This window comes from Frankia umida (genome assembly GCF_023242945.1).
Taxonomy (GTDB): Bacteria; Actinomycetota; Actinomycetes; order Frankiales; family Frankiaceae; genus Frankia; species Frankia umida.
The window spans coordinates 1-57,671 of record NZ_JALKFT010000011.1; the positions used below are offsets into that span (position 1 = coordinate 1).

Sequence of the window (57,671 nt, forward strand, 5' to 3'; positions counted from 1 at the left end):
CCAGCGATCATCGAGACCGAGGAGGCGCTACCCACGAACCAAGCAGCCTGATGTCTCACCGGGATTGACAGGCTCCGACCCGGCGGTCTGCCACCCGACGCGCGAGGGGTCACCGGACGGTCGCTCCGATGCCCGGGCTGTTGACTTCTTCGTCTCCTACGTGGACGCAGACCGGGCCTGGGCCGAGTGGATCGCCTGGCACCTCGAGGACGTCGGCTACCAGACCCGGATTCGGGCATGGGATCTCGTCCCCGGCAGCGCGTACGTGCATGAGCTACATCGGGCCACCCAGCAGGCGGCCCGAACGGTGGCCGTGCTGTCGTCGGCCTACCTGCAGTCGGCTGCCGCGCAGGCACAGTGGCAGGCAACCTGGTTGCGTGACCCAGACGGACAGCGTCGGCGCCTGATCCTCGCCCGGGTCGAGGACTGCGACCGACCAGGCCTGCTGGCCCAGCTGATCGGCATCGACCTGTTCGGGCTGGACGCCGACGTCGCCCGCGACCGACTGCGCCAGGCGGCCAGAGCCCAGCGGATCAAGCCGGGCCAGCCACCGGGCTTCCCCGACCATCGCCGCCCGCCTTGCCCCGCCCTCCCACTTTCGTAGCCATCCAGTCCCACCGCTCCCGCCCGCCGGTTTCAACCCCTGGCCTGCTTGATGAGGCCGGGTAGGGGCAGCGCCTCGGGCACTCCTGGGGAGCCCAGATCCTGGCGGCGTGCCTGGCCGTCGTCCTCGTCTCCTGGTTCGCGATCGCAGCCCTCGCCGCCACCCCGCTCCTATCCGGCCGGTCGGCCGCCGAAGACACCACTGCCGAAGGCACAGTCGTCGGTCCGATTGGTTGACGGCATCCTTACCGACCTCGGCGTGGTGTGGTGTCATACGCCGGCCAGGGGAGATGTTGAGGACGGATCGCCGAGCTGCTTGGCCACCGATCACACATCACGCTGCTTCCGCTGGCGGGTCTCAACCTCTGGCTTGGGCGCTGAGATCGGCGATGGGGAGCGTCCGGGGAAGCCCAGGGGATTCTGTGTCCTGAAGATGCGCCTGGTCGCCGTCCTCGAGGTAGAGGCCGGCATCGACACCGACAATGGAGTACTGGTTGGTGGTGTCCTCGCCCGGGCGGGTGAACGGCTGGAGGAAGAGCAGATAGGTCGACCCGGAGTTCAGGATGTGCGTGCCGGCCCTACCCCGGTCGCCGGTCTGGCGTATCCGGACGGTGCCCGGCGCCGTCCCCTTGAGGGTTTCCGCCACCGTGACATCGGTGATTATGAACGGCAACTGGTCGACGGTGACCACGGTGGACGTCGGGGTCGCCCGCACCTGGGCGATGGGGGCGGCGTCCGACCTCAGGTCGGCTATGTCTGTTGTCGAGGCGGCCTGTATCGCGACAGCAGCCGAGAATCACCGCCTGATGCCGCGCCCACGAGACCTGTGCGCGTCGCGGGCGGTCCGGCGGTGACCGCGCTGGCCTGGACCGCGGACAGCCGGCGACTCATCTTCCCGATAAAGACCGGCGTCAGTCGCGTCATCGACCTCCAGACACCTCCGCCCTCACAATCAATCCCGGCGCGGGACGCAGCCGACCAGCTGCTCTGGTCTCCCAGGTGGAAACTGACCTTGTCAGTTGGAACACCGATGAGCGACGGTGGCCCATCCTGGCCTGCGCGCTGGCCGCCCGCTCCCTCACCACCGACGAGACCATGCAGTATCCCAGCACCGCCCCCGCGCGTCTGCCTACCCGCTTCCCAGCGATGCCCCGTGCCCCAGCGCTGTTCTCCGAGCGCTGGGGCACGGTGTTCTCTCCTGGACGGGCGAACCGCGCAGGACGTCGAGCCGAGCCTCAGCCTGGTGGACGTCAGCCATAACTGGGGTCCCCAGCGGTCGGAACCGGCGGCGAGGTCGCCGAACCGGGTCGCGGCGGTCGTCACCCCAGCCGACCGGAGATGACGGCGGGCGCTCCTCGGAGGGCTCCAGAGGCGGTTCCGCGGAACTGTCGTTCGTCGCTCCGGGCGACGGGCTATCGGACTGCGTCCGCCGTCGGGTCGCGGCACCAGGAGACCCAGGTCCTGCCGCGCTGGCGGGAACCGGAGAAATCTGGTCGTGATCAATTGGGTGGGCGCGTGTCGATTTTGGCGGACTGTGGGTACGGTGTAACTACGCTCATATCGAAGCAGGTCGGTCTGTTGTCTGCTCCTCCGTCGAGGAGTTCGACCGCCTCTTGGCCGACGAGATCGCGCACCCCCAGGCGAGTTGGACCCGTGGCCTGCGGGTTCCTGTAAACGTGGATGGGCTGCTCGGCTAACGTGATCGTGTGCCCACGTACGAGCCATCTGTGGCGATCTGATCTGTTCGGACGCCGTGTCGACCTGGTCTCCGTCCGCGGGCTCCATCCGTTGCTCCGTGCGTCCGTCCTCGCGGACGCACGGCCGGTCCCTGCGGCGTGACGTCTCCTCCGAGCCTGGGTCGATCCATCTTCCGAGGCTCGGGCTGGGAAGATGCGTGGCGTGACAGACACGGGGGCGGCTGCCGGAGCTGGCGGCTGGGACTTTTACATTTCCTACAGTCATGCTGATCGGGACTGGGCGAGCTGGGTGGCCTGGCAGTTGCGGCAGGCGGGCCATCGGGTGACACTGCCGGACTGGGACTTCGTGCCAGGCACGAACTGGATGGTCATGGCGGACCAGGCCATCCAGGAATCGGAGCGGACGATCGCGTTGCTGTCCGACGCCTACCTGGCTTCGGAGCACGGGAAGCTGGAATGGCTGGCCGCGGTGACGGCCAGCCCGCCGGGCCACACAAGTCGGTTGCTGCCGATCCGGGTCGAGGACTGTGCCCAGCCGGGGATTCTCCAGCAGATAGTGTCGTTCGATCTGTTCGGTCGGTCCGAGGAGGAGGCCCGTCGCTACCTGCTGGGCCGGATCCGGCAGGCGCTCGCCGGCAGCGCCACGCCGAGGAAGCCGCCGCGGTTCCCCGGCGCGCAGGAGTCCACCCCGACCACGGAACCAGCCTTCCCCGCACTCGCCGAATCACCGGTCACGCCCCATCCCCTCGGGGAGCCGCTGAAGAGCCACAAGGATGCCGTGCGTCCCGTGCTCGCCGTGCGCACGGTCGCGTTCTCGCCAGACGGTCGCCTCCTCGCCAGTGCCGGTGAGGACCGCAGAGTGCGGTTGTGGGATCTCACCAACCCCGCGCAGCCGCACAAGATCGGCTATTCCTTTTTCGGTGGCACCGGCACAGTGCGTGCCGCCGCGTTCTCCCCGGACGGCGAGGTTCTCGTCGCTGGAGGAAGCGACCGCATCGTACGGTGCTGGAACGTCGCAGACCCGGGCAGTCCGACGCTGCTACACGAAACCAAGAGCGGTCATTCGGGCCAGGTGCGAACGCTGGCGTTCTCGACCGACGGAAGATTTCTCGCGACTGGCAGCCGCGACAGCTCGGTGCGTCTCTGGCGGGTGACCGGGCCCGGGAACCTGCAGCCCCTCGGCCTCGCGCGACACACCGAATCGGTGAACTCGGTGGTGTTCTCGCCGGACGGTCGGCTCCTGGCGAGCGCGAGCGACGACGAGAAGGTGCGACTGTGGTCGATCGCCGACCCGGCCCATCTCCGGTCGGCCGGGCGACCGCTGACATCGAACAGAGTGATGTGGTCGGCTGTGTTCTCCCCGAACGGCGCGACGTTGGCAACCAGCGGAAGTGACCTGACCATACGGTTGTGGAACGTCGCGAATCCGGGGGAGCCGCAGCAGATCGGCCGTCCCCTCACCGGTCACACGGCGCGAGTGCGGTCCGTGGCGTTCTCACCCGACGGCCGGCTGCTCGTGAGCTGCAGTGAGGACAACAGCGTTCGACTGTGGCATGTCGCGGATCCAGCCAGCCCGTTTCCTGTCGGTGGCCCGCTGACCGGTCACTCCGGCGATGTGGTCGCGGTGGCTTTCTCACCGGACGGCCGGTGCGTGGCGTCCGCGAGCTTCGACGCGACCGTCCGGCTGTGGGCGGTGGGCTGAGCGGGCGGTCAGCCGGTGTCAGTGGCGGTGGAAGACGGGGGTGCGTCTGGCGACGAAGGCGGCGGGGCCTTCCCGGGCGTCCTGGGAGTGGTTGACGGCGGTGGCGTAGGGGCGGTCGTGGGCGTAGGCGTCCTGCTCGGACAGGGTGAGGGTCTCGCGCAGGGTGCGCAGCACGGCCTCCACCGCCAGCGGGCCGTTCGCGGCGATGGCGGCGGCCAGTTCGCGGGCCTTCGCGAGGCTCTGGCCGGCGGGGACGAGCTGGCTGAACAGGCCGGCCTCACGGGCCTCGACGGCGGTGATGGTCCGTCCGGTCAGCAGCAGGTCGGCGGCCAGGGCGACGGGCATCTGGCGGGGAAGTCGCACGGCGCCGCCGCCTTCGGGGTAGAGACCCCAGCTGACCTCGGGCAGGCCGAACCGGGCGTTCTCGGCGGCGACCCGAATGTCGGTGCCGAGCAGCAGTTCGGCGCCGCCGGCCACGGCGCTGCCCTCCACCGCGGCGATCAGCGGCTGGCGTGGGCGGCGGTCGCGCAGCAGCGCGTCGTAGACGCGGGAGTCCTCTGCGGACGCGGCGATCCCGCCTTCGCTCTGCCGGTCGGACAGAGCCCGCAGGTCCATCCCGGAGCAGAAACTGCCGCCGGCGCCGGTGACGATGATGACCCGGATGTCCGGATCCTGGTCGGCGCGGTCCCAGGTGTCGGCGAGTAGGCGGAACGACGTGTAGGTCAGCGCGTTGCGCCGGTGCGGCCGGTTCAGTGTCACCGTGAGGACCGCGCCGTCCTGTTCCACCAGCACCTCGGACATCGCCATCTCCGTCCCGTCAGCCGTCAGCCCGTCAGCCCGTCAGCCCGTCGGCCCGTCGGCCCGGCCACGGTCGGTGGTCGGTGGCCCGAGGCTGTCACCTCTGGCACTTCATCCCACCGGCGGTCCGGCCGTCCAGCGAACGGCAGTACCTGGGACGAGGCGGTCTACGACGCCACCGGTACCGCCACCGCCACCGGCGCGGGGTCGGCCGGGCGGGCCGTCATGGCCTGGGTGCGCAGCGGACGCAGCAGCAGCGCGTAGGCCGGCCAGGCCAGGGCCGCGACGGCGAGGAACAGCCACTGGACGGACAGCCTGCCGCCGATCAGCGCGACCAGCCCACCGGCCAGCGGCAGTGTGCTCTGGTTGAGCAGCACGATCAGGCTGATGACGCGGCCCCGTTCGGCCGGGGCGATCCAGTGCAGCCGTTCGACCCGGATGAAGACGTTGAACAGGCCGGTCATGCCCAGGCACAGGCCATAGCCGAGCACGTACAGCGCAAACAGCGGCGCGACCCCGATCAGCGCCGCGCCGACCGCGCTGAGCAGGAACGACAGCACGCCGATCCGGTAGATGGACAGGTGCCGACGCAGCCGTGACAGCAGCAGCAGGGTGCCGACGGAGAAGACCCCCACGGTGATCTGCAATGTCGCGAAGACGGTGTCGTGCTGATGGAAACGGCCGATGGTCAGGGCTGCCCCGGTCGCCATGGCAAAACCCACCATGAGGTTCGCGACCATGGTCAGTCCGACCAGCGACAGCAGGATCGGCGCCGCGGCCAGGCTGCGCACACCCACCCGCAGATCCCCCAGCACGCTGCGACGCACCACGCCGGCCGTCCGGGTGGCACCGGGGCTGTCCGCGGCAGCTGGGACATCCGCGGCAGCTGGGACGTCCGTGGCGGCTGGGCCATCCGTGCTGGCTGGGCCATCCGTGCTGGCTGGGCCGTCCGCGCTGGCTGGGACGTCCGGGGTCAGTGGGCTCAGGCCGCGCAGGGCGGGGACGCCGCACGCTCCGACCGCGAACGCCACCCCGCTCGCCCACAGCAACTGGGTGGGGGAGACCCAGAGCAGCATCAGGCCGCCCGCGGCCGGTCCGAACACCCCCGAGCCGCTGTTGATGATCTGCAGGACGCCCTGTGCCTTCGGCAGATCCTCCTGGGGGACGAGCTGCGGGATGGTGGATTCCAACGCGATGAACGTCTGGGCGTAGCAGAACGCGCACAGCGCCATGAGGGTCGCGGTCAGGCCGAAGGTGTGCCCCGGCCATCGTCCGAGCGCCAGGACGGTGAGCAGGCAGGCCACCGCCCGGACGCTGTCGCTGGCGGCGTAGACGCGGCGTCCGCCGAACCGGTCGGACAGCACCCCGGCCAGCGGCAGCGAGCTCAGCCGGGGCAGCCATTCGACCAGGAACGCGAAGCCGGCCAGCGACACGCTGCCCGTCGCGGTGTAGATGATCAGCGGCACCGCGAACTGCAGCACCTGATCGCCCAGCGTTGACAGCACGCGGGCGGCCAGGAACACCCGCAGCTGCCAGCTACCCATGCCTCCTCCCGAGGACGATCACGACATCAGCCAGGATGATCACCAATGTGCCGTCCCCCTCGCGGTCAGTGCGCATCGATGTCGATCCGTTCCTCGACGGCGGTGCTGAGCCGGTCCAGGCGGTCCCGCAGGGTCGGGGCGTCGGGGGCGACCAGGACGATCTGCCCGACGAAACCGGCGTTGTCCGCGACCTCGGCGCGCACACGCTGGCCCGGCGCGGTGGTGAGGGTCGCGTCGTGCAGGGGGATGCCAAGGTCGGCCGCGACGTCGGCGACGGTCGGGGTCGACATGACGATGCCGTCGCGGGGGGCGCGCAGCATGCGGATACCGCTGGCCGCGTGCGCCCGCGGGCGGGCGGGCTGGATCTCGCCGGTGGTCGACCAGCGCAGCCATTCCCGCCACGGGTCGAAACCGGGAAAGGCGAGCCGGGCGAGGTCCCAGATGTGCATGCCGCCGGGGCGCAGATTGGTCTCGACCGTGGCGACCCCCCGCTCCAGCAGAAAGAGTTCGGTGTGGAAGGCGCCGTTGGTCGGGGACACCAGATCGCGCACGTGCGCGCCGGCCCGGTCGAGCAGCGCGGTCTGCACCTCGTCCAGCGGCGCCGGCACGATCTGCTGGTATTCGGCCCGGAAACGGCCCGTCGTGGTGTGCTTCTCGGTCAGCCAGCGGTGGCCACCGGCGAAATCCCAGCTGTATTCGCGGGCGCCGGTCACCAGCGTCTCCACCATCACCCCATGTTCGTGGTACGGCGCCAGGGCCGTCCACACCCGCGGGCAGGCGGCGACGGAGGGGACGATCTGGCAGCCGCGGCTGTTGCCTTCGCTGGTCGGTTTGACGAACGCGGTGCCGCCGAAGCGGTGGACGGCCGACTCGAACGCGCCGAGTGAATGGACGACCTGGCTGCGCAGCGGCGTGTAGCCGTCCGGATGCGCGGTCGGGGAGACCGCGGCCTCGGCGGCGCGGAACCGGTGCTTGTCGAGGCCGAGCACCGCCCGGGACGGTTCGGCGCCGGGCAGCCCGAACCTGGCCGCCAGCTCCGCACCGAGCACGACGCCACGGTCAGCGAACGGCAGCACGCCGATCGGCCGCAACCCGAGCCGTCCCAGCCGCGCGGCGACCCGCGCCGCGGCGGCGAAGGCACTGGTCGAGCCGGTCGCGCCGGTCGCGCCGGGTGGGTCGGTCGCTTCGGGTGGGTCAGACGGGGTGAGCTGGTCGAGCGGGGCGGCGATCACGACGTCGGCGGCGGTGGCATCCTGCGGTCCCGGCCGCTCGGTGACCAGGACGAGCCGCGCGTGGTGTTCCCGATGGCACAGGTCGCGCAGTTTGGCGACGTCGTAGACGCGGGTGTTGTTGTAACCGGTGAGGACGAAGCAGGCCGTGGTCATACCGACTCCAGAACGGCCGGCTGGGTCTGGGTCCGCTGGGTCGTCCGTGTGCAGATCTCGGTGAGGGTCGCCCGCAGGTCGGCGGCGTTGCCGCGGACGATCCCGGAAAGCGGTGTCGCCGCCGCGGCATAGCTGATCTCGCCGGCCTTCGCCGCCGGACGGGCGTTGTGGACGTGGGACACCAGCCGTCCGGTGAAACGGTGCGGGTCGAAGTCGACGGTGGCGTGGTCGGTGTCATGGTGGGCGGGGAAGACGAACCAGCCGTACAGATCCGTGGACAGCCGCATCGGCGGCTCGTCGATCTCACCGAAAAGCTGCTGCGCCAGGTCCACCTGGTAGAGGTTGATGCCGGTGCGTAGCTCGAAGGTCTCCGCGACACCGGCGCCGCCGACCCGGCTCGCCGTCTCCAGGAACAGAAACCGGCCGTCGCCGGCCCGGATCAGTTCGAAATGGAAACAGCCGTCCCGCTGGCCGAGTACGGGCAGGGTGCGGCGCAGCAGCGCGAGCGCCGCCGGCTCGTCGGGTGTCTGCGCGGAACCCAGCGGGCTGCCGAAGGCGAAGTTCAGACAGTCCCCGACGTAGACGCTGCACGTGGCCGCGCGGACGGTGCCGCCACGCAGATAACCGTCGAGGTGCCAGATCTCGCCGGGCACGAACTCCTCGACGAACACCTCGGCCGCGGCCTCGGCGCCGAGCCGGTCGAGGCGCTCGAGGACCGCCCGGACATCACCGGTCTCGATGCCGGTGCTGGACGCCTCCAACCGTGGCTTGATCAGATAGGTGCCGGCCGTCGCGCCGGACGTGGCCGTCGCGCTGGACGTGGACGCGGGGATGGACGTGGGCGTGGACGTGGGGATGGGCGGGGTGCGGCGGAAGTCCGCGACGCTCCAGAACGCGGGCTGGGGGATGCCGGCTGCCGCGGCGCGGGTACGCATGAGCCACTTGTCCCGTAGCGGGGCGATGTCGGCGGGTCGGTCACCGGGGATGCCGAAGCGGGCGCGCAGGTGCGCGGCGGGCAGCAGGTCGTACTCGGAGCGGGCGATCAGCCGGTCGGCGTTGCCCAGCCAGTCCGCGTGCTGTGCGGACAGGGCGTCCACGTCCGTGGTCGGGGTGGCCAGGACGCGGCTGTGGGCGCCGGCGGGCAGGCCGTCGGTCGTGCCCGTGCACAGGTAGCGCACGTCATGGCGGGTGTGGTCGACGGCCAGGTCATAGCGGATCTTGCTGAACGGGATGCGGTGCAGGATGACGATGTTCATGGCCGATAGCCGATCTCCAGATAGGACTCCGTCTCGACGACGAAGTCGGCCGGCAGGTCGGGGCCGAGCGCGGTGATGTCCCACAGCGCCTGGCCGACGAAGATCTCCCGGTCGACGTCGGGCAGGGTGTCGCCGTCGTGGACGAACACCTTCTCCTCAAGCACCTCGACGCGCGCCGGCCGGCGGGTGATCCGGGCGATCCGCTGACCTGGATCGCCGAAGAAGACCCGGAAGAACGTCCTGCGCACCCCATCGGCCGCCGCCGTGTCGATGCCCGCTGCCGCCGTGTCGATGGCCCGCGGCGACTCGTCGAGCGGAGCGGTGTCAGGCTGGTCGAGCAGCAGGTCGATCCAGCGACCGAGCAGGTCGACACCGCTGTGCACCAGGGTGCTGGGCACGATGTAGGCGCCGCCGATCCGCGGGTTGATCTCGACGATCTCCCAGGTCCCGTCGGGGGTGTGGCGGGCCTCGACGTGGTGGACGCCGGTGTCGACGTCCAATGCCTTCAGGGCGAGCGTGACGTGGTCGATGCCGCGCTGCACCGCCGCGGCGCCCAGCGAGGTCGGCGGGCACACGCAGGCGTTCTCGAGCACCGTCCGACCGGACTCGCGCAGGTCGACCTTCTCGTGCACGGCGTGCACGGTCGCCGAACCCCGCTGGACGCTGACCTCGAAGCTGCACTCCACGCCGTCGATGAACTCCTCGAGGAGAAACGACGGGGCGCCCTCGAAGGCACCGGCGTAGGCGACGTCGCGCGCCGCCCGCTCCCAGAGCTCGGTGAGTTCCGCGGCGCCGCCGAGGCGGTCCGCGCGCACGGCGCCGAGCGAGGCGAACCCGGTGCGGGGCTTGACGAAGTAGCGGGACGGGTCGGCCAGCGTGGCGTAACGCTCGGGGTCGAACGGCCAGGCACCTACCCGCGTCAACCCGTGTTCGCGCAGCCGCTCCCGCATCGCGAGCTTGTCCCGCAGCTGGCGGACGGTGCCCACGGCCAGGTCACCGGCGCCGATCGACCGGTTCGCGTAGGCCATCAGCTCCCGGTAGGCGTCCCAGACGCTGATCGCGCCCAGCAGGTGGACGCCCTCCGCCGCCAACCGGGCGAGCGTCTCGTCGACGTCGGCTTCGCGCAGACCGTGGCCGTCGCCGAGGTGCAGCGCCCCGACGTCCGCCTGCCAGTCCGCCGCCTCGCCGGTGCCGGCGTCCGCGGGACGCGACGACAGGACGTAGGGGGTGATCCCCCGCTGGCGCAGCGCGGCGACCAGCGGCGCGACCATGGTCCTGAGCTGGTGCGAAAGAACGAGAAAGCCAGAGTTCCCAGCCATACCGATAATCCAATCCGGAACAGGGGGTTTCGGTCGGCGTCAGGCCGACTGCGGTTCGACGGCGCCGAAACGCTCGTACATGTCCACGAAGAACTGGCGGAGCAGTTCCTGGATCTCGTCGAAGTACCGTTTGATGTCGACGATGTCCTGCTGGCTCTCGACAAAGAGACCGAGGATGTCCCACATGTCCTGGGTGTGGTCCTCGACGAGGTCGGTGTTCAGGTGTGCGGCCTGGCCGACAATCATGTCCTTGCCGAGCGACTTCGACATGGCCCTGATCTGCTTCGGGGTGATTTTCTGGGTGGTGTACTCGACCAGATAGCTGTAGCAGATCACGCCGAGAACCTTCTCGTGCTCCGCCACGAAGTACAGGTAGCCGGCGAGCAGTCGGGTGTACAGGCTCGGCTCGGTCTCGAAGATGTCCTGCGCGGACAGCCCCACCTTTTCGGCGTCCTTCATGAACAGGACGTCGTGCAGCATCTCCTCGTCCTGATAGGCCGCGTACAGCTTCGCCGCCTCGGCATTGACCTTCGTGATCTTGTGGAGGGCGTAGGACTGGGCGGTGCGCATCAGGCGAATACGCCAGGCGTGCTCGATCAGCGTCTGCCGGTAGTACCGCAGCTGGATCTCGCTGCCCTCGAGATGGCGCGCGAACGGTACGGTCGCGTTCCACTGGGCCATCTTCTCGTCCAGGAAGGCGTCGATCTCCTGCTTGGCCTGCGCGCTGTCGCGGGGCGACAGGAACGGCTTGCGGCGCAGCAGTGCGCTGTGGGTGAGGCGGTTCGTGGTCTCCATGACAGTTCTCCTGATGCTGGTGGATGTGTGGGTGAACGTGCTGGTGGGGGGCTAGTTGACCTCGTCGAGGACGGCGTCGCCGTAGGCCCGGCTCTGGCAGGCCAGGCGCATGGCCGGGCTGTCCTCGCCGAGCAGTTCGAAGAGGCTGTCCTCCCGTGAGGTGCGCGGCGACAGGTTCTCGGCGCCACTCACGATGCGAACGGCGCAGATTCCGCAACTGCCGGACCTACAGCCGAACGTGATGATGTCATCCATGTCGGTCAGGTCGACGTAATCCTCGAAGTCGACCTTCTCGTCGGCGCTGACGAACTTCAGCGTGGGCATGTGGCACCTCCATGCGGGTGTGTCGGACGAAAAACTGACCGGTTCGGAGCGGATTCCACACCTCCTCCCTGGGCGGCGCCGGTGGTTACCGGGTCGCCCACCTTCTCGCTGTTCACCGTGTCGCTCCAGGAAGCAGCCCTGGATATCCCGGACGAGGGAAGGTGGTGCGGCCTCGTCCGGTCGCCTTTGCTGCTTCGGTCGCCGTCGGGCGAGGCTTTCGGAAAAAGCTCGACCATGGGCCGGTACGAGGGTGGCCGCCGCCATCACGGTCATCCTGTCACCTGCTGATGACGGGATGGCAAGAATGACTTTACGTGGGATCACGCGGCCGACCGGCTGACGCGACGGCGTGTTTTCTGTCGAGCAGCCGACATGCGGTTCGGGCACTGTTCTCCGCCTGCCGGCGTTGCCGGGATCTGTCAACTGGTTTCTCGTCCTCGAGGTGGATGGGCCGACCGGGGGTCGAGGGGTCGCTCGACCTTGGTCGATGGTCCGAGCTGGCCCGTGCCGACCAAGGTCGGTGGACCGGGGTTCGTCCGGTCGCCTAGCATCCGGGCGGCAGGACAGTAGGCGTCTGGGCAGGGCGGCAGACGTCAGGTAGGGCAGTGGGCGTCAGAGGGCAGTGGGCGTCAGGTAGGGCAGTGGGCGTCAGCACCGACTGGGAGGCTGCGAAGCATGGCCAGGACCGAGTGGACATGAGAGACGCCGGGCCGTTAACCACTGGTCCGTTGGCCGGCTGGCGGGTGCTCGAGGTCGGCGAGAGCGTGGCGGTGAGCTTCTGCACCCGGCTCCTGGCCGATCTCGGCGCCGAGGTGGTGATGGTCGAGCCGCCGTCCGGCCATGTGCTGCGCGCCGCCGAGCCGCGCACCGCCGCGGGTGTCAGCGCCCGGTTCGTCTACCTCAGCGCCGGTAAGCGTAGCGTCATCCGGCCCGTGGGCGAGGGGATTCTCGAGCTGGCCGCCGCGGCCGATCTGCTCGTCACCGACCTCGCGCCGGCCCGGCTCGACCCGCTGGCCGCGCGGATTCCCGACACCGCGGTGGTGTCGGTGCGTCCTTTCGGGGCAACCGGACCGTCCAGCGGCCACCAGGCCCATCATCTGACGTTGTTCCACGCGTCGGGGGAGGGCTCGACCCTGCCGAGCGGGCTGGGCTGGCAGCGGTTCCCCGACCGCGCGCCGATCCAGCTCGGCAGTGAACTCGGCTACTTCGACGCGGGTTGGAACGCCGCCATCGCCGCCCTCGCGGCCTGCTGGGATGCCTCCCGACGGCCCGCCGCGAGGACGGCGGCCGGCGGGCGTGCGCGGGAGCGGGTCAGCGCCCAACGGGTGGACGTGTCGGTGCAGGAGTCGCTGCTCACGCTCAACCGCACCCGGCTGAACCGCTTCCTCAACGACGGAATCCTGGTCGGACGGGAGCGTTCCCGCTACCCGGTCGGCGGGATGCAACGCTGCCAGGACGGCTGGATCCAGGCCGTCGGCCTGCGCGACGAGCACTGGGATCGGCTGCTGGCCACACCGCAGGGCGCCGAGTTCCGGGCCGCCGGCTTCGACACCGCGCAGGCCCGCGCCGCCGACGTCGCCGGCCTGCAGAAGGCGCTGACCGCCTGGTGCGAGGCGCGGCCCAAACACGAGGCCGCCCGCCTCCTCGCGGCGGTCGGCGCCCCCGCCGGCATCTTCGCCGAGCCGACCGACCTGCTCGAGGATGAGCAGCTCGCCCACCGCGACTTCTTCCGCGACGTCGGCGTCGACGACGGCGACGGCGGTCACCTGCGCATCCCCGGCGCGCCCTACCGGTTCTCGGCGTCGGCGCTGCCTGTGCGTCCGGCCCCCCGGCTCGGCTCGTCCACCGGCTTCGAGCCCCGCGAGTCCCGCCAGCCCCGCCAGCCCCGCGAGTCCCGTGGGTCGCACCTGCCAGCCCAGTCGAACCGGCCCGGGGAAGGGCGGCTGTTGGACGGGGTCCGGGTGCTCGACTTCACCTGGGCGGCGGCCGGTCCCTACGCGACACTGCTGCTGGGCTTTCTCGGAGCCGAGATCATCAAGGTCGAGTCGACGCGGCGGCCGGACCTCGCCCGCTACGGCTTCCTCGCCCGTTACGACACCCTCGAGGCGTCACCGATCTTCAACGAGCTCAACCTGAACAAGCGGTCCCTGCGCCTGGACCTGACCCAGCCGGACGCCCTGGCGCTGGCCCGCCGGCTCGCCGGCGAGGTCGACGTGGTCGTCGACAACTTCCGCCCGGGTGTCATGGCCCGCCTTGGTCTGGGCGCCGACGTCCTGCTGGACCTCAACCCGCGCCTGGTCGTCGCCTCCTCCTCGGCCAACGGCTCGACCGGTCCGCTTGCCACCGGAGCGGGCCTGGCCAGCATCTTCTCCGCGACGGGTGGGCTGTCCGTGCAGAGCGGCTACCCGGACGGCCCGCCCACCGACGTCGGGGACCCGGTCGACTACCGCAGCGGCGCGGCGCTCGCCGTGGGTATCCTCGCGGCCCTGCTCGACCGCGACCGGACCGGCCGCGGCCAGCATCTCGACCTGTCCTCACGCGAAGTGGTGATCGCCAGCGCCCCCGACGCGGTGCTCGCCCACGTCGCGGGCGTCCCCTGGCGGCAGCGCCGCGGCAACGGCCATCACACGATGACCCCGCACGGCGTCCACCCCTGCCATCCCACCGCCGGCGAGGACGGCTGGCTCGCGCTCGCGGTCGGCGACGAGGCCCAGTGGTCGGCGTTGTGCGCGGTGCTCGGCCGCGACGACTGGCCCACCGCCCTGTCCACCCCCGCGGCCCGCCGCGCCGCCGCCGACGAGATCGACGAGGCCATCCGGGCCTGGACGCATCCGCGGACGGCCGCCGAGGCAGCGGCGTCCCTGCAGGCCGCCGGCGTTCCCGCGGAACCGGTCATGACCTTCGCCGATCTTGCCACCGACCCGCATCTGGCCGCCCGCGAGGCGTTCGTCGAGGTCGACCATCCGGTGCTCGGACGCCAGTGGGTGCTGCGGCCACCGTGGCACTTCTCCGCCGGTGGACGTGGCGGTACCGGCGGCGGCGAGGTCCGCCCCGGTCCCGTCCTCGGGGCCGACACCGAGACGATCCTCGCCCGCTACACCGACCGAGAGGTGGCCCAGTGACGGGCACGCGGCCCCAGCAGGTGAAGGTAGGTTTCGTCGTCGGCGGTGAGCTGGCACGAGCCGCCCGGTTCGACGCACTGCCCATCGACTCGTTGTGGACGGGCGGGCACGTCGCCTCCCGTAACCCCTCGACCGAGGCGATGATGACCCTGGCGCGGCTGTCCGCGGTGACCGAACGGGTCCGGCTGGGCACGTCCATCCTGCTGCTGCCGTTGTATCCACCGGCGATCATCGCCAAGCAGGTCGCCGACCTCGACCGGGCCAGCGGCGGCCGGCTGACCCTCGGCGTCGGCATCGGCGGGGAGTACCCGCAGGAGTTCCGCGCCTGCCAGGTCCCCCTGAACGAACGCGGCCGCCGCCTGGACGAGGCGATCCCCCTGCTGCGCAGACTCTGGACGGCGCAGGAGATCACCCACGAGGGCCCGTTCTACTCCATGGCGGACGTCCGGATTCACCCCGCGCCCGCCCAGGCCGGCGGCCCACCCATCGTCATCGCCGGCCGCAAGGAACGGGCGATGCGCCGCGCAGCCCTCGTCGGCGACGGCTGGATGCCCTACCTGTACTCGCCGCGGCGCTATGCGGCCTCGGTCCAGACGATCCGCGCCCTGGCCGCGGAAGCCGGCCGTGACCTGACCGGATTCGAATACCACGCGTTCGTCTTCGTCAACGTCGACAAGGATGGCGATCGGGCTCGCGAGGAGGCCGCCCGCACCATCGGCGGCAACTACGACCAGGACTTCCGCGCGATGATCGACAACGTCGCGGCCGTGGGTACCCCCGAGGAGGTCGCCCGCAAACTGGCGGATTTCGTCGCCGCCGGTGTCCAGCACTTCGTCTTCATGCCGGCACCCGGCACCGGCGATCCCGACGACGTCGTCCACCGCCTGCTCGACGACGTCCTGCCCGCCGTCCACGCCGAGAGCGCTTCGGCAACCGGACCCACGTAGGCCCGCGTCACCGCGATGGCCCGTCACCGCGATCGTCATGATCGGTAGGTGATCTGGCGGATCAGGGTCTCGGACGGCCCGCGGCCCGCGTTCCCGCTGGCGTCGCACGATCTGGGCGACCCCGTAGCCGAACAGCAGCCCGAACATCGGGAACGCCCGTCCGTCGACGAAGGTGGCGATCAGCCAGATGACGGCCGCGTCGAGGCCGGACCCGTCCCGGGGATAGCCGCCGAGCACCGACGAGCCGCGCAGAAAGTAGTGCGAGTTCGCCAGGGCGATGAACAACAGCATGAACCCGCGGGCGAGGTCCGGGCCCAACGCCCGGGCCTCGAGCGCCAGGGGCTGTGCAGGAGTCGATGTCACCGATCCAGTCAAGGACACCCATCGTGGTGGCCACACCCGGCCGCGCACGACGCTCTCCCGTGGAATCAGGTGTGGACGCCGTCGACGAGGACGTCGACCTTCTCGTCGTAGAAGCAGACCAGGCCGGCGATGCGAATACTCTCGAACAGCGGCGTGGGGTAGTACCAGACGACATCCTCGTGGACCTCGCCGTTCACCCGCACGGAATGGTAGCTCGCGGTTCCCTTGTACGGGCAGTGGGTGGCGGAATCCGACGATGTGAGCAGCTCGGTACGCACATCCGTCAGCGGCAGGTAATAGCGGGGCCGCAGACCGGATTCGAACAACACCACCGGACGGACCGAATCGGCGACCGTCACACCGTCGATCTCCACCCGGACATGCCGGGAGCTCGCGAGAACGTCGATGCGGTGATACGGGTTGCGGGCGTGCCCGTAGACGATCTCGTCCTCCTCCAGCCAGGTGTCCAGAGCGTTCCAGTCGAACCGGACGAGCCCACGCAGCGCCGGGATGGGGGAGTCGGGGTGGGTGACGGCGGCATCGGGGGCGGTGTGGTCGCCGATGACGACGTCGTGGCGAACCGCCGCACCCCGGCTCGGCGAGCGGTTCACCGTCCCGTTGGGCACCAGCGTCGCGCGGACGTCCTCGGCGGGCAGGTAGTAGACGGGGTAGTGCGGGCCCTCCCAGACCAGCACCGGGCGGACCGTGTCCACCACGACTTGGCCGCCGAGCAGGGCCCGTACCCGCTTGCCCGCCCGCTCGGCGTGGACCCGCTCACCGCCGACGGCACTGGCCGGTTTCGAGGCCCCGGCGGCCGGCAGGGCCGCCAACGCCGCGGCGGCCGCCTGAGCGTCGGCTGCCTGAGTGTCGGTGGCTGCCCGCGTGTCGGTGGGTGTGGGTGTGGGTGTGGTGCCCGGGGGAGTGCTCGTCATGGCTCTGGTTCCCTCCACCGCGTCCGTGTCCGCGCACCTGCGCGGACGTCCGTCACAGCATTCGATCGTGCGTGGCCTGCCGGCGTCCACCAGAACAACGACCCGCCCGCGGGCCTTCCCGACCCACCGGGCACGGCAGGCCGCGGGCGTCGATGCCCCACCACCTCGCCCGGCCGGGCGGTCACCGTCACGCGGACCTGAACACCGGCTCGGATGTGTCACCGAAAAGTGCGATCCGATGCCGTGACGCCGGAATATCCCGGAACCGGGAAAAAGGCCGACCCGGCGGCGGACAACCAGTAGCATCCCCCTTCGTACGGCTGGTGTCAGCCACGTCGGAGATCCGGATTGTTTGCTTTCCGACGGGGATTTTCCTTCGGGTGCCGATCGGTGGGTTTTCGCTGCCCTGAACTCGGTGGGTCCGTTTGTGTTCCCGTCGGAGCCGATATCCGTGGTCATGGATTCCCGGTCGCATGGCGGCGACCGCCCGTCCCGGCCAGTGCGCCGCCTCGTCGGCGCGAACACGCGCACAGGGGGAGCAGCGATGAACGATCTGACCCGACGGCGGCTGGGGCTGCTGGGCGGCGCGACGGCGGTCGGCACCGGCCTGGCCGTGTCACCAGCCCGCGCCGCCACCGCACCCACCCCGGTAGCGTCCGCGGCCGTGATCGGGCCTGGTGACGCGCGCTATCAGGATCTGGTCCGCGGGATCAACTACCGCTTCATCGGCCAACCGGACCACGTCCGGCTCGCCACCACGGTGGCGCAGGTGCGTGGTGCCGTCGCCGACGCCGTGCGGGAGAACCGAAGAATCGCGGTCCGCAGTGGCGGGCACTGCCTGGAGGGATTCGTCGGCGACCCCGCGGTCAGGGCGGTCATCGATCTCTCGCAGCTCACCGGGGTGTATGCCGACCTGCCACGCGGCGCCGTCGTGGTCGAAGCCGGGGCCACGCTGGGCACAGTCTACGAGGTGCTGTTCAAACGGTGGGGGGTGACCGTGCCCGGCGGTGTCGGCCCGCAGATCGGTGCCGGCGGGCATATCAGCGGCGGTGGCTACGGCGCGCTTTCCCGGCTGCACGGGCTGGTGGTCGACTATCTGAACGCCGTCGAGGTGGTCGTGGTGGACGCCTCGGGGCAGGCCCGCACGGTGGTGGCGACCGCCGCGGCCGACGATCCGAACCATGATCTGTGGTGGGCGCACACCGGCGGCGGAGGCGGTAATTTCGGGGTCGTCACCCGTTACTGGCTACGCGATCCGCACGCGACCGGGAACAGCCCGGCGACCTGGCTCCCCCAGCCGCCGGCGGCGTTGCTGCTGGCCCAGTACCGCTGGCCGTGGGCTCAGCTCGACGAGACGAGCTACACCCGGATCGTCGCCAACTTCACCCGCTGGCACGAGGCGAACAGCGCCCCGGGTGCCCCGGAGCGCGCCCTGTTCGCGGTGCTGTCGCTCAACAGTGTCAACACCGGAGATCTCGGCCTGACCGTGCAGGTCGACGCCACCGCGCCGAACGCCGCCGGGTTGCTGCGCGACTTCGTCGCGGCGCTGGGGGAGGGCACGAGCGTCGCACCGGTCGGCAACCAGCGGACGCTGCCGTGGTGGGACGCCTTCCGGTATTCAAGCTTCGCCGATTTCGGCCCGGGGATAGGCAACCGGGTGAAGCTCAAGTCGTCCTATCTGCGAAAGAGCTACACCCCGGCGCAGCTGGCGACCCTCTACCGGTGGCTTTCCCGGGCCGGGTATCCGGGGCGGGCCGCGACCGTCCTGCTGGCCGGCTACGGTGGCCGCATCAACAGTCTGCGGGCGGACGAACGGGCCATACCCCAACGTGATTCGGTGATCAAGGCGCAGTACTCCGTGCGGTGGATCGACCCGGCCGAGGACGAGCTGCACCTCAGCTGGGTGCGCGGCCTCTACCGGGAGCTGTTCGCCGACACCGGCGGCGTTCCCGTTCCCGGTGATCGCCACGACGGTGCCTACATCAACTATCCCGATGTCGACCTGGCCGATGCCGCCTGGAACACGTCGTCCACCGCCTGGTCGACGCTGTACTACAAGGGCAACTACCCGCGGCTACGCCAGATCAAGAAGCGCTGGGACCCGCAGGACCGCTTCCACCACGCGCTGGCGGTCCGACCCGCCGAGTAGCGGGCGCCTACGGCCGGCCACCACCACGGCCGCCGCCACCACCACGGCCGCCACCGTCACCACCCGCCGGCGCCTGGCCGCCACCACCCGCGGTGGTCGTCGTGTCGACGCCGACGGTGAGCGCGACGGTGTAACCGGCGGTGACGCTGCCGGTGACCGTGCCGAGCTGCCGGGCGCCGCTGTCGTCGCCGAAGACGTTGTCGCCGGCCAGACTGACCCGGGCCAGGTTCGTCACCGACGTGGCGTAACCGGACTGCTGGTAGACGACGTCGCAGGTCGCCTTCGGAAGGGCGATCTGGGACGTCGCGATCGCCCTGGTGGAGTCGGTGATGCTCGCCTGGTCGGGATAGACCTCGAAGTGGATGTGCGGCCAGCGTCCGTCATAACAGGCGGGGAAGATACTGGTGAAGCTGACCGTGCCGTTCGCGTCGGCGATCTGGACACCACGCAGATAGTTCTGGTCGGTGATGCCCTGCGAATACAGGGAGTACTTTCCGTCCCGGTCGCAGTGCCAGGTGTAGACGGCGACGCCGGTAAAGGCCGCGCCGCTGTTCGCGAGATCCCTGATGGTCAGCGAGATGGTCGTGGGAACACCCTGCGCGGTGCCGCTCGCCCCGCCGAAACTGCTGCGGATGTCGCGGCGGACGATGCCGTCCAGCTCCAGCACGTCCGGTCCGTTCGACCCGTCGCCCGGGTAGGGGCCGGCGGTCTCCTCGGGGATCTCCGCCAACGTCGAGCCGCTGCCGCTGCCGCTGCCGCTGCCGCTGCCGCCGCTCGTGGTAGCAGCGGTGCTGGACGAGCTGGTGGCGGACGCGTCCGCGGAGGTGTCGCAGGCGGCGAGACCCGCGGTGGCGGCACCCACGCCGAGGAAGGCCAGTAGCCGGCGCCGGTTCATCGCGGTGCGCAGGTCGAAGGCCAGATCTGGTCGACGAGCTCCTCGTCGGGGCGGGGCAACGGCCGACCCTCGTAGGTCGGGCGCGGGCTGCGGGCGGATGGTCGGTGCGCCATGCGAGGCTCCGTCTCTCGGTGGAGATCCTCAGTAAGCCGCCCCAGCCTGTGCGTCTGCTGTGCGAGGTCTGTGGGAAGCCTGTGCCACCGGACGGGCGCCGCTGCCCGCCCGGACCCGCCGCCGGCCGAGGCCCACGGTCGGCCTGCTCGGTCGCCAACCCATGGATTCGCCAAGGTCGATATTGACGTCGACTTAGAGTGTGACTAGGGTCACCTGCATGTTGATCGAGGGGGTTGAGGAGCGCGGGCGAGGTGTGCGCCGCCCAGTTCCGCGGGCTTAGGCCTTCGGCCACCAGCGACGACCACCCAGGCAGTTCGAGAACGAGGTTAAGTTTATGGGACAGCAAAACCTTCCGCGAGAGACTGCGCTGCGCGGCACCGCGGACAGCCGGCCGTCGAAGCGTCGGCGTGGGCGGTTAGTCGTGTTAGCCGGTGCGACCGCGGGTCTGCTGGCCCTCGTCGCTGCCTGTGGGAGCGGCGGCGACGACAAGGCCGACAGCCCGACGGTGGCGCCCAGCGCCGGCAGCGTGCTGGGGCCCGTCAACGCGGCCGCCGGCGCACCGGTCAAGATCGGCTTCATCTCCGACGGCAAGACCGATATCTCCGACAACTCGATCGAGATCACGGTGGCCAAGGCCACCGTCAAATATCTCAACCAGCACAAGGCCGGTATCGGCGGGCGTCCGATCGAGCTGGTCAGCTGTGAGTCCGCGGCCGACCCGAGCAAGGGCACCGACTGCGCGAACCGCCTGATCGAAGAGAAGGTCGTCGCCACCGTCATCGGTGCCTCCACGGTGATCGGCGCCGCCTGGGAGCCGCTGCACGCGGCGCACATCCCGGTGATGCTCTACAGCGGCGTCACCAAGGCGACCACCCAGGACACCGAGTCGACCTTCGCCATCCAGGACAACACCTTCGGCTTCTACACGCTCCCGATCCAGCGGGCGAAGGACGCCGGCCTGAAGAAGGTCACCTACGTCGTGATCGATGTGCCGGCCGCGGTGGACTCGCTCAAGACGGTCGCTCCCGGGGTCTTCCAGAAGGCCGGAGTCGCCCTGAACGTCGTCGCCGTGCCGCCGGGCACCGCGGACATGACCCCGCAGATGCAGAACATCGTCAGCAAGGACCCCGGCCTCGTCTTCGTGCTGGGCAACGACTCGTTCTGCATCAGTGCGTTCAAGGGTCTGCAGGCGGTCGGCTTCACCGGTCCGATCTCCACCATCGGCGGCTGCATCACCGACGCGACCCGCAAGGCCGTGCCCGGTTCGATCCTCAAGGGCATGACGGTCGCCGCATCCGCACCCATCGGCGCGGACAACGCCTCGACCCGGCTCTACAACGCCGTCGCCGAGACCTACGGCAGCGGCATCGACACCACCCGCAACATCGGTATGACCTCCTTCATCGAGGTCACGGCGCTGGTCACCGGCGCGCAGGGCATCACCGGTGACATCACGGCCGCGAACATCACCTCCACGATCAAGAAGGCACCGCAGCGGCAGCTGGCCGGCGCGCTGGACATCGGCTTCCGCTGCAACGGCAAGGCCGACCCGCTGGCGCCGTCCACCTGCGTCCGCGGCGGCATCATCTCGGTCCTGGACGACAAGGGCCAGCCGCAGGCCTACAAGGTCCTCGGCGCGACCCCGATCGAGGACTGAGCCCGACCCGGTGTGGCCGCGGCGAACTGGGGTGAACAGGGGCTGACGGCACACCGGTCGACCTGCTGAGATGAGTACGGGTGGTCACCGCGGGCGCGGTGGCCACCCGTACTGTCTGTTGCGGCCCGCCTCGTTGTGGTGATCCCTGTTCGTTCTGTCTGTCCTTTCTGTCCTTTCTGGCCTGTCGAAGGAGATTCGATGAGTGTTGTCGTCGTCGCCGTGCTCAAGCCCCTGCCCGAGCGGCGGGCGCAGGTACGGGCCGCGTTCGAGGCGGCCTTCCCACTCGTCCACGAGCAGGACGCGGGCTGCGAGCTGTACGCGCTGCACGAGAGCGACGACGAGTTCGTCATCGTCGAGAAGTGGACGTCCGAGGACCTGCTTGACGAGCACGGGACCAGCCCGGCGATGAAGACCCTCGTCTCGGGGCTGGACGGGGGCCTGGCCGAGGCGCCGGTGATCCGCCGCCTGCGGGCGATCCCGCTGGGCACGGCCAGCCAGGGCCAGCTCTGACCCGTTCGGGACGGCCACCCTCCAGGGAGGCGTCGACCTCGATGTCCTGTCCCGGCGCCTACGGTCCCGGCGTCGGGCGCGGCATCGCAGGGTCGGCCGGGCGGGCTGTGGCAGGCTGCTCGCCATGAACGTCACGGGGAAGTCGGCGCTGGTCACCGGCGGTGCGTCCGGCCTGGGCCTGGCCACCGCCCAGCGGCTGCACCGCCAGGGAGCGCACGTCGTCGTCGTCGACCTGCCGACCAGCAACGGCAAGAGGATCGTGGACGAGCTGGGCTCCGGTGCCAGCTTCGTCCCGGCGGACGTGACCGACGAGGACGCGGTCGGGCGGGCGGTCGACACCGCGCTCGCGCACGGCCCGTTCGCCGTGGCCGTCAACTGCGCCGGCATCGGCCCGGCGGCACGCGTCGTCGGCAGGGACGGGCAGCCCAGCCCCCTGGACGGCTTCCGCAAGGTCATCGAGGTCAACCTGATCGGCACCTTCAACGTGCTGCGCCTGGCCGCCGCCGCGATGATCGCCCACACCCCGGTCGAGTCCGACGGCGAGGAACGCGGCGTGCTCGTCAACACCGCGTCCATCGCCGCCTACGAGGGTCAGATCGGCCAGGCCGCCTACGCCGCGTCGAAGGGCGGTGTGGTCGGCCTGACCCTGCCGGTCGCCCGTGAGCTGGCCCAACATCGGATTCGGGTGGTCACCATCGCCCCGGGCCTGTTCCGCACCCCGTTGCTGGAGTCGCTGCCCGAAACGGCGCTGCGTTCGCTCGGCACCCAGGTCCCGCATCCCAGCCGGCTCGGGGACCCGGCCGAGTACGCGAACCTGGTCGCCCACATCGTCGACAACGCGATGCTCAACGGCGAGGTCATCCGCCTCGACGGTGCTGTCCGGATGGCGCCCCGTTGAGCCGTCCGCCGAATTACCCGCTGAGTCGTCCGTCGTGGCGTCCGTCAAGGGCTGACATTGCCCCGGGATCGTCGGTCTCCCGGGAATCAACGCGGCGCGAAGCGGGCAGGAGGCGCCCATGACCGAGCCTCGCACCGTCCTGATCACCGGCGCCACCGACGGCCTCGGCCGGGCCCTCGCGACCCGACTCGCCACCGAAGGCGCCACCCTCATCCTGCACGGCCGTGACCCTGCCCGACTAGCCGCGCTGGCCGACGAGCTCAACGCACTCGCCGGTCCCGCCAGTCGTCCCGGTCCCGAGGGTAGCCCCGGTCCCGAGGGTCGTCCCGGCACCGCGAGTCGTCCCGGTGATGGCCCGCGGGTGCGGACCGTCCAGGCGGATCTGGCGGATCTGGCCCAGGTCCGCCGACTTGCCGGCGACGTGCGGGCCGCCACCGACCGACTCGACGTGCTCGTGAGCAACGCCGGCATCGGCTCCGGCGAACCCGACGGTCGTACCCGCCGCACCAGCGCCGACGGCCACGAACTGCGCTTCGCCGTCAACTACCTGGCCGGGTTCCTGCTCACCCTGGACCTCCTGCCGCTGCTGCGCGCCACCGCCACCGCCGGCTCGTCCACCGCCGGCTCGACCACCGCCGGCCCGGTCGGGCGTGCGCCGGCCCGGATCGTCAACGTCGCCTCCCTCGGCCAGCATCCCCTCGATTTCGACGACCTCATGCTCGAGCGCGCCTACAACGGCGGACAGGCCTACGCCCAGAGCAAGCTCGCGCAGATCATGTCCGGGTTCGAACTCGCCGACCGGGTCGACCCCGCCGAGATCACCGTCAACAGCCTGCACCCCGCGACGTACATGCCGACCAAGATGGTGCTGCTGGAAGTCGGCCACAGCGTCGACGCCCTCGAGACCGGTGTCGAGGCCACCCACCGGCTGGTCACCAGCCCGGCGCTGGACGGTGTCACCGGCAGGTTCTTCGACCGTCAGCGCGAGACCCGCGCCAACCCGCAGGCCTACGACGGTGCCGTCCGCGCCGCCCTGTGGGAGCGCTCGCTCGCACTGGTCGACCGCGTCGGCGCCGCCGTCTGAGCCGTCCGGCTCGACAGCCGGCAACCCACCCCGCCACCGCGATGCTCCGCAACCGGCCCCACAGCAAGATCCCCCTATACGGGTCGCTGTGGGGGGCAAATCGGACGCGGATACCCCCACGGCGACCCGTGTGCACTCTGCACACCCGTGGGCCCCGGCGGCAGCGTCACAGACCGTGGTCATGGTCGATGGACGGTGCCGCCTCGTACGAACAAGCCAGCAGGGTCGTCGTGGCCCGAAACCGTGCCTGGACGTCGGTGAGATAGTCGACGACCGGCCGTGCCGCGGACCCGTCCGGTCCGTGCGGGCGGTCGTGGGCGCCGTGGCGGACGAGGCCCAGCGTGCCGTCGGCGCCCAGCCGCAGCATCGTCGTCGCGCCCGTGCGTGCCCCGGCCGACGCCGTCCCGGCGGTGATCGCGTCGCTGGTGATCGTGTCGGCGTCGAGAATCGGGATGTCGGGGCCGAACATCGCGGCGGCGCCGGCGCCGGCCGCGGTCACCCGCTCGGCGAGCTCCGCGAGCAGCACCGGATCGGCCCGTGGCGCGTCCGCGAGGCAGACGTCCACCGACAGCGTGCCCGCCACCCCGCCCGCCGTGCGGTCCGCGGCGTGCGCCTCGTCGACCAGCTCCGGGGCGAGGGCGAGCATCGCGCGTGCCGTCCGGTGCAGCATCACATCCGCCAGCAGGTCGGACGCCGGCACGACGATCATCACCCGGCGGCGGGCGGCCGCGTGTACCGCGGCCACGGCCTGGCGGACATCGGCGGCGGTGGCCCGGCACACCGCCGCCGGGCTCACCGCGCCGTCCACCTCGAGGGCGACCCGCCGGGTCACCTCGAACTCCTCGGCGCACACCGCCGGAAACCCGGCGGCGAAAACGACATGTCGGGCGCCGTGCACACCGAAGATCTGCCCCTGTTTCCGGGCGAGCCTTATCCTGAACCCGGCATTCATCAGGGTTTTCCCCTGGGCGCCGTCGCGGGCTGACTCCTCCCAGAGAACCAGGCGTCCGGCCTGGGCGGACGTCCGCACAATGTCCGTGGACAGATCGGTGGGCAACCGAACTCCTCTCGCCGAACGCGGTTCCGCGCGGTCTGCACAGAATCGCGGTTCACGACGAATTGTCGGGCGGTCTCGAGATGTGAGGCAAGGTCCGTCGGATCACTGATGATTTCACGGAAATGCCCGGTGACATGTGCGTGGCACCGCTGCCTGGTCGGCGCGGTCGGGCGGCACGGGCCGACACCCCGCGTCAACCCGGCCCTGTCCGGTGGATGTCCGAAGGATGTCTGGTGCGCCGGCCCGGTCACCTGATCGCCGGATGTGACACCCGGGTCGCGATGTGTCGGATAGGGGATAGCCTGCATCGCGCTGTGTGTGCGATCATGATCTTTCGGAATTCGGGGGGCACACGGGGATGGTTCCGCCATGCGCATCGACAGCTATCTGGCCAGCAACGAACATCTAACCGTACAAATACGATTTCACTGGGTGGTGGTTGCCCGGGTGGTTCTCGAGACGGCCGGCGTGCTCGCCGTCGCCATCGCCGTCTCCCTCTACGATGCCGTCCACCACGCGGGCATCGGTGTGTTGGTCACGCTGCTGTGGTGGGTGGCGCTGGCCGCGGTCCTCCGGCTCATGTGGCGACTGCTCGGCTGGTATCTCACCGTGCTGCTCATCACGAACAGCCGGCTGGTGAAGGCGTCCGGGATCCTGTCCCGGCGGATACAGAGCCTGCCACTGTCGAAGATCACCGACCTGTCGTACAAACTCGATCCCAACGGCCGGCTTCTCGGCTACGGCACGTTCGAGATGGAGACCGAGGGCGATCACGTCAGCGCGTTGGAGAAACTCGAACACGTGCCCCGGCCCGACCGGTTCTACCTGCGCCTGTGCGACGGCATCTTCGGTGGAGCCCCCGAACCGGCCCTGGACGACGACTGACGCTGGTCGGCCGCCCCTGACGCTGGCTGACCACACCTGACGGGGCTGGTGACAGGCCGGCGTGCTCTGGTGCGCTCCGGCTACCCCGGCGCGGGTAGCCTCGGCGCTGTGGCACTGGAGCACAAGCCTGACTTCGCGGATCTGCTGACCCTGGACACCCTTGACCGCGACATCTTCCGCGGTCGATGTCATGAGGGTGCACCGATGCGCGCCTTCGGCGGGCAGGTCGCGGCCCAGGCGCAGATCGCGGCCGGGCGCACCGTCGACCCCGACCGGCGGATGCACTCGCTGCACGGCTACTTTCTGCGCCCCGGCCGCACCGACGCGCCGATCGTCTACCTCGTCGAGCGGCTGCGCGAAGGCCGGTCGTTCACCACCCGTCGGGTCAGCGCCGTCCAGGACGGGGAGGTCATCTTCTCGATGTCGGCATCCTTCCAGCGTCCCCGGGACAGTGACGACAGCCATCGGCTGCGGATGCCTGACGTTCCCGGCCCCGACGAGCAGTCCCAGCGGTGGGGGCCGATGTTGATCGCCCCCGACTTCCCGCCGTTCCAGCTGCTCGATCTCCGGCTGGTGACCAGCTCCGCCGCCCCCGAGGACGGGATGCCCCGGCAGTACATCTGGGTTCGCGTCGATCAGCCGTTGACCGACGACCCGCTGCTGCACGTCTGCGCGCTGACCTATCTTTCGGACGTCACCCTGTCCACCACCGCGCGGCGCCCGCATCTAAGGGCCGGGCCCGGGCGGCTCGACCTGGTGTCGCTCGACCACGCGATGTGGTTCCACCGTCCGTTCCGCGCCGATGACTGGCTGCTGTTCGCCCAGGACAGCCCGACCGTCGGCGGCACCCGCGGGCTGTCCCGGGGCATGTTCTTCACCCGCGACGGCGAGCTCGTGGCCTCCGCCATGCAGGAAGCGGGCCTGTTGCGACACTGACCGATACCGTCGTACGCCATGACCGATGCGATCGTCGAGATACGCCCCGAGTACAGCTCCGCCGCCGTCGCGGACCTGCGTGACCGGCTGCGGCGCACCCGCTGGGCCGAGTCTGCGACGGTCGACGACTGGTCGCAGGGCGTTCCGGTGGGCTATCTGCGCGAGCTGTGTGGCTACTGGGCCGATGGCTATGACTTCGCCGCCGCCGAGGCCCGACTGCGGGCGTTCGAGCATTTTCGCACCCGGCTGGACGGGTTGGACATCCACTTCATCCACGCCCGGTCGCCGCATCCCGGCGCGCTGCCACTGATCCTCACCCACGGCTGGCCCGGGTCGGTGGTGGAGTTCCTCGGTGTGATCGAGGCGTTGACGAACCCGGCGGACCCGGCGGACGCGTTCCATCTGGTCATCCCGTCGCTGCCCGGCTACGGCTGGAGCGCACGCCCGACGTCCACCGGCTGGGCCCTCCCGCGGATCGCCCGCGCCTGGGACGACCTGATGACCCGGCTGGGCTATGACCGTTATGGCGCGCAGGGCGGTGACTGGGGGGCGATGGTCACCACGAGTCTTGCCCAGCAGCGGCCCGCCCGACTCGTCGGCGTGCATGTCAACATGCCGCTGGTCGGCATCGGCCAGGCTGTGGCCCGCGGCGAGCTCACCGACCTCACCGATGCGGAGCGGGCGGCGCTCGCCCGGCTGCGCGAGTACACCACCTGGGGGATGGCCTACGCCTCGCAGCAGTCCACCCGCCCACAGACCGTTGGTTACGGCCTGGTCGACTCACCGGTCGCGCAGTGCGCGTGGATCGTCGAGAAGTTCCACGAGTGGACCGGCCACGACGGTGATCTGGCGCAGGTGCTGTCGAGGGACCAGATCCTCGACGACGTGTCGGTGTACTGGTTCACCGGCACGGGTGCCTCCTCGGCCCGGCTGTACTGGGAAAGCCTGCGCGAGGTCGATGCCGACGAGGTCGCGGTGCCGTCGGGGATCTCGGTCTTCCCACACGAGATCTTCCGGGCGTCGCGGCGTTGGGCCGAACGCAGGTTCACCGACCTGCGCTGGTTCGGCGAACCGGCGCGCGGCGGCCACTTCGCCGCGTTCGAACAGCCGGCCCTGTTCGTCGACGAGGTCCGCGGCTTCTTCCGGCTCGTGCGCTGACCGGACACCCGCCGTGGCCGGCTACGAGCAGGCGGAGCCGGTGTCGCCCGGATCATCGGTGCGCACCTCGGACCAGTCGAGGCCCTCGAGGTTGACGACGATCGCCTCCTGGGTGGTGCGGGCGATCACGACCAGTGCCTCCACCGACGGGTCGGGGTTCTCCTCGCGGTGCGGTACGTACGGCGGGACGAACACGTAGTCGCCGGGGGACGTCTCGACACGTGTCTCGACCGGGTCATCCCCTTCGACGTTGAGAAAGACGAAGACAGGATGGCCGGCGACCACGTAGATCGCGGTTTCGGACGCGCCGTGGTGATGGTTGCCTGAGGACGTCGACGCGGGCACGTGCGTCTGACCCATCCACAGACTGCGGGCGCCGACGGTCTTGCCGCTGATCGCCTCGCGGCGGCGCATCCCCGTGGTCTGGGTGGTGTCACCGACGAGGCCCGCGGGGGCGACCCGGTGCAGCCGACGGTGGAACGGGTCGATGTCGGCGGGCACCGCGACCCCGCCGGGCGTGCGCACCACCCGGATGGCGCGACCGGGCGATCCCGACAACCCGGCTGACCCGGCGGACGTGGCGGACGTGGCGGACATCAGGCTCCTTCGGCGAGCAGGTCGCGTAGCGCGTCGGCGGCCCGGCGGGTGACCGATTCGGCCAGGCCCGTGCGTGACCACACCGCCAGTGGAAGGGCACCGGGGGAGGGCAGGTCGTCACGGGCGACGAGCCCGACCGGGGTGTGGTGCAACGTCGCCATCAGCGCGACCCCGAGGCCCGCGCCGACGGCGGCCTGTACCCCGGCGAGCTGGATGGCCTCCGCGCCGATCACCGCGGGCAGGCCATGGCGGGACAGTGTCTCCAACGCGCGGGTGCGCAGCGCGCACGGATGGTCGAAGGCGACCAGCGGGATCGGCAGGCTCGCCGCGGGGCGGTGCCAGCCGGGGGCGGCGTACCAGGTCAGCTCCAGATCGCCGACCGCCCGTGCCCGCGGATCGTCGGCCGGGCCGAGCAGCAGGGCCAGGTCGACGCCGCCGCCGTCGAGCCGCTCGCGCAGTTTCGAGCCCCGGTCGATCCGAAACCGGATCTGATGGCCGGCCGGACCGTCCTCCAACGCGGCGCGCAGCGGCGGCAGCACCTGGGCGGCGGCGTGCTCGGTCGACCCGATGACCAGGGTCGCGTCGCCCGCGAAGCCGAAGTCCTCGAGGGTCTCGTCGTGCAGGGCGAGGATGCGGCGGGCCTGGGCGAGCAGTTTCTCGCCGTCCGCGGTCAGCCGGGAGCCGCGCCCCTGGCGTTCGACGAGCAGCCGCCCGGTGGCGGCCTCCAGACGGCGCACATGCTGGCTGACCGCCGCCTGGCTCAGATGCAGCGAGGTCGCGGCCCGCTGGAAACCGCCGCAGTCCGCGACAGCGACGAGGCTGCGCAGGGGGGCGATGTCCAGGGTCCGGCGCATGTTCACCAGGCTACTCGAGAATGCATCACGATCCGCGATGGATCGCCATCATGAAGCATCGTTGGACATACCGCCGCACGCGCCGCATGCTGGGCGCCATGGCCCAGTTGACCTGCGTGTTGCTGACACGTTGTCGCTGGCTTGATTTCGCCCGCGGCCAGGCCGCGCTCTGTCGCTGACCTCCGTGCCCGCCGCGCCGGCCGCCCGAGCCCGCGCCGTTCCTCCGGTGGACGTCCAGACCGACGCCTGAACTGGCGTGTGGACGTCCGTGCTGACGTATGTACAGGCGTCCAGGAAGGTCAGTATGTCCGATTCTACTCCGCATCCCGGCTCGGCTTCGAACTCCGGCTCGGCCCGGCGGCCGGGGCGCACCCTGAAGCTGGGGGCCGTCCTGTTCGGTGTCGGTGGCCCCGGCCAGCACACCACCTGGCTGGATCCCGACATCCCGACCAACGCGAGTGTCGACGTGCGCTGGTACATCGCCCGCGCACAGCAGGCCGAGGCGGCGAAGTTCGACCATGTGTTCATCGTCGACAGCCAGTTCATCACGCCGGACTCGCCGCACCACTACCTGAGCCGGCTCGAGCCGCTGACGCTGCTGTCCGCCATCGCGGTGCACACGCACCACATCGGCCTGGTCGGCACGATCACCACGTCCTACAACGAGCCGTTCAACGTGGCCCGCAGGCTCGCCTCACTCGATCACATCAGCGGCGGGCGGGCCGGCTGGAACGTCGTGACCAGCGGCGACGCGGGCACCGCCGGCAACTACGGCCGCGACGAGCACTACGACTACGCCACCCGTTACGGCCGCGCGCTCGAGCACGTGCGCGTCGTGCAGGGCCTGTGGGACTCCTACGAGTCCGACGCCTTCCCCCGCGACCGCGCGCGCGGCGAGTTCTTCGACCGGACCCGTCAGCACACCCTGGACCACCGCGGCGAGTACTTCGGCGTCGTCGGCCCGCTCAACCTCGAGCGCACCCCGCAGGGTCAGCCGGTGATCTTCCAGGCCGGTGACTCCGAGGAGGGGCGTGACCTGGGCGCCAGCATCGCTGAGGCGATCTTCACCCATGCGCCGTCGCTGGCGCAGGCGCAGGAGTTCCGCCGCGAGATGCGGGCCCGGGCGGCCGCGAAGGGACGCGACCCCGAGCATGTGCTCATCGTCCCCGGCATCTCCCCGGTGATCGCCGACACCGACGCCGAGGCGCGGGCCAAGGACGACGCGGCGCGCGGCGGGCGCAGCTTCGAGCGGGCACTGGCCGAACTCGGCCGTCCGTTCGGCTGGCACGACTTCACCCGCTACGACCTGGACGCACCCTTCCCGGACGTGGGCGACGCCGGCGCGCGCAGCTTCCGCACCCACGCCGAGTCGATCACGACGCTGGCCCGCGAGCGCAACCTCACCCTGCGCCAGGTCGTCGAGCACCAGCTGGACGCCCAGCGCTCGCCGTTCGTCGGTTCCCCGCTGACCGTCGCGAACGAACTCCAGCGCTGGTTCGAGGCGGACGGCCTGGACGGCGTCAACATCACGGTGAACTCGGCGCGCGAGTTCGCCCGCTTCGCCGAGCAGGTGGTGCCGATCCTGCGCGACCGTGGCGTGGTACGCGACGAGTACTCCTCGACGACGCTGCGCGGGAACCTCGGTCTGCAGGTCCCGGCAAACCGGCACACAGTGGCCCGAGCGGCCAGTACTCTCGATGCGGTGGAGGTCGGCACATGGTGAGCCCACCGCAGGTCATCGACTCAGCTCGGCTGCGATATGTGTTCGGCTCGTTTCCCTCCGGTGTGGCCGTGGTGGCCGCGGAGGTCGACGGCGCACCTGTGGGGCTGCTGGTCAGCTCGTTCACCAGCGTCTCGTTGGAGCCGCCGCTGGTCTCGGTGTGCGTCGCGCACTCGTCGAGCACCTGGCCGCTGCTGCGCTCCGCGCCCCGTCTCGGGGTGAGCATCCTCAGCGCCGCCCAGGAGCGCCACGGCCGTCAGCTCGCCGGTCGCGGCGCCGACCGGTTCGCCGAGCTTGACTGGCGCACCACCGACGCCGGGGCCGTCCTGCTCGACGACGCCGGAGGCTGGCTGGAGACGAGCGTCTCCCAGCAGGTCCGGGCCGGTGACCACGACATCATCGTGCTCGAGGTCCATGACCTTGACGCCGATCACGATGTCAGCCCGCTCGTCTTCCACGCCAGCCGCTTCCGCCGCCTCGAGTAGCCGCTCCGGTGCCGCGCCGGGCCGCGCCCGGTTCCGCGGAACCGGGCCGGGCCGGGCCGCTCGCGCGCGACGCCGACTGCCGTGGTCAGCCGGCGAGGGTGGTGACCGAGAGGTCCCACAGGCGGGCGGCGGCCTCGGGGTCAAGGGCGTGGGCGGCGACGCCGTTGCGGGCGGAGAGCATCCCGACCTCGGCCTGGTGGCAGTCCTCGAAGTAGCGTCCGCCCACCCCGGCCAGCAGCGGGGACGCCGCGAGCAGCACCGAGGTGGCCGCACCCTGCTCGGGGCTCTTCCAGCGCAGCGCGGGACCAGTGCCGTCGCCCGCGGCGGCCCTGCGCAGCCGCTCGAGATCCGCCTCGGAGACGTGACGCTGCAGGTTGGTGCGGATGCCGCCGGGCATGAGCGCGTTGACGGTGATCCCATCGTCCGCCCACCGGCGGGTCGCCTCCACGGCGAACAGCACGTTCGCGGTCTTCGACTGCCCGTACGCCGCCCACGGCTCGTAGGGACGGCGCTCGAAGTGGATGTCGTCGAACACGACGGGGGAGCGGTGGTGGGCGCTGGAACTCACCGACACCACGCGCGCCTCGCCGGTCGGGGACGCCGCGGCGGCGGCGGCCAGCGCCGGGTGCAGGCCGGTGGCCAGGGCGAAGTGGCCGAGATGGTTGGTGGCGAACTGCAACTCGAAGCCCCGCGGTGTGCGCAGCAGCGGCGAGGCCATGATGCCGGCGTTGTTGATCAGGATGTCCAAGGGGCCGGCCCAGCCGGCGACGAAGGTCCCGACGCTGGTCGGCTCGGCGAGGTCCAGGTGGCGGACCTGGACCGGCACCGGCGCCTTCAGTTCGGCGGCCACCCGTTCGCCCGCGGCGACGTCGCGCACGGCCAGGGTCACCTCCGCTCCGGCGCCGGCCAGGGCCCGGGCCGTCTCGATCCCGATACCCGAGGCGCCGCCGGTGACGATGGCGCGCCGTCCGGTCAGGTCGAGGCCCGCGAGCACCTCGGCGGCGGTCGACTCGGCACCGAACGGGGTCGTGATCCGGTCGCTCATGCGGCGTTTCCTCCAGAAGATCGGTAAAATCAAGCGGAGGTTCCTCCACTTCGATCGGTCATAACCGGAGGTCCCTCCGGAAGATTCCCGGGAGGTGAACATGGCGGCACGTCCGCTGCGTGCCGACGCGCGGCGTAACCGGGAGCGCCTGTTGGCGGTGGCCGTCCGGGTGCTCTCGCAGGACGGGCCGCAGGTGCCGCTGGAGGCGGTCGCCCGGGAAGCCGGTGTCGGCATCGGCACCCTCTACCGGCACTTCCCCACCCGGGAGGCCCTGGTGGACGCCGCCTACCAGGGTGAACTCGACCGGCTCTGCGACTGCGTCGACGACCTGCTCGTGACGCTGGCGCCCGCGGCGGCGCTGCGGGCCTGGATGGACCGGTTCTTCGACTACCTGACGACCAAGCGAGGCATGGGGTCGGCGCTGCGGGCACTGGTCGCCTCCGGGGGCAATCCCTTCGCACGCAGCCGGGAGCGGCTGACCAGCGCCGTGGCCACGTTGCTGCGCGCCGGCGCGTCGGCGGGCGAACTACGGGCGGACGTCGCCCCGGACGACGTGCTCGTCGCCCTGTCCGGGATCTGCCTGGCCGCCGCCGACCGTCAGGACCGCGACCAGGCCGGCCGTCTGCTCGACCTGTTCCTCGCCGCGCTGCGCCCACCGGCCCGCCGACGATCGCCGCCATCATGATCGCCGGATATCTGCTGTCGGGCCGGCTCGCCGCCGGGCGGGGACGCTACGGCCGGCGCAGCCAGGGAACCATCGGGTAGGGGCCGGTACCCAGCGACGCCCGGGGGATCGCGGTGTGCGGGCGGGCACCGGGCACGGGACGCAACCAGAACCGGTGGGCGATGTTCGCGATGGTCAGGGTGGCCTCGGCCAGGCCGAACGTGTCACCGATGCACTTGCGGCTGCCCCCACCGAACACGGTGAACGCACCAGGCGGGATCTCCCGGGCCCGCGCCGGCAGCCAACGGTCCGGGTCGAAGCGCTCCGGGTCGGCGAACAGCGCGCCACTGTGCCCCATTGCGTACGGGCTGTACAGGACGATGCTGCCGCGCGGCAGGTGCCGGCCGCCGAGGTCGGTGTCCTGCGTGGTCACCCGGGTCAGCACCCACGCCGGCGGGTAGAGCCGCAGCGTCTCCTGAAGGACCCGGCCGGTGTAGTCGAACGCCGCGATGTCGGCGACACCCGGTGTGTCGCCGCCCGAGCGTTCGAGGACGCCCGCGATCTCGGCGTGCACCGCCGCCTCCACCGGCGGATTCTGCGCCAGCACGTGCAGCACCCACCCGATCGCGTTCGCGGTCGTCTCGGTCCCACCGATCAGCAGCGTCATGACCTGGTCGAACACCTCGGCGTCGGAGAGCCGCGCGGCCTCGTCCCCGTCCCGCGCGGCGACGAGGATGGACAGCAGGTCGCCGTGGTCGGTGCCGTCGCGGCGCTGCAGTTCGATGGTTTCGCCGATGACGGCGAGCATCCGGGCGCGGACCTGGTCGAACCGGCGGTTACCGGGCAGGGGGAGTTTCTCCCACCAGTCCACCGGGGCGACCGTGCGCTGGTAGACGCCACGCATGATGATCGGCATGCATGCGGCGACCTCGTTGAGGATGCGCGATTCGGCGACGTCGGTGGCGAACATCGTGCGAGCGGTGATCCGCAGGGTGAGGGAGTGCAGCGCCTCGTTGACGTCGATCGCCTGGCCCGCGCGCCAGGTCGAGAGCACCCGGTCGATCTCCTCGGCCATGAGCTGCAGATACCCGTCGAGGCGGCCATGGTGGAAGGCCGGCTGCATCAGCCGGCGCAGTCGACGGTGCACCTCCCACGGCGCGCTGACCAGCCCGTCGCCGATGAGCAGCCGGACCTTGTCAAAAAGCGGCCCGCCCTTGTCGTAGACCCGGGTGCGTACCAGCACCTCGTTCACCAGATCGGGATGACAGGCCAGATACGCCCGGCGCGGCCCGAGGCTGATCTCGACGAGATCTCCCTGGGCGGGCAGGCCGGCGAGAAAGTCCAGTGGTCGACGCATCAGTGCCGGTGCATGACCAAGGCCAGGAACGCGACCGTCCGCGACGGCGAACGTGTACGAACGGGTGCGTACCTGGTCGCGACCTGGCCGAGCCACGGTTTCGCTGGTCGTCACCACACCACCTAACGGGTACCGATGGCTGCCCCGCCAGTCGGGCGCCCGGCGGCGCCAGGTGGCACCGTGGGCTGGAGGCGTTCCAAGGATCGCACGGATTCCCACGGATCTGGGCGAAATCGCGTCACCGGCGCATACAGATCGACCCAGCCGGACGTCGCGCCGTCCCAGACGAAACCGTCACCGAAGTAGCGTGGTGTGAGGTATTCGAACTCCTGGCTGCCGCCCATGAGCAGGTCCAGCGCGCCGAGATACCGTCGGACGTCGTCACGTGCCCCGAGCGGGCCGGCCAGCAGCTCGTCGCGAGCCCGCGCGTATTCCCGTTCGTGCCACGCCACCAGCCCGCACAGCTGGTCGACCGCGGGCTGCAGCGCGAGCCCGTCATGTTCGACCAGCACCCGCACCACGGTCATCGGATCGTTCTGGGCATGCTCCTTACGCCAGGAAAGCAGATCATTGATGATGATCATCTGGCGGCGGCAGTGGTCGTGGACAGCGGCCAGTTCGGCGACGATGTCGCTCAGATCCACCTCGGCGCCGTATTCGGTCATCAGCTCGATGAAATCGCAGCCAAAACTGTCCAGCCGGACGGCGAGGCAGGTCTCGTAGTCGGGCACCGTGCCGGCGAGCTTCGCGTCGATCTCGGTGGCGCAGCCACGCAGGAACGCCGCGAGGGCGGCCACCAGCCGCCCCGTCTGCGCCCGACTGAGCCCCGTGCTGATCCGCTCCCACAGATCCCGCGCCGCCCGCCCGTACGCGACCTGATCCACCCGCGTCTGGTCGGTCCTTGCCTGATCCACCCGCGCCTGGTCGGTCCTTGCCTGGTCGGGCCGGGTCTCGCCGGGTCGCACCGGGGTGGACCGCGTCTCGTCACCTTGCGGCTGCTCGGGGATGAAGTCGCCGATGATCGCGGCGAAGACGGCGCGGGCATCGGCGAGGTTCGCGCCGAGACCGGTCCGGTCGGAGACGAAGGTGTCTATGACCGTGACGAACTGATACCAGTCGGCCACGTCACGGGCCCGCCGCGCGTCGGCGTCCGGCACCGTGAGCGGACCGTAAAGACCGTTGCGCTGACGCAGAAAGAAAAGCAGCTCGGATTCGCTCGAGAAGCAGTCGGACAGGTATGCGCGCACCCACCCGTTGGATGCGAACTCGATCTGCGCCGCCTGCGGGTGATATCGCCATGGCAACGACCGCGGAAGCTCGGGAAGAAAGAACTCACGCACCGGATCGGACGACGGACCCGCTTCCATCCGCTCCTCGTCTCCTCGCATCTCGGCAGCGCTGGGCAGGGGTGTCGGCGGAAACGGCTGTTATAGGTAGAGGTATCACACGAAGACGGCGTTCGAGTGGAAGAGTGGTGAAAACATTAGATAAGTAGCTGGCAGTTGTCAACCGGATCGGCTTGTGTGGCGCAAGGTGGGTATGCGGTCGAGATGCCATGACGACGGTGCTCCGGCGCGTGTTCGCGCGTACTGCGATCCGACTCACACGCCCACCGCGGACGACCCCCGGTCGCCCGCGCTCCGCGGCTGGTTGGCCGGTGGCACGGCGACTTGGCCGGTGGCACGGTGACGCATTCGTCACGATCGGCGGTGCCGGCGGCGCGTCCGCCACCCCGGCCCGCCCGGCCGAGGGGGGCCACTTCCGCGACCGGCCCGTCCGTGTCGCGTGGCCATGCCGCGTGGCGCGGGCATGCGGTGCCCGCCGCGGCCTCGATCGCGTCCGGTCGAGGCCTGGTGCGCAAGTCGGGTGGTTCGATGTCTCGCCGAGCCTCGGTAATGCCGGATCGCGGCCAGCTGGATGTCTGATATGTGCAGATATAAGTATTTACCTCGTCGCGGCGGTGGCGGGGTGAGCGCTTCGACGCAGCCGAATTGTGGTCAGGACGATGACATGCCGAGGGTTGTTCGAGGATTCAGGGCCCGATTTTCCATACAACCCTCGGCATGTGGCCGTCCAACCCTCGGCATCTGACCGCGGACCGCAGGGTCGGCCGCCGACGGGCGGATCCGCGGGAAGATCGTGCGGGTGCGGGTGCGGGTGCGGGTGCGGGTGCGGGGATGCGGGGCATGGTCACGTCCGCGGGGCGGCGCCGGGATGGTGGGCCAGGGTGAGGCGGTCGCCGTTCCAGCGGCGGCGGACCCACCGGTCGTGGCTGACCAGCACGATCGCCCCGGGATAGGCGGCGAGTGCGGCCTCGAGCTCCTCGACGAGTACCAGGGAGAGATGGTTGGTGGGTTCGTCGAGCAGCAGGACGTCGGCGCCGGCCCCGAGGACCAGGGCAAGCGCGAGGCGCTGCCGCTGGCCGGCCGACGCCCGTCCCAGCGGCACCATGAGCTGCTCGCGGGTGAACAACCCGAAGGCCAACAGCGCCTGCGCGTCCTCGGGCCGGACCTCGACCCGTCCACCGGTGCGGGGCGAACCCCGCCGCGTGGAGTCGGTCAGGGCGGCGCGGCCGTGTGCGAAGGCGGCCAGCAGTGTGCGTTCCGGATGGGTGACCGGGATCTGCTGCGGCAGGTGCGCGATCGTGGCATGCCGGGTGACCTCGCCGCCGTCGGGGACGAGATCGCCGGCGAGTACCCGCAGCAGGGTCGTCTTGCCAGCCCCGTTCGGGCCGTCGACGAGCAGCCGCTCCCCGGCGCCTACCACCAGCGACACCGCCGGCAGTCGACCCGCCACCGTCACCTCCACCGCGCCAAGCAGCGTCCCGCCGGCTGGACTGGTGGTGCGGGCTGGACTGGTGGTGCCGGCTGGGCTGGTGGTGCCGGCTGGACTGGTGGTGCGGGCTGGGCTGGTGGTGCCGGTTGGGCTGGTGGTGCCGGTGGAGTCCGGGGCGCCGGCGGAACCGGCGCTGACGGCCAGGGACGGGCGGGGCGGCTGGGCTGGGCGGGATGGCTGGGACGGCAGGGCGAAGCGCAGTGCTTCGGGGGGTGCGGCGACGGGGTGGTCGAGCAGGCGGCGCAGGCGTTCCTCGGCGTTGCGGACCCGGCTCGCGACCGCCTGCTGCACGCGGTCCCCGGCCAGGCCGTAGGACATCTTGTTGCGATCGGTCGCGGCGCGATGCGGGGAGACCCGGCGGGCCGTGGTCAGGGTGGCCTCCCGCTGGCGGTCGACCGCGGCGCGCCAGTCCGCGTGCGCCTGGGCCTGGCGGGCCCGAGCGGCGGTGTGGGCCTGCAGATATCCCGCGTAGCCGTTGCCGTAGCGGGTCAGGCCGTGGCTGGCCGCGTCCACTTCGACGAGGGTGCCGGCGACCGCCTCGAGGAACACGCGGTCGTGGGACACCAGCGCCGTCGTGCCCGTGCGGGCGCGCAGGTAGGTGGCCAGCCAGGTCAGCGCGTCGTCGTCGAGGTGGTTGGTCGGCTCGTCGAGCAGCAGCACCTCGCGGCTGGCCACCAGCACGCACGCGAGCCGCAACCGGGCCTGCTGCCCACCGGAGAGCGTGGCCAGCGCCCGCTCCCGCGCGAGCCCGGCGAGCCCCACCCCGTGCAGCACCCGTTCGACCCGGGCCGTCGCGTCATAGCCGCCCCGCAGATCGAACATGGTCAGCAACGTGCCGTACTCCTCCAGCACCGCATCCGAGGCGGCTGGTCCGGCTGTGCCCGCTGGTCCGGCTGTGCCCGCTGGTCCGGCTGTGCCCGCTGGTCCGGCTGTGCCCGCCATCATCGCCTCGAGCTGGCGCATCCGGGACGCGATGGCCCGCAGCTCGGCGAGGGCGTCATCGACGGCGTCACCGACCGTCCAGTGGGACGGCAGCGAGGCCTCCTGCGGCAGGTAGCCGACGCCGGCGTCGGCCTGGACGATCACCCGACCCTCGTCGGGCTGTTCACGACCGGCGAGCAGCCGCAGCACGGTGCTCTTGCCGGCGCCGTTCTCACCGATGATCCCGGTGCGGCCGCCGGGCGGCAGGGAGCAGCTGACATCCCACAGCACGCGGCGATGATCGTACGACTTGCTGACGCCATCCAGGGTGAGCTGGGTGGACATACGTGTCCTCCGAGGCGGTACCAGGCGGGACGGCCACGGTGGGCCGTCGGGTCGGCGCCTCAGCGGAGCATCGGCAACTCGTTTCGTCCGGGAGTGGGAGCGCTCTCGAACCTGCCACGGCAGCGTCGCCGCGGCAAGCCGTTTTCCACCCCGGAGCCACCGCTGCGTCACCTCGGGGTGACCGTTCGGGCGCTGGCGGCATGGTTGGGGACGGATCAGCAGTGATAGGTATGATTTCCGCCGCGGATGCGGTGTGGTGGATACCCGATGTTCGCGACCCTGTTCGGCTGAATTCGTATGGAGGAACTCCGTGACCACCCGGGTCGAGACGCTGGAATTCCAGGCGGAGGCGCGCCAACTGCTGCGCCTCATGGTGCACTCGATCTATTCGGACAAGGACGTGTTCCTACGGGAGCTGATCTCGAACGCGTCCGACGCGCTGGACAAGCTGCGGTTGGCGTCACTGACCGAGCAGGAGCTGCGCGTTGACACGACTGACCTGCACATCGACCTCGAGGTCGACCGGGACGCGCGCACCCTGACGGTGCGCGACAACGGCATCGGCATGTCCCGCGAGGACGTCGTCAACCTGATCGGGACGATCGCCCGCTCCGGCACGGCCGAACTGCTGCGCTCGTTGTCCGAGGCGCGGGCGGCGGGTGACACCACGGCCTCGGCGGATCTGATCGGCCAGTTCGGTGTCGGTTTCTACGCGACGTTCATGGTGGCCGACCGGGTCAGCCTGGTGACCCAGCGGGCGGGGGAGCGGACCGGTACCCGCTGGGAGTCCGACGGCGAGGGTTCCTACACCATCGAGGACGTGCCCGACGCGCCCCGCGGAACCGCGGTGACGGTGCACCTGAAGGCCGAGGACGCCGAGGACCGGCTGTTCGACTACACCGCCGACCACAAGATCCGCGAGATCGTCAAGAAGTACTCCGACTTCATCGCCTGGCCGATCCGGATGGCCGTCGAGCGCCCCGCCCCCCTGCCGGACGCCGACGCCGACGCCGACGCGGACGCGGATGCGGATGCGGACGCCGATGCCGCGGGTGAGTCGGTCGCCGCGACCACGATCGAGATCGAGACGCTGAACTCGCGCAAGGCGCTGTGGGCCCGGCCCCGCGACGAGGTCGACCAGGCCGAGTACAACGAGCTCTACCGGCATCTGAGCCACGACTGGAGTGACCCGCTCGAGGTCGTCCAGATGAAGGGCGAGGGCACGTTCGAGTACGAGGCGCTGCTGTTCATCCCGTCTCGCGCGCCGCTGGACCTCTACACCCGGGACGCCCGCCGCGGCGTTCAGCTGTACGTCAAGCGGGTGTTCATCATGGACGACTGCGAGGCGCTGCTCCCGAACTACCTGCGGTTCGTCAAGGGTGTCGTCGACGCCCGTGACCTCTCGCTGAACATCTCCCGGGAGATCCTGCAGCAGGACCGGCGTATTCAGCAGGTGCGCCGTCGGCTGGTCCGCAAGGTGCTGGCGACGGTGCGCAACCTGCTGGAGAACGAAGCCGAGAAGTACCGCACCTTCTGGTCGGAGTTCGGTGCCGCCGTCAAGGAGGGTCTGCTCGACGCGGCCGAGGACAGCGAGGCGATCCTCGAGATCATCTCCGCCGCCTCGACCCACGACCCGGAGCAGACCACGACGCTGCGCGGCTACGTCGAACGGATGAAGGAGGGCCAGACCGAGATCTACTACATGACCGGTGACTCGCGGGCGACCATCGAGAACTCGCCGCACATGGAGGCGTTCGCGGCCCGTGGCTACGAGGTGCTGATCCTGACCGACCCGGTCGACGAGGTCTGGGTCGAGCGGGTCGGCCGCTTCGATGACAAGGTGCTGCAGTCGGTGGCCAAGGGACAGGTGGACCTGGACACCGAGGACGACCGCAAGAAGACGGAGGCGGAGCGGGAGCAGCAGCGCACCGATTTCGCCGCGCTGCTGACCTGGATGGGTGAGCGGCTGCGGGACGAGGTCAAGGAGGTGCGGCTGTCCTCCCGCCTGACGACGTCACCCGCCTGCGTCGTCGGCGACACCTTCGACATGACACCCGCGCTCGAGCGGATGTACCGCTCGATGGGCCAGCCGGTGCCGGCCGCGAAGCGCATCCTGGAGCTCAACCCGACCCATCCGCTGGTCGCCGGCCTGCGCCGCGCCCACGAGCAGGACACCGAGTCCGCCGCGCTCACCGAGACCACCGACCTGCTCTACGACCTGGCCCTGCTCGCCGAGGGCGGCGACCTGCGCGACCCGTCCCGCTTCACCCGCCTGCTCGCCGGCCGCCTGGCCAGCGCCCTGTAGGCGGACGGGGGCCGGCCAGCTGACGCCCGACCACCACCTGGCCGGCCCGCACCCGTCCCGCAGGGCCCTGCACCGCCCCGCAGGGCCCTGCCTGCACCATCCCGTGCGGGCTGGCCCCGCGTCGGCGGCCACCGTGGGGCGGGGGCGGCGCGGCGGAGTCATCGACGTGTCGATGCGACATCGGCTAGTTTTTGTCTCGGCTGGTCTTGGGCTTGATTCTGGGGAGGTGTGCGGCGGTGCACACAAGCGGTGACATTTTCGTCGACGGCCAGTGGGTCGCGTCGAGCTCGCAGCACCATCTCGATGTCGTCTCGCCCAGTACCGAGGACGTGATCGGTCGGGTCCCGGACGCCAGCACCGAGGACGTGGACGCCGCGGTGGCCGCCGCGCGACGGGCGTTCGACACCGGCCCGTGGCCGCGGCTGAGCCCGGCACAGCGCGCGCAGGTGCTGGGCGAGCTGCTCGAGCAGCTGGTCAAGCGGGCGGACGAGCTCGCACAGACGATCACCGCGGAGAACGGCGTCCCGGCCGCGATGGCCCGCTCGGCGCAGGTCGACAACGGGCTGGACGTGCTGCGGTACTACACCGAGCTGGCCAGCACCTTCGAGGACGAGGCACCGCGCGAGGGGCGCTACTCCCCGGCGATCGTGCGCCACGAGCCGGTCGGCGCGGTCGCCGCGATCGTCCCGTGGAACGTGCCGTTCTTCCTGGCGATGATGAAGGTCGCCCCGGCCCTGGCCGCCGGCTGCACCATCGTGCTCAAGGCCTCTCCCGAGACGCCGCTGAACGCCTATCTCGTCGCCGAGGCCGCGGCGGCCGCGGGGCTGCCCGCCGGGGTGCTCAACGTGCTGGCGGCGGGGCCGCGCTCCAGCGAGTATCTGGTGACGCACCCGGGGATCGACAAGGTCGCGTTCACCGGCAGCACGGCGGTGGGCCGCCGCATCGCGTCCCTGGCCGGCGGCCAGCTCAAGCGGGTCACCCTCGAGCTCGGCGGCAAGTCCGCGGCGATCGTGCTGCCCGACGCGGATCTCGCGAACGCGATGGCGCGTCTGGTCACGATGAGCCTGTTCCAGAGCGGGCAGTTCTGCGTCGCCCAGTCGCGGATCGTCGTCCCCGTCGACCGCTACGACGAGGCCGTGGAGATCTTCGCCGCGAAGGTCAGCGGCCTGAAGGTCGGCGACCCGACCGAACCCACCACGTTCATCGGTCCGCTGATCAGCGACCGTCAGCGGGCCCGGGTCCTCGACTACATCGACATCGGACGTGACGAGGGCGCGACCCTGGTCACCGGCGGTGGCCGTCCGTCCCACCTAGAGCGCGGCTACTACGTCGAACCGACGGTGTTCCGCGACGTCGACCCGGGCATGCGGATCGCCCAGGAGGAGATCTTCGGCCCGGTCGTCGCCTTCCTGCCCTACCGGGACGTCGACGAGGCCGTGACCATCGCGAACTCCACCGAGTTCGGACTGTACGGCACGGTGTGGACCGAGGACCTCGACCGCGGTGTGGAGGTCGGACGGCGTATCCGCACCGGCACCTTCGGGGTGAACGGCATCTCGCTCGACCCGGCGGCGCCGTTCGGCGGTGTGAAGCAGTCCGGTCTCGGCCGGGAACTCGGCCCGGAGGGGCTCGCCTCCTACCTCGAACCGAAGACGATCACCCTGCCGGCCAGTGCCCGAGGCTGAGCCGGCCGTCGCGCCCGTCCTGCTGGACGCGGGGCGCTACTCGGTGTCGGGGCTGCTGGCCGAGGTGGCGCAGCCCCGCGGGACGATCGTCGCGCTGCACGGCGGGGGGATGAACGCCGGCTACTTCCACGGCGGGGCGGCACCGGAGCTGTCCCTGCTGACGATCGGCGCCGCCGCCGGCTGGAACGTGCTGGCCCTGGACCGTCCCGGCTACCGGGCCAGCGCCGCCCTGGCCGGGGCCGACCAGAACTTCGCCGCCCAGGCCGGCATCGCCCGCGCCGCCCTCGCCGACTTCGCGGCCACGCACACCGTCGGCGCGGGCTTCGTCCTGGTCGCCCACTCCAACGGCTTCAAACTGGCCATCCACATCGCCGCCCAGACCCCGCAGGCCGCGGGGGCCGCCGAGGCCGGCAGCGGTGCGCTGCTCGGGCTGGAGGGGTCCGGGGTCGGCCTGCACTACCAGCCGCAGCGCTACGGCATCCACCCGGATGTCCCACCGCCGGCGACAGTGGCCGAGGCGATCGAGGTGTTCTGGGGGGCGTCCGAGCTGTATCCCGCCGACACGCTGCGGGGACGGCGCGGTTTTCTCGAGCCGTCCGCCAAAGGGGAGAGCGCGGAGATCCACACCTGGCCGCCGTCGTTTCCGTCGCTGGCGCACCGCATCCGCGTGCCGGTGCGGATCACCATGGCCGAGTACGAACAGTGGTGGACCAGTGACGAGGGGGAGCTGGCCGCGATCGGTCGGCTGTTCACCGCGGCGCCGACGGTCGAGACCTGCCTGCTGGCCGATGCCAGCCACAACATCAGCCTCGGCTGGGCGGCCCGCCCCTACCACCTGGCGGCTCTCGCCTTCGCCGAACGTTGTCGGCTGCGCGCGACCCTCGCCGCCGCCGCGGCCGGCGACGAGGCGGCCAGCCCGCCTCAGCCACGGCAGCGTGGCAGGTTGTCGGGGGTGTAGCAGGGCTGGTCGTCGTCGGTGGTGAGGTCGCTGCGGCCGGGGCCGGTGATCAGATAGCTGAGGAAGGCGTCGGCGAGGCTGCCCGGCACCGGCCTGCCGTCGGTGTAGGCGTACTCGATCTCGGTGAAGCGATACCCACTGTCATGGATGGACGGCGCGTGGCCGTCGATCGACACCGGGTGCACGTTGGGTGTGTTCCGCGCCGCCCGCAGGTCGACGTACCCGACCGCGCCCGGCAGCGCCGCCACCCGGCCCGCGATCTCCGCGCTGCTCGCCAACTGGCAGTACACCGCCTGCCCGCCGGCCGCACCATCACCGAGGCAGCCACCGGGTGAACTGGTGGCCGGCTCCGCGTCGCCGCGCAGGAACAACGCGTCGAAGGCCTGCCGGGTGCCCGAATCGCCGGTGCGACTCAGGGCGGCCACCGGCACGGGATCGCGAGGGCTGATCCGGCTCCAGTCGGTGATCCGCCCGGCCGGGTCGGCGGTGTAGAGCGCGCGGATCTGCCCGGAGGTCAGGTTCGACACCGCCAGATGGTTGTTGACCACCAGCGCGAACACGGACAGGGCAGCGGCCTGCCCCCACAGCCGGGGGCTCGCACCGGTCTGCACCCGCCCGTCGGAGAAGGCGATCAGATCGGTGCGCGGTTCGCGTCCCGCGGTCAGCTTGCGCAGACCGGCCTCGCTGCCCCGGGCGTCCATGACGATCGTCGCACCGGGGCAGTCACGCTGGTAACGGTCGGCGGCCGCCCGCGCGATCGGCGCGAACGCCGTGGACCCGGCGATCGTCAGCCGCCCGCCCACACAGCCGACCCGGGTGCGCCCACCGTCACCCGGGATGAGGATGATCGCCGCCAGCGCCACCACACACGCGGTGAGCATCACCATGATCAGACGGGCCGGCCGGCTGAACCGCTGGGGCTTGTCGTCCACCGAGACGCTCTCGGTCTCGACGATGCCGCCGTCGCGGATACCGCCGCGCACGTGCAGATCGCTGCCGGCGCCGCCGCCGCTGAGCAGGATCAGCAGCTTGTAGTGCTGGCCGGGGTTCAGCGGCACACGCGGCAGCTGGAGCAGGTTGTCGCCGTAGCGGAGGCTGTCCGGGGCGGAGAAGTGGCCGAGCAGATGCAGCTCGTCGGGATCGGGGATGACCACGACGCTGCGCACGGTGAGGTCGGCGACATCCACGGTCAGGCCGTGCGGGCCGTTGTTGGTGTAATCGGACTCGCTGATGCTCTGCGCGCCGTAGTTCTCGATCCGCAGCAGGACGAGCGTGGCGTCGGAGATCCCGGGCAGGTTCGTGAACTGGCCGAAGACAGCCTGGCCGCGCCCACCCCGGCTGCCCCCACCGAGCCGGATCGCCATCTGCACCCGGTACCCGAGCTGCCGGCGACGGGGGCGCCGCTCGTACCAGACCGCCGCGACCGACGTGCCCACACCCAGCACCGCGGTGAGCACGGCGACGACGTTGCTGGTGCTCCACCAGTCAGCCACGGTCCTCCTCGACCACGATCCCCCCGTGCACCTCGCCGGCCCTGAACCTCGCCCAGCGCGAACCTGGGCAGAGGCACCCAGATCGTCGATTTCTGCTGAGGCTACGGCCGATGTCCGACAGTTCGCCGCCCTGCTGCGGTCGATCGCCACTTCTTCGCCGACGCTTTCCCGTCCGTTCACCGTCGTCCTCGGCGCGTCGGTGGGTCGGTGGATGCGGTCCGGGCATCCGAGGCGACCTCAGATCGAGGCCAGCTGCGCGGGTGCGTCGGCCTGGGGTCGAAACAGTTCTGAACAGGCGTTTCGGTAGCAGGTCCGACGTGGGTGGGATCCGCTTGCGTCGTGGTGCGGCTACTGTGCGGCCATGGTCTGGAACCGGCGCGGGAACACCGACGGCGGGGCGTCGTCCGGTCGCGGCGGCACGAAGCGCGGTGGCAGCCCGCCGGTGGTCCGCGACGACGGCGACCGGCACCGGCGTAAGGCCGGCGGGGACACCGGGGACCGTCCCGTCGAGTTCGGCGACTGTTCGACCTGCAACGGCAAGGGCGAAATCGAGTCCGGACGCCAGGAGGTCGACGAGGACGGCCGTTTCCTCGGCAACGCGGTCGTGCGATGCCTGGTCTGCGATGGCACCGGGCGGGTGGGCACCTGATGGGCGTCGGCGGCCGGCCCGGCCGTGGTCGCCGCGGCGGCGGCCGTCTGGTCCCGATGATCAGCGTGACGGCCTGCCGGGAGTGCCGCCGGGCCCGCGGCGCGGCGCTCGCCGGAGTCCGCGGCGCCCGCCCCTCGCCCCGCGACGGCTCCGGTCACTGCCCGCATGGTCTGGTCGACCGCACCGTCTGGGCGCAGGGCGAAGGCCCCGGCTCCGCACCCCCGGAGGACCCCACCACCCCCGGTGATCGCCGCCGCGGCCCCGTCTGACCGACCCGTCCGTCCACGGTCCGGCCTCGGACGGGTCCGGCGTCGAAGGGTCCGGCGTCGAAGCCTGGTCGACGGGCCCGACGAGAACCGGGGTCAGCGACCAGGCTCCGCGGCCAGGATGGCGGTGGCGACCAGGCGGCGCCAGGCCAGGGCGCGCGGAGCGGCCCGTGGTCACGGCACAGCGTGGGGACGGGGACAGGGGTGGCGGAGGTCGGGGCGGCGCTGGAGCGGTGGCAGGTGCAGGTGTACCTGGCCGCGATCGGGCTCGGCGTGCTGGTGGGGCTGGTGTCGCCGGGGGTCGGGTCGGGGCTGGAGCAGGCGGTGAATCCGCTGATCGCGGCGCTGCTGTTCGTCACGTTCCGGCAGGTGCCGGCGGTGGAACTGCGGCGGTCGTGGCGGGACGGGCGGTTCGTGGCGGCGGTGCTGGTGGTGAACTTCGTCGTGGTGCCCGTGGTGGTCGAAGCCCTCCTGCCGCTGCTGCCGGACGACCGGGCGCTGCGCCTGGGCGTGCTGCTGGTGCTGCTGTGCCCGTGCGTGGACTGGGTGGTGGTGTTCGGTGGGCTGGGCGGTGCACGGCGGGTACAGCTGCTCGCGGTGACGCCGCTGCTGCTGGTCACGCAGCTGGTGCTGCTGCCGGGCTATCTGAGGGTCCTTTTTGGCCCCGAGCTCGGGGACGTGGTGCGGGTCGGACCGTTCCTGTCGGCCTTCGCGTGGTTGATCGCCGTCCCGCTGCTGCTGGCGTGGCTGGTGCAGGCGGAGGTGGCTCGCCGTCCGCGTGGCTGGTTCGCGGCCGCGGCGGCCGGTACGGACGTGGCGATGGTGCCACTGCTGGCCGCGACCCTTCTCGCGGTGATCACCTCGCAGCTGCCCCGGCTCCGCGACGGTGGTGGTGGCGACGGTGGTGGCGTGGCTGGGCTGGGGGAGGTGGCTCGGCTGGTGCCGTCCTACCTGCTGTTCGCCGTGGTGATGGTCGGCGCGGGGGTGGTGGTGGCCCGACTGTTCGGCCTGGACGCGCCAGCCGGACGGGGGGTGGTGTTCAGCGGCACCGCCCGCAACTCCCTCGTCGTGCTGCCGCTGGCCCTCGCCCTACCGGACGAACTCGCCGTGGCGGCGGTGGCCGTGGTCACCCAGACGCTGGTGGAGATCCTGACCATGGTCGTCTGTGTCCGCGTCGTCGGCCGGCTGCTGGTGGACGACGCGGACGGTGTTCCGCGCGACACCTAGCCCGTCGACCAGGGTGTTCCGCGGAACACTTCGGGCGCGGTCAGCCGAGGACGGCGGGGCGTAGTACCTGCTCGCACCACCGGCGGAAGGTGGTGGGGCTGGTGGAGGCGGGCGTGCGCGGCTCACCGTTGTCGAGTCCGTCGTTCTTGGCCGTCATCATCTCGACCAGGCCGCGGGCCATCGCCGCCGACCAGCCGGCGCCGACCAGGCCGTCGTACTGCTCCTGGACGCTGATCCGCTGGTAGCGGATGGGGCGGCCGAACACGTCCGACATGATGTCGGCCAGCTCGTGGCCGGTCAGGTCCTGCGGGCCGAGGACGGCGACGCTGCCCTGGCCGGTCCAGGTGTCCTCGCGTAGCAGGTCGGCGGCGCGAGCGGCGATGTCGCCGGTGGCGCAGGTGGGGGAGCGCAGATCACCGTTCGCGGTGGAGGCGATCACGCCCTGGTCGCGGATCGCGGTGATCTGGCGCAGCCAGTTGTCCATGAAGGTGGGCAGGGCCAGCGCGCGCTGCGCGACGCCGGTGGCGGCGATCATGTCCTCCATCGCCAGCGACGCGGTCACCAGGCCCGCCCGGTCGGCCACCGGCGTGCCACGGCCGAGCGCGGAGACGGTGACGACCCGGCGTACCCCCGAGTCGCGGATCGCCGCGGCGGCCGGTCGGGTGAACTCCAGGTAGGCGTCCTCGAGGGTGGCGGCGGTGAGCACCGGCGGTGCCAGCCAGAACACGGTGTCGGCGCCGACGAAGGCCTTCGCGACCACGTCCGGTTCGCCGTGCGAGCCCACCACCACCTCGGCGCGCTCCCGTACCAGCGTGGGCAGCGCGTCGGGGCGCCGGGCGATGACGCGGATGGCCGTGCCGCCACCGTCGGCGCGGCCAACAGCGCCGCGGTCAGTGCCGCCGTCGGCGTCGGCGTCGGCGTCGGGGAGCAGGTGGGTCAGCAGTTGGCGGCCGATGCGGCTGGTCGGCGCGGTGACAACAATCATGATCTGGTTTCTCCAGGGAATGCGGCTGATGTAGCGAGGCGGCTGTGCGATATCAGCCGGGCGGCCCGACAGTCGGTGGTCGGACAGGCCCCAGTCAAAGTGATCCGCCGGGAACAGTGAAGGACCGAATCGGTCCGGATTGATATCGTGCGGGTATGAGTGCGCCGGAGTGGTCGGGTGCGGAACTGGAGGTGCGCGAGCTGCGGTATTTCGTGGCCGTCGCCGAAGAACTGCATTTCGGCCGGGCCGCCGAGCGGCTCGCGATGGCGCAGCCGCCGTTGTCCCGGGCGATTCGTGAGCTGGAGCGGCGGCTCGGGGCTCGGCTGCTGGAACGCACCACCCGCCGGGTCGAACTCACGCCGGCCGGCCAGGTGCTGTTGCGTGACGCCCGCGTCGCCCTGGAGGCGGTGACCGCCGCCGCCCGCCGCACCCGGCACGCGGCCCGACCGGCGCCGACGCTACGGGTCGCGCTCAAGGCCGACTACGACGCGGGCATGCTGCCCGCCATCCTCGCCGCCTACCGCGAGCAGGAGACGACGATCGAGGTGGAGTTGCTGCTCGGCGGGTTGGGCGAACAGGAGCGGGCGCTGCGCGACGGTCGGGCCGATGTCGCGTTGCTGCCGACCCCGGCCGAACCCCGCGGTCTGGAACTCGAACCGGTCCTGATCGAGCCGCGGCTGGTGGCACTCGCCGCCGGCGACGAGCTGGCCACGCGTGCCACGCTGAGCCTGGCCGATCTGCGTGGGCGGCTTCTGCCCACCGAACTGCCGGCGGCATCGACGCCCCGGGATCTGGCCCAGATCTTCATGCTCGTCGAGCTCGGCACCATCATCTGGTATCCGCCGATGTCCCTGGCGCAGCGGCATCCACGGCCCGGCCTGGTCTATCGGCACGTCACCGACCTGGCGCCGGCCACCCTGTGCGTGGCCTGGCCAAGCGAATGCCGTTCGTCCGCCGTCGCCGCCTTCGTCCGCGCCACCAGCGGCGTGGCCGCGGCCAGGGCCCGCGAAGGAGCTCCGCAGCGCACGGATCCCTCGGGCGGCACCGGTACGGCCGGTCCCGGAGGCGCGGTGGGCGGGTCGGTGCCGCTGCCGGCCACCGCGGGGGCGTAGCGGCGTCCGACGCCTGGCATCCGGCCGACGGCTGACAGCCGCTGGTCGATGGGATTCGGCTATCGCCCCCGCGAGGCCGTCGAATTGCCGGTAGTGGGATTCACCCGCCGTTTTATCCGGGTGTCGGGGTTGATTCATGTCGGATGCAACAATGACGTCATCCAGCGCGGCGGCGGGGATGACCGGGTAATCGGCCCGGTCACGTCGTCGTCCACGTTCTACGCACCACGGGGAGATGCGCAGATGACCGCTTCCACGCCCGCACCGGCACCGCCGACCGCACCGGCACCGCCGACCGCACCGGCACCGCGGGCCTCGGTCGTCCCGGATACCGGCGGGTGGGAGTACAGCGGGGTGATGTCCGCACTGGCGCTGGGACGACAGCCGAATCCGTATCCCTGCTACCAGGTGGTCCGCGAGCGCGGGGTGTTTCTGCCCGGGGAGATCGCCGGCGGGCGGGTCACCCTGGTCACCGGGCACGCGCAGGCGTCCGCGGCGCTGGCCCATCCGGCCGTCGGGCATGGTTACCGCGATGGTGTGAGCTACCGCGGCACCATGGAGGACGGCCTTGGCTCGCTGCTGCGCGCCGACCCGCCGGACCACGGTCGGTTGCGCCGGCTGGTCGGGCGGGCGTTCACCCCGGGGGTGGTCGCCGCCCTGGCACCGGGGATCACCGAGACCGCCGACGACCTGCTCGACGAGGCGCTCGCGCAGGGTGAGGTCGACGCGGTCACCGCGTTCACCCGGCCCCTGCCGCTGCGGGTGATGTGCCGACTGCTCGGGGTACCCGACGTCGACGAGCCCCTGTTCGGCGAGTGGGCGGACGCGCTGGCCCGCGGTCTGGACCCGCGACCGACGTTGAGCGAGCAGGAGAACGCGGCCCGCCAGTCCGCCACCGTCGGTTTCGAGGCCTACTTCCGGGACCTGCTCGCCGACCGGCGGGCCCATCCCCGCGCGGACCTGCTCAGCAGCCTCGTCGCCATCCACGACGAGGACGGCGACGCGCTGACCGAGACGGAGCTGCTGGAGCTGTGCACGCTGCTGCTCGTCGCGGGCTACGAGACCACGGTGAACCTGCTCGGCGCCAGCATCCTCGCCCTGGCCGACCATCCCGCGGCGCTCGCCGCCCTGCGCGCCGACCCGACGCTGATCGGCCCCGCCGTCGAGGAGGTGCTGCGCTACGACCCGCCGGTGCAGATCATCGGCCGCACGATCCTGGCGGACCTCGCGATCGACGGCCATGAACTCACCCGGGGTGAGGGGCTGCTGATGCTGGTCGGTGCCGCGAACCGCGACCCGGCCGCCTACGACGAGCCGGACACCTTCCGCATCGACCGGTTCACCGGGACGGGACGGGCCCGGCGCCATCTCGGTTTCGGCATCGGCATCCACTACTGCCTGGGCGCGCCCCTGGCCCGCATCGAGGCCGACCTCGCCCTGCGCGCCCTGCTGCGCCGCACGAGCGCGATCACCGTCGTCCGCGACCAGGTGACCTTTCGCGGCCAGATCGTCGTCCGCGGCGTGCGCACGCTGCCGGTGCGGCTGACGGCCTGAGCGTGGCGCCACCGCCCGCGGCCAGGCGTCCGGACGGGCCCTGGCCGCCGGCGTGCGTCCCGAACCGATCGTGATCCAGGTGGTGTGGTTGAACGGCGCACGACCCGCGGATGGCGGGTTGGTGCTGCTGGCGGCGTGTCGCGGACGGAAATTCCTATGAAGCAATCAGGAGCCGCCGCAGGGGACGCCACGTGGTCGACGATCGGCGACGATCCGGATTGCCGGTGATCGAACCGGCGGTCCGACGCGCCCGCGGAGGCAGCGCATGAGCACCACCATCCTGGATCTACCCGAACCCGGTCGAGCACCCGTCGACCTGGACCCGCAGGAATACCTCGCCGCGCTCATGCGCTGGCACTTCTCCGCGGAGACGGGCAGCCCGTTCTGGCTGCGCCGCGCCCGCGACCTCGGGTTCGACCCGATCGCCGACATCCGCACGTTCGACGATCTGCGCCTGTTCCCGAACGTCGTCGACGAGTTCCGGGACGTGCCGGTCGAGGACCTGATCCCCTGCGGGCTGACCGGCGCCGACCGGGTGATCGCCGGTGTGTACGAGTCCGGTGGGACGACCGGGCTGCCCAAGCGCTTCGTCATGTTCGACCGCTGGATGGAGTTCGCCCTGGGCTGGGACGAGGCGCACTACGCGCCGCTGGGCCAGGCGAACGTGCTCGCCGTCGCCCCGAGCGGCCCGCACATGTTCGGTGAGTTCGCCCGCCGCCGCGCCCGCCGCCAGAACGGGGTGCTGTTCTCCCTCGACCTCGACCCGCGTTGGATCAAGACGCTGCTCGGCCGCGGCGACGTCGCCGAATCCGAACGTTACGTCGAGCATCTCGTCGACCAGGCCGCGCATATCCTGCACACCCAGAACGTCGGTATTCTCATCACCACCCCGCCGCTGCTGGAACGCCTTTCCCGCCGCGACGACCTCGTCGAGGCCATCCGCAAAAACGTCCGGTACATCTGCTGGAGCGGCGCGCATCTCGACGCCGACACCCGTGACCTGTTCCGCAACGAGATCTTCCCCGGCATTCCGCTGAAAGGCCTGTACGGCAGCACCACCATTCTCGGGATGTCCCGGGAACGCGACGTCGAACGCGCCGACGGCCTCGCCGCCTTCGACCCGCCGAGCCCGTACATCGTGTTCCGGGTCGTCGACCCCGACACCGGCGACGACGTGCCCGACGAGCAGCGCGGTCAGGTCGTCATGAACCACCTCACCAGGTACGCGTTCATCCCGAACAACCTGGAACGCGACCACGCCCTGCGGATCGCACCGCCGTCCGGCACGTCCGGCACGTCCGGTGCGCTCGGCGTTTCGGTCGCCGACGTCGGCCCGGTCGCCACCTTCGCCGAGCACACCGTCATCGAAGGGGTCTACTGATGGCCGCCCGCCCCCAGCCCGAAGCACCCCTGCAGATCGATGCGCTCGGGGTGGCCGGGCCGTACCGCAGCCGCACCCGGGCGCCGCTGACCGCGGTGTCCGGGGCGCCGATCGGTGAGATCTCCCAGGCGCCGGCGCTGTTCGTGCGCCGCACCCTCGCGGCGATGCGGGCCGCGCCGGTCATACCCCGCGACGAGCGGCTGACCGCGATGGAACGGGCCGCGGACGTCTTCGCCACCGGCACCCTCGGCGGGTTCGATCCGGACGGCTACGTCGAGCTCGTCTCGACCACCTCCGGGGTGCCGAGGTCGGTCGTGCGCCAGTCCGTCGAGTGGATCACCGATGTGCTGCGCTCGCAGCGGGAGGTCCTCGACCTCGCCCGTCCGACGGGGGCCGTCGGCGACTGGCGCGACGGACGCACCCACGCGGGCGCCGCGGTGTGGGCGCGCCGCGGTGACCTGCTCGCCGTGCACGCCGCGGGCAACACCCCGGCGGTGCACGGCCTGTGGCCGGAGGCGCTCGCCCTGGGTTACAAGGTGGTCGTGCGTCCGTCGTCCCGCGAGCCGTACACGGCGTTTCGGCTGGTGGCGGCGCTACGCGCGGCCGGCTTCCCACCGGCGACGATCACGTTGCTGCCCACCGACCACAGCGTCGCCGACGTGCTCATCAGCGAGTCGGACTTCGCGATCGTCTACGGCGGGCAGGACGTCGTCGACAAGTACAGCGCCATCCCCACCGTCCTGCCCCAGGGCCCCGGACGCTCGAAGATCCTGGTCACCGCGGACGTCGACTGGCGCGACAAGGTCGACCTGATCGCCGACTCGGTCAGCCACCTCGGTGGGACGGCCTGCACCTGCACCACCGCCGTGCTCGTCGAAGGCGACCCGGCGCCGCTGGCCGAAGCCCTCGCCGAGCGCCTGGGCCGCATCCCGAGCCTGCCCGCCGACGACCCGCGGGCCATCCTCACCGTGCAACCCACCGCGTCCGTCGTCGAGATCGACCGCTACCTGCACCGGGTGGCCGGCGAGGCCCGGGCACTGCTCGGCGGCGACACCATCGTCGACGAACTACCCGGCGGCGGCGCGGTGCTGCGCCCCGCCGTGCACCTCGTCGACACGGCCACCGCCCCCCAGCTCGGCGTCGAGCTGCCGTTTCCCTGCGTGTGGGTCGGCCCGTGGCAGCCCTCCGACGGCCTCGCCCCGCTGCGTGACACCCTCGTCCTGACCGCCATGACCACCCGCGGCGAGCTGATCGACGCCCTGCTGGACGAGCCGTCCATCACCAACGTCTACGTCGGCGACCACCCGACGACCTGGCTACGCCCCGGCGTCCCCCACGACGGCTACCTCGCCGACGTGCTGATGCGCACCAAGGGCATGATCCGCTCGGCGTGACCCATGTGATCCCACCGCACCGTCAGCCCCGCACACCGGTGACCCGGCCCGGCATCTGTGTCACCTGTGCGATCATGCGCCATTGGTGCTCACCGTACCAGTATGGTCACGCTCCGGCCGGTGTGCCGGTTACCGCCATGCCCGGATGGGACGCGGGGCGGTCCTGCAGCGCCGGATTGCGGCCGGATCACTGCCAAAGTCATGGCATGCCGAGGGAAAATCGGGGAATTCGGCCTCGAAATTCCGAACAACCCTCGGCGTGTGGCCGAATAACCCTCGGCGTCCGGCCGCCGCCCGGTTTCCCGGCCGCCGAGGGCCGTCCGCCGTCTGCTGTCCGCCGTCAGTGGTCGGCCATCGGTGATCGGCCATCGGTGATCGGCCGTGAGCGGTCGGCGGTCTGCCGTCAGTGGTCGGCCGTCCGCCGTCGGCCGTCCGCCGTCGGCCGTCAGTGGTCGGCGGGTCAGCGGGGGAGGGACTGCCAGAAGGCGCAGTGGTGTTCGGCGGCGAGGTCGACGGTGTGGATGCCGGTGGGAGCCAGTTGGAGGGTCGGGCCGGTGGTGTTGGTGAGCCGCGGCCAGGTGGGCTGGCCCGCGGCGGTGGGAGCGCCGGTGCGGGCGAAGCTCGTCCAGTAGTCGATCATGGTGTTGGCCAGGGTGGTCTGCGCGTCGGCGCCGAGGTGGTTGTGACCACCCAGGTCGAACAGGTACGGAAGGTCGGTGGCGTGAGCGGCGCCGGGATCGAAGTCCGGCGATCCGACGCCGTTGATGTCGGTGGGGTGCGGATCGGCGAACTCGGCGCTGAACACCGTGGAACCGTGCCGGGCCAGGTCGGCGTTTCCCGCGAGCATCGGGCACATCCAGGACGCGTCCGTGATCACCGTCGACCAGGCGATCGCGGCGCTGGGAAAACGCGCCAGCGGGTACTGGGCCGCGACCCGGCCGGCGTTCGCGCCGAACGCCGTCGCCAGGTCCTGCGGGTACGACGCGGCGGTGTAGGTGGGCTTCAGCTTCTCCACCCCGCCGACGAAGGCGCGCTGTTCGTCCCGGTTGCCGCTGGAAAGCACCGCGACATCGATGTTGTGCCCGTCGGCGATGGCCTTCGCCGGGTCCAGTGGCAACAGCGGCGTGCCGTAGGCGAGCACGTCCGAGAACAGGGAGGTGACCTTCGACAGATCCCCGGTGGACGCCCGCCGCAGACATGCCAGCGCCGAAGCGCCGGCACCGGTTCCCGCACCATGCGCGTCCGCGCAACCGAGGGTGCCGGCCTGGCTGAGGCCGAACCGCTCACCGTCGGCGAGGCTGACGAACGGGGTCTGCGCGGGGGTGCCGGGGAGCAGCCCGCCCTGCGGCCAGTGGACCCGGCACGCGCCGCCGGAGGACATCGCGACCCGGTTGACCAGTCCTTTTCCGGCTGGGGAGGTGAGCAGCGCGCAGGCGCTCATCGCACCGGCCGATTCGCCGAACACGGTGATGGAGTTCGGGTCGCCGCCGAAGGCCTCGGCGTTCTGTTTCGTCCAGCGGGTCGCGAGAACCTGGTCGGCGAGGCCGAAGGTGCCACTGCCCGCGAGACCCGGCAACGACAGGTAGCCGAACACGCCCAGCCGGTAGTTCACCGTCACGACCATCACATGCCCGCGGGTCGCGAGTCGGGCCGCGTCGTACACCGAACCGGAGCCGCTGGTGAATCCGCCGCCGTGCCACCACACCATCACCGGCAGTCTCTCGCCGTGCTGCCTCGTCGCCGGGGTCGTGATGTTGAGGAACAGGCAGTCCTCGGACGGAGCCGCCGCACCCGCAGCGCCGGGTGCCGGACCGGCCTGGGGGCAGCTCGCCCCGGCCCGGGTCGCCTCCACGGTGCCGGTCTGCTTCGGCGCGGGCACCGGCGTCGTCCACCGTCGCGCCCCTGTCGGGGGCTGCGCGTACCGGACGCCGAGGAACTGCCGTACCTGCCCTGTCGCCATGCCCTGGAGCCGTCCACTGGAGGTGTCGGCGGTCAGCGGTGCCGGCTCGCCCGCGGCCAGGCCCGTCGTGGACGACGGCAGGGACGCCGACCCGCCCGAGCCGGCCGACCCGTCGCCGTCCCCGCCCGCACCGCATCCCGCCGAGAGCCCCACCAGGGCCACCGCCAGCGCGGCGGCCAGCGCCCCGCGGACACAAACCCTTCGTGACCGTCGTCGGACGCAGAACTGAGCTGGATGCCGCCGCACGCGCTTCCTTCCCTCGGTCGTCATGTTCCGGGCCGTCAGCTCCCGGGTCGTCCCGCCCACGGTGGGCACGCGGCGGCCGAACGCCGTCGCCGGTCTGCCCGTCGCCCGTCGCCCGTCGCCCGTCGCCTCGGCGGCTGTCGCTGACGCAGACCTACCCAGACGTCGTCCGGTCAGTCCGGATATCGCCGTGGTCAGGCTGGTTACCACCCATCCTGGCGGAGCCGATCACCGGCCGGTGCGCGTCCGGCGGGATCGGGTATTTCTGCTCGGCGATGCACCGTTGCTTCGTACGTAGGCGGATGGTTGGAAACAGGTCGACCCGAGCGGCTATCTTCCCGGCGGCTTCGAGCCCTTTCGTCCGGGCCATCTCGGGCGGGCGTGTCGCATCTGCGGACCACCGTGACGCCGGTAGCCCAGCCACGCGTTCCATACGGATGCGACTTTGTTTCACCATGGCAACCCAAGGTATTTGTGGAGCCGCATGCGCCGGGTCGGAGAAAAATGCGAAGTGCAAAACTTCTCGGTCTTTGTGTCATCGTCGGGGTGGGTCTGGCCGGTGCGCCGGCCGCGGTGGCGGACACCAGCACCGCCGGGTCCCCCTCGATCTCGCTGTCATCCGACGGAAAGGTGCTGACCGCGGCACTGGCCTCGACGCGATTCCAGCAGGACGCGGCCCTCGACGCCTGGACACCCGCCGAGTTCGAGACGGCGGTCGCGATCGAGGGCGCGACGACCCCGGCGGACGCCGGTGCGCCGACACCACCCGAGGTCACGACGCCCGCCGCCGGGCGACCTGGTGACCTGGTGACCTGGTGACCACCCGGCTGTACGGGCCCTGGCCGCAGCACAACATGTCCCGCGACACGGTCGGGCGTCTGTTCATCCGTGACCCGGCGACGAGGGTCAGGGCCTGGTACACCGCCACGGTGGTGACCAGCCCGGGTCGCAACCTCCTCGTGACGGCGGCGCACTGCCTGTTCGGCCAGAAGGACGCGCAGATGGTGTTCGTACCCGGCTACGACCATGGTCGCGCACCGTTCGGTCTCTGGCCGGTGGTCTCCTGGTCACGCCTCGCCGCGTTCGCCGACAGCGGCCCGTCCCACTTCGACATCGGTTTCGCCACGGTCGGGAACATGTACGGCCACGAGATCGCCGACCTGGTCGGCAGCCAGGGGATCTCCTTCGGTCAGGACCGGCACCAGTTCGTGACCGTGCTCGGCTACGACCGCCAGGACGCCGGCAGCCCCCTCAGGTACTGCTCCGGCTGGACCGTGAACGGAGTACTGCTGTCCGAATCGCGGTCCACCGCGCTGATCTGCCGTCTCGTCCAGGGTTCCAGTGGCGGGCCACGCTACTCGACGCTCGATGACCGGACCGGCGCCGGAACAATATTCTCGATCAACAGTTTCGGAGTGACGGTGTATTTCGAGGACGGGAGTACCGACAGGAACGAGTACTTCTGGGGCACGTATCTGGGTGACGAGGCCTATCGGCTCTACGCGT

Annotated in this window: 47 protein-coding genes (1 of these 47 running past the window's edge); 27 read left to right on the plus strand and 20 right to left on the minus strand. The window is 71.0% G+C overall.

Annotated features, from left to right (window positions below; all coding sequences use genetic code 11):
* Window positions 1-64: 64 nt before the first annotated feature.
* A complete protein-coding gene (locus MXD59_RS12800) occupies window positions 65-604 on the plus strand; it encodes a toll/interleukin-1 receptor domain-containing protein (RefSeq protein ID WP_248824877.1) in 540 nt (179 codons plus the stop codon).
* Between the two features lie 357 nt (window positions 605-961).
* Here MXD59_RS12800 and MXD59_RS12805 read toward each other — a convergent pair whose 3' ends face one another.
* Window positions 962-1,294 carry a hypothetical protein gene (locus MXD59_RS12805; RefSeq protein WP_248824878.1) on the minus strand — a complete coding sequence of 111 codons (333 nt, stop codon included), beginning with the start codon at window positions 1,292-1,294 and terminating at the stop codon, window positions 962-964.
* A 1,208-nt stretch (window positions 1,295-2,502) separates the two neighbouring features.
* On the opposite strand from MXD59_RS12805, the gene MXD59_RS12810 reads away from it, so the two are divergent.
* Window positions 2,503-4,002, plus strand: coding sequence for a toll/interleukin-1 receptor domain-containing protein (locus tag MXD59_RS12810; RefSeq protein ID WP_248824879.1), 1,500 nt, complete (start codon window positions 2,503-2,505; stop codon window positions 4,000-4,002).
* An 18-nt stretch (window positions 4,003-4,020) separates the two neighbouring features.
* Here MXD59_RS12810 and MXD59_RS12815 read toward each other — a convergent pair whose 3' ends face one another.
* The 7 genes from MXD59_RS12815 to MXD59_RS12845 all read right to left on the minus strand — a co-directional run bounded on the left by MXD59_RS12815 (window position 4,021) and on the right by MXD59_RS12845 (window position 11,423).
* Complete coding sequence (locus MXD59_RS12815) at window positions 4,021-4,809, minus strand: crotonase/enoyl-CoA hydratase family protein (RefSeq protein WP_248824880.1); 789 nt, start codon at window positions 4,807-4,809, stop codon at window positions 4,021-4,023.
* Between the two features lie 158 nt (window positions 4,810-4,967).
* Window positions 4,968-6,344, minus strand: a complete 1,377-nt coding sequence (locus MXD59_RS12820) for an MFS transporter (RefSeq protein ID WP_248824881.1) — start codon at window positions 6,342-6,344, stop codon at window positions 4,968-4,970.
* Between the two features lie 65 nt (window positions 6,345-6,409).
* Complete coding sequence (locus MXD59_RS12825) at window positions 6,410-7,729, minus strand: ATP-grasp domain-containing protein (protein ID WP_248824882.1); 1,320 nt, start codon at window positions 7,727-7,729, stop codon at window positions 6,410-6,412.
* Window positions 7,726-8,985 carry an ATP-grasp domain-containing protein gene (locus MXD59_RS12830; RefSeq protein WP_248824883.1) on the minus strand — a complete coding sequence of 420 codons (1,260 nt, stop codon included), beginning with the start codon at window positions 8,983-8,985 and terminating at the stop codon, window positions 7,726-7,728. The genes MXD59_RS12825 and MXD59_RS12830 overlap by 4 nt, the downstream gene beginning before the upstream one ends.
* Window positions 8,982-10,304 carry an ATP-grasp domain-containing protein gene (locus tag MXD59_RS12835; RefSeq protein ID WP_248824884.1) on the minus strand — a complete coding sequence of 441 codons (1,323 nt, stop codon included), beginning with the start codon at window positions 10,302-10,304 and terminating at the stop codon, window positions 8,982-8,984. The genes MXD59_RS12830 and MXD59_RS12835 overlap by 4 nt, the downstream gene beginning before the upstream one ends.
* A 39-nt stretch (window positions 10,305-10,343) precedes the next feature.
* Complete coding sequence (locus tag MXD59_RS12840; RefSeq protein WP_163549999.1) at window positions 10,344-11,099, minus strand: iron-containing redox enzyme family protein; 756 nt, start codon at window positions 11,097-11,099, stop codon at window positions 10,344-10,346.
* Window positions 11,100-11,150: 51 nt separating this feature from the next.
* Window positions 11,151-11,423 (minus strand): 2Fe-2S iron-sulfur cluster-binding protein, encoded by a 273-nt coding sequence (locus MXD59_RS12845; protein ID WP_163549998.1) that lies wholly within the window; start codon window positions 11,421-11,423, stop codon window positions 11,151-11,153.
* A 728-nt stretch (window positions 11,424-12,151) separates the two neighbouring features.
* Here MXD59_RS12845 and MXD59_RS12850 point away from each other — a divergent pair.
* Both MXD59_RS12850 and MXD59_RS12855 read left to right on the plus strand, forming a co-directional pair.
* Window positions 12,152-14,545: a CaiB/BaiF CoA-transferase family protein gene (locus tag MXD59_RS12850; RefSeq protein ID WP_248824885.1), complete on the plus strand. Its 2,394-nt coding sequence runs from the start codon at window positions 12,152-12,154 to the stop codon at window positions 14,543-14,545.
* Window positions 14,542-15,492, plus strand: coding sequence for an LLM class flavin-dependent oxidoreductase (locus MXD59_RS12855; protein ID WP_248824886.1), 951 nt, complete (start codon window positions 14,542-14,544; stop codon window positions 15,490-15,492). Before MXD59_RS12850 ends, MXD59_RS12855 begins: the two co-directional genes overlap by 4 nt.
* A 428-nt stretch (window positions 15,493-15,920) precedes the next feature.
* On the opposite strand, the gene MXD59_RS12860 is transcribed toward MXD59_RS12855, so the two are convergent.
* Window positions 15,921-16,787, minus strand: a complete 867-nt coding sequence (locus MXD59_RS12860; protein WP_248824887.1) for a DUF427 domain-containing protein — start codon at window positions 16,785-16,787, stop codon at window positions 15,921-15,923.
* 544 nt (window positions 16,788-17,331) lie between these two features.
* Between MXD59_RS12860 and MXD59_RS12865 the strand changes: the two genes are divergently transcribed.
* Window positions 17,332-18,936, plus strand: coding sequence for an FAD-binding oxidoreductase (locus MXD59_RS12865; RefSeq protein ID WP_248824888.1), 1,605 nt, complete (start codon window positions 17,332-17,334; stop codon window positions 18,934-18,936).
* Between the two features lie 7 nt (window positions 18,937-18,943).
* Here the strand turns inward: MXD59_RS12865 and MXD59_RS12870 are convergent, their stop codons facing one another.
* Window positions 18,944-19,831, minus strand: coding sequence for a dioxygenase family protein (locus MXD59_RS12870; protein ID WP_504858352.1), 888 nt, complete (start codon window positions 19,829-19,831; stop codon window positions 18,944-18,946).
* Between the two features lie 535 nt (window positions 19,832-20,366).
* Here MXD59_RS12870 and MXD59_RS12875 point away from each other — a divergent pair.
* From MXD59_RS12875 to MXD59_RS12890, 4 genes are all read left to right on the plus strand, one after another.
* Window positions 20,367-21,602: an ABC transporter substrate-binding protein gene (locus MXD59_RS12875; protein WP_248824889.1), complete on the plus strand. Its 1,236-nt coding sequence runs from the start codon at window positions 20,367-20,369 to the stop codon at window positions 21,600-21,602.
* 198 nt (window positions 21,603-21,800) lie between these two features.
* On the plus strand, window positions 21,801-22,112 hold the full coding sequence (locus MXD59_RS12880) for a putative quinol monooxygenase (protein WP_248815718.1): 312 nt from the start codon (window positions 21,801-21,803) through the stop codon (window positions 22,110-22,112).
* A 124-nt stretch (window positions 22,113-22,236) separates the two neighbouring features.
* Window positions 22,237-23,010: a 3-hydroxyacyl-CoA dehydrogenase gene (locus MXD59_RS12885; RefSeq protein WP_248824890.1), complete on the plus strand. Its 774-nt coding sequence runs from the start codon at window positions 22,237-22,239 to the stop codon at window positions 23,008-23,010.
* A gap of 118 nt (window positions 23,011-23,128) precedes the next feature.
* Entirely contained in the window at window positions 23,129-24,094 is a 966-nt protein-coding gene (locus tag MXD59_RS12890; RefSeq protein ID WP_248824891.1) for an SDR family NAD(P)-dependent oxidoreductase, read from the plus strand.
* 166 nt (window positions 24,095-24,260) lie between these two features.
* Here the strand turns inward: MXD59_RS12890 and MXD59_RS12895 are convergent, their stop codons facing one another.
* The gene (locus MXD59_RS12895; RefSeq protein WP_248824892.1) at window positions 24,261-25,151 is read right to left on the minus strand and encodes a hydroxymethylglutaryl-CoA lyase-like TIM-barrel protein; all 891 of its coding nucleotides are present in this window, start codon (window positions 25,149-25,151) and stop codon (window positions 24,261-24,263) included.
* Window positions 25,152-25,583: 432 nt separating this feature from the next.
* Between MXD59_RS12895 and MXD59_RS12900 the strand changes: the two genes are divergently transcribed.
* The 3 genes from MXD59_RS12900 (at window position 25,584) to MXD59_RS12910 (ending at window position 28,130) form a co-directional block, all read left to right on the plus strand.
* Window positions 25,584-26,036 (plus strand): PH domain-containing protein, encoded by a 453-nt coding sequence (locus MXD59_RS12900; protein WP_248824893.1) that lies wholly within the window; start codon window positions 25,584-25,586, stop codon window positions 26,034-26,036.
* 108 nt (window positions 26,037-26,144) lie between these two features.
* Window positions 26,145-26,972 carry an acyl-CoA thioesterase gene (locus MXD59_RS12905; protein ID WP_372512062.1) on the plus strand — a complete coding sequence of 276 codons (828 nt, stop codon included), beginning with the start codon at window positions 26,145-26,147 and terminating at the stop codon, window positions 26,970-26,972.
* Between the two features lie 18 nt (window positions 26,973-26,990).
* Window positions 26,991-28,130 carry an epoxide hydrolase family protein gene (locus tag MXD59_RS12910; RefSeq protein WP_248824895.1) on the plus strand — a complete coding sequence of 380 codons (1,140 nt, stop codon included), beginning with the start codon at window positions 26,991-26,993 and terminating at the stop codon, window positions 28,128-28,130.
* A 21-nt stretch (window positions 28,131-28,151) separates the two neighbouring features.
* Here MXD59_RS12910 and MXD59_RS12915 read toward each other — a convergent pair whose 3' ends face one another.
* Together MXD59_RS12915 and MXD59_RS12920 are read right to left on the minus strand one after the other, a co-directional pair.
* A complete protein-coding gene (locus MXD59_RS12915; protein ID WP_248824896.1) occupies window positions 28,152-28,727 on the minus strand; it encodes a cupin domain-containing protein in 576 nt (191 codons plus the stop codon).
* Window positions 28,727-29,581: a LysR family transcriptional regulator gene (locus tag MXD59_RS12920; protein WP_248824897.1), complete on the minus strand. Its 855-nt coding sequence runs from the start codon at window positions 29,579-29,581 to the stop codon at window positions 28,727-28,729. Before MXD59_RS12920 ends, MXD59_RS12915 begins: the two co-directional genes overlap by 1 nt.
* A 304-nt stretch (window positions 29,582-29,885) precedes the next feature.
* Here MXD59_RS12920 and MXD59_RS12925 point away from each other — a divergent pair, with 304 nt between their 5' ends.
* Window positions 29,886-31,304: an NtaA/DmoA family FMN-dependent monooxygenase gene (locus tag MXD59_RS12925; protein WP_248824898.1), complete on the plus strand. Its 1,419-nt coding sequence runs from the start codon at window positions 29,886-29,888 to the stop codon at window positions 31,302-31,304.
* Window positions 31,298-31,786 carry a flavin reductase family protein gene (locus MXD59_RS12930; protein WP_248815728.1) on the plus strand — a complete coding sequence of 163 codons (489 nt, stop codon included), beginning with the start codon at window positions 31,298-31,300 and terminating at the stop codon, window positions 31,784-31,786. Before MXD59_RS12925 ends, MXD59_RS12930 begins: the two co-directional genes overlap by 7 nt.
* 85 nt (window positions 31,787-31,871) lie before the next feature.
* Here MXD59_RS12930 and MXD59_RS12935 read toward each other — a convergent pair whose 3' ends face one another.
* Window positions 31,872-32,831 (minus strand): SDR family NAD(P)-dependent oxidoreductase, encoded by a 960-nt coding sequence (locus MXD59_RS12935; RefSeq protein WP_248824899.1) that lies wholly within the window; start codon window positions 32,829-32,831, stop codon window positions 31,872-31,874.
* A 100-nt stretch (window positions 32,832-32,931) separates the two neighbouring features.
* On the opposite strand from MXD59_RS12935, the gene MXD59_RS12940 reads away from it, so the two are divergent.
* Window positions 32,932-33,516 (plus strand): TetR/AcrR family transcriptional regulator, encoded by a 585-nt coding sequence (locus MXD59_RS12940; RefSeq protein ID WP_248825049.1) that lies wholly within the window; start codon window positions 32,932-32,934, stop codon window positions 33,514-33,516.
* A gap of 46 nt (window positions 33,517-33,562) precedes the next feature.
* Here MXD59_RS12940 and MXD59_RS12945 read toward each other — a convergent pair whose 3' ends face one another.
* The 3 genes from MXD59_RS12945 to MXD59_RS12955 all read right to left on the minus strand — a co-directional run bounded on the left by MXD59_RS12945 (window position 33,563) and on the right by MXD59_RS12955 (window position 38,953).
* Complete coding sequence (locus tag MXD59_RS12945) at window positions 33,563-34,966, minus strand: cytochrome P450 (protein WP_248824900.1); 1,404 nt, start codon at window positions 34,964-34,966, stop codon at window positions 33,563-33,565.
* Window positions 34,967-34,974: 8 nt separating this feature from the next.
* On the minus strand, window positions 34,975-36,219 hold the full coding sequence (locus MXD59_RS12950) for a terpene synthase family protein (protein ID WP_248824901.1): 1,245 nt from the start codon (window positions 36,217-36,219) through the stop codon (window positions 34,975-34,977).
* 823 nt (window positions 36,220-37,042) lie between these two features.
* On the minus strand, window positions 37,043-38,953 hold the full coding sequence (locus MXD59_RS12955; RefSeq protein ID WP_248824902.1) for an ABC-F family ATP-binding cassette domain-containing protein: 1,911 nt from the start codon (window positions 38,951-38,953) through the stop codon (window positions 37,043-37,045).
* A 310-nt stretch (window positions 38,954-39,263) separates the two neighbouring features.
* Between MXD59_RS12955 and htpG the strand changes: the two genes are divergently transcribed.
* The 3 genes from htpG (at window position 39,264) to MXD59_RS12970 (ending at window position 43,901) form a co-directional block, all read left to right on the plus strand.
* Window positions 39,264-41,258 (plus strand): molecular chaperone HtpG, encoded by a 1,995-nt coding sequence (htpG, locus tag MXD59_RS12960; RefSeq protein WP_248824903.1) that lies wholly within the window; start codon window positions 39,264-39,266, stop codon window positions 41,256-41,258.
* A 236-nt stretch (window positions 41,259-41,494) separates the two neighbouring features.
* Window positions 41,495-42,943, plus strand: a complete 1,449-nt coding sequence (locus MXD59_RS12965) for an aldehyde dehydrogenase (protein WP_248824904.1) — start codon at window positions 41,495-41,497, stop codon at window positions 42,941-42,943.
* The gene (locus MXD59_RS12970) at window positions 42,930-43,901 is read left to right on the plus strand and encodes an alpha/beta fold hydrolase (protein WP_248824905.1); all 972 of its coding nucleotides are present in this window, start codon (window positions 42,930-42,932) and stop codon (window positions 43,899-43,901) included. Before MXD59_RS12965 ends, MXD59_RS12970 begins: the two co-directional genes overlap by 14 nt.
* On the opposite strand, the gene MXD59_RS26955 is transcribed toward MXD59_RS12970, so the two are convergent.
* Window positions 43,865-45,394 (minus strand): PstS family phosphate ABC transporter substrate-binding protein, encoded by a 1,530-nt coding sequence (locus MXD59_RS26955; RefSeq protein WP_248824907.1) that lies wholly within the window; start codon window positions 45,392-45,394, stop codon window positions 43,865-43,867. The genes MXD59_RS12970 and MXD59_RS26955 overlap by 37 nt on opposite strands.
* A 361-nt stretch (window positions 45,395-45,755) precedes the next feature.
* Here MXD59_RS26955 and MXD59_RS12980 point away from each other — a divergent pair, with 361 nt between their 5' ends.
* From MXD59_RS12980 to MXD59_RS12990, 3 genes are all read left to right on the plus strand, one after another.
* Window positions 45,756-46,043, plus strand: a complete 288-nt coding sequence (locus MXD59_RS12980; protein WP_248815735.1) for a hypothetical protein — start codon at window positions 45,756-45,758, stop codon at window positions 46,041-46,043.
* A 65-nt stretch (window positions 46,044-46,108) separates the two neighbouring features.
* Window positions 46,109-46,312, plus strand: a complete 204-nt coding sequence (locus tag MXD59_RS12985; RefSeq protein WP_372512053.1) for a hypothetical protein — start codon at window positions 46,109-46,111, stop codon at window positions 46,310-46,312.
* A gap of 201 nt (window positions 46,313-46,513) precedes the next feature.
* On the plus strand, window positions 46,514-47,536 hold the full coding sequence (locus MXD59_RS12990; RefSeq protein ID WP_248824909.1) for an arsenic resistance protein: 1,023 nt from the start codon (window positions 46,514-46,516) through the stop codon (window positions 47,534-47,536).
* Window positions 47,537-47,576: 40 nt separating this feature from the next.
* Here MXD59_RS12990 and MXD59_RS12995 read toward each other — a convergent pair whose 3' ends face one another.
* Complete coding sequence (locus MXD59_RS12995; RefSeq protein WP_248824910.1) at window positions 47,577-48,521, minus strand: NAD(P)H-binding protein; 945 nt, start codon at window positions 48,519-48,521, stop codon at window positions 47,577-47,579.
* Between the two features lie 155 nt (window positions 48,522-48,676).
* Here MXD59_RS12995 and MXD59_RS13000 point away from each other — a divergent pair, with 155 nt between their 5' ends.
* The 4 genes from MXD59_RS13000 (at window position 48,677) to MXD59_RS13015 (ending at window position 53,962) form a co-directional block, all read left to right on the plus strand.
* On the plus strand, window positions 48,677-49,633 hold the full coding sequence (locus tag MXD59_RS13000; protein WP_248824911.1) for a LysR family transcriptional regulator: 957 nt from the start codon (window positions 48,677-48,679) through the stop codon (window positions 49,631-49,633).
* Between the two features lie 243 nt (window positions 49,634-49,876).
* Window positions 49,877-51,187, plus strand: a complete 1,311-nt coding sequence (locus MXD59_RS13005) for a cytochrome P450 (protein ID WP_248824912.1) — start codon at window positions 49,877-49,879, stop codon at window positions 51,185-51,187.
* Between the two features lie 265 nt (window positions 51,188-51,452).
* The gene (locus MXD59_RS13010) at window positions 51,453-52,568 is read left to right on the plus strand and encodes an AMP-binding protein (RefSeq protein ID WP_248824913.1); all 1,116 of its coding nucleotides are present in this window, start codon (window positions 51,453-51,455) and stop codon (window positions 52,566-52,568) included.
* Window positions 52,568-53,962 (plus strand): aldehyde dehydrogenase family protein, encoded by a 1,395-nt coding sequence (locus MXD59_RS13015; protein ID WP_248824914.1) that lies wholly within the window; start codon window positions 52,568-52,570, stop codon window positions 53,960-53,962. The genes MXD59_RS13010 and MXD59_RS13015 overlap by 1 nt, the downstream gene beginning before the upstream one ends.
* Before the next feature lie 460 nt (window positions 53,963-54,422).
* Here the strand turns inward: MXD59_RS13015 and MXD59_RS13025 are convergent, their stop codons facing one another.
* The gene (locus MXD59_RS13025; RefSeq protein WP_308301697.1) at window positions 54,423-56,075 is read right to left on the minus strand and encodes a carboxylesterase/lipase family protein; all 1,653 of its coding nucleotides are present in this window, start codon (window positions 56,073-56,075) and stop codon (window positions 54,423-54,425) included.
* Window positions 56,076-56,669: 594 nt separating this feature from the next.
* Between MXD59_RS13025 and MXD59_RS13030 the strand changes: the two genes are divergently transcribed.
* Entirely contained in the window at window positions 56,670-56,984 is a 315-nt protein-coding gene (locus MXD59_RS13030) for a hypothetical protein (RefSeq protein ID WP_248824915.1), read from the plus strand.
* Window positions 56,981-57,671 carry the 5' portion of a trypsin-like serine peptidase gene (locus MXD59_RS13035; RefSeq protein WP_248824916.1) on the plus strand. Its footprint extends 23 nt past the window's final position, so the window shows 691 of its 714 coding nt (coding positions 1-691); the start codon lies at window positions 56,981-56,983; its stop codon lies beyond the right edge, outside the window. The genes MXD59_RS13030 and MXD59_RS13035 overlap by 4 nt, the downstream gene beginning before the upstream one ends.

Bases quoted from the DNA above. Each gene is read 5' to 3' on its own strand.
- MXD59_RS12815 (WP_248824880.1), bottom strand. From the start codon at position 4,809: ATGGCGATGTCCGAGGTGCTGGTGGAACAGGACGGCGCGGTCCTCACG.
- MXD59_RS12820 (WP_248824881.1), bottom strand. From the start codon at position 6,344: ATGGGTAGCTGGCAGCTGCGGGTGTTCCTGGCCGCCCGCGTGCTGTCA.
- MXD59_RS12825 (WP_248824882.1), bottom strand. From the start codon at position 7,729: ATGACCACGGCCTGCTTCGTCCTCACCGGTTACAACAACACCCGCGTC.
- MXD59_RS12830 (WP_248824883.1), bottom strand. From the start codon at position 8,985: ATGAACATCGTCATCCTGCACCGCATCCCGTTCAGCAAGATCCGCTAT.
- MXD59_RS12835 (WP_248824884.1), bottom strand. From the start codon at position 10,304: ATGGCTGGGAACTCTGGCTTTCTCGTTCTTTCGCACCAGCTCAGGACC.
- MXD59_RS12840 (WP_163549999.1), bottom strand. From the start codon at position 11,099: ATGGAGACCACGAACCGCCTCACCCACAGCGCACTGCTGCGCCGCAAG.
- MXD59_RS12845 (WP_163549998.1), bottom strand. From the start codon at position 11,423: ATGCCCACGCTGAAGTTCGTCAGCGCCGACGAGAAGGTCGACTTCGAG.
- MXD59_RS12860 (WP_248824887.1), bottom strand. From the start codon at position 16,787: ATGACGAGCACTCCCCCGGGCACCACACCCACACCCACACCCACCGAC.
- MXD59_RS12865 (WP_248824888.1), top strand. From the start codon at position 17,332: ATGAACGATCTGACCCGACGGCGGCTGGGGCTGCTGGGCGGCGCGACG.
- MXD59_RS12870 (WP_504858352.1), bottom strand. From the start codon at position 19,831: ATGAACCGGCGCCGGCTACTGGCCTTCCTCGGCGTGGGTGCCGCCACC.
- MXD59_RS12880 (WP_248815718.1), top strand. From the start codon at position 21,801: ATGAGTGTTGTCGTCGTCGCCGTGCTCAAGCCCCTGCCCGAGCGGCGG.
- MXD59_RS12885 (WP_248824890.1), top strand. From the start codon at position 22,237: ATGAACGTCACGGGGAAGTCGGCGCTGGTCACCGGCGGTGCGTCCGGC.
- MXD59_RS12890 (WP_248824891.1), top strand. From the start codon at position 23,129: ATGACCGAGCCTCGCACCGTCCTGATCACCGGCGCCACCGACGGCCTC.
- MXD59_RS12910 (WP_248824895.1), top strand. From the start codon at position 26,991: ATGACCGATGCGATCGTCGAGATACGCCCCGAGTACAGCTCCGCCGCC.
- MXD59_RS12915 (WP_248824896.1), bottom strand. From the start codon at position 28,727: ATGTCCGCCACGTCCGCCACGTCCGCCGGGTCAGCCGGGTTGTCGGGA.
- MXD59_RS12920 (WP_248824897.1), bottom strand. From the start codon at position 29,581: ATGCGCCGGACCCTGGACATCGCCCCCCTGCGCAGCCTCGTCGCTGTC.
- MXD59_RS12925 (WP_248824898.1), top strand. From the start codon at position 29,886: ATGTCCGATTCTACTCCGCATCCCGGCTCGGCTTCGAACTCCGGCTCG.
- MXD59_RS12930 (WP_248815728.1), top strand. From the start codon at position 31,298: ATGGTGAGCCCACCGCAGGTCATCGACTCAGCTCGGCTGCGATATGTG.
- MXD59_RS12935 (WP_248824899.1), bottom strand. From the start codon at position 32,831: ATGAGCGACCGGATCACGACCCCGTTCGGTGCCGAGTCGACCGCCGCC.
- MXD59_RS12940 (WP_248825049.1), top strand. From the start codon at position 32,932: ATGGCGGCACGTCCGCTGCGTGCCGACGCGCGGCGTAACCGGGAGCGC.
- MXD59_RS12950 (WP_248824901.1), bottom strand. From the start codon at position 36,219: ATGGAAGCGGGTCCGTCGTCCGATCCGGTGCGTGAGTTCTTTCTTCCC.
- MXD59_RS12955 (WP_248824902.1), bottom strand. From the start codon at position 38,953: ATGTCCACCCAGCTCACCCTGGATGGCGTCAGCAAGTCGTACGATCAT.
- MXD59_RS12980 (WP_248815735.1), top strand. From the start codon at position 45,756: ATGGTCTGGAACCGGCGCGGGAACACCGACGGCGGGGCGTCGTCCGGT.
- MXD59_RS12995 (WP_248824910.1), bottom strand. From the start codon at position 48,521: ATGATTGTTGTCACCGCGCCGACCAGCCGCATCGGCCGCCAACTGCTG.
- MXD59_RS13000 (WP_248824911.1), top strand. From the start codon at position 48,677: ATGAGTGCGCCGGAGTGGTCGGGTGCGGAACTGGAGGTGCGCGAGCTG.
- MXD59_RS13005 (WP_248824912.1), top strand. From the start codon at position 49,877: ATGACCGCTTCCACGCCCGCACCGGCACCGCCGACCGCACCGGCACCG.
- MXD59_RS13010 (WP_248824913.1), top strand. From the start codon at position 51,453: ATGAGCACCACCATCCTGGATCTACCCGAACCCGGTCGAGCACCCGTC.
- MXD59_RS13015 (WP_248824914.1), top strand. From the start codon at position 52,568: ATGGCCGCCCGCCCCCAGCCCGAAGCACCCCTGCAGATCGATGCGCTC.
- MXD59_RS13030 (WP_248824915.1), top strand. From the start codon at position 56,670: ATGCGAAGTGCAAAACTTCTCGGTCTTTGTGTCATCGTCGGGGTGGGT.